This window comes from Streptomyces sp. S.PB5 (assembly GCF_030403745.1).
In the GTDB taxonomy this organism is placed as follows: domain Bacteria; phylum Actinomycetota; class Actinomycetes; order Streptomycetales; family Streptomycetaceae; genus Streptomyces.
Map to the genome: position 1 here is coordinate 169,580 of NZ_JAQMWP010000016.1, position 57,170 is coordinate 226,749.

Annotated in this window: 54 protein-coding genes and 5 pseudogenes (2 of these 59 running past the window's edge); 34 read left to right on the plus strand and 25 right to left on the minus strand. The window is 69.5% G+C overall.

Features of this window, described 5'->3' with window-relative positions:
• The 3 genes and pseudogenes from PH203_RS35725 to PH203_RS35735 all read left to right on the plus strand — a co-directional run.
• Positions 1-24, plus strand: the final stretch of a protein-coding gene (locus tag PH203_RS35725; RefSeq protein WP_289925543.1) for a hypothetical protein. It extends 162 nt beyond the left edge of the window; 24 of the gene's 186 nt are visible here — the last part of the coding sequence; the start codon falls outside the window, past its left edge; it ends in the stop codon at positions 22-24.
• Between the two features lie 35 nt (positions 25-59).
• A complete protein-coding gene (locus PH203_RS35730; RefSeq protein ID WP_289925544.1) occupies positions 60-854 on the plus strand; it encodes a 2-phosphosulfolactate phosphatase in 795 nt (264 codons plus the stop codon).
• A gap of 401 nt (positions 855-1,255) precedes the next feature.
• Positions 1,256-2,168: pseudogene (locus tag PH203_RS35735) on the plus strand (transposase); the annotation flags it as partial.
• A 57-nt stretch (positions 2,169-2,225) separates the two neighbouring features.
• Here PH203_RS35735 and PH203_RS35740 read toward each other — a convergent pair.
• From PH203_RS35740 to PH203_RS35760, 5 genes are read right to left on the minus strand one after another with little or no spacing between them, the layout of a single operon-like run.
• Complete coding sequence (locus tag PH203_RS35740) at positions 2,226-2,648, minus strand: anti-sigma factor antagonist (protein WP_289925545.1); 423 nt, start codon at positions 2,646-2,648, stop codon at positions 2,226-2,228.
• A 53-nt stretch (positions 2,649-2,701) separates the two neighbouring features.
• Complete coding sequence (locus tag PH203_RS35745; protein ID WP_289925547.1) at positions 2,702-3,130, minus strand: ATP-binding protein; 429 nt, start codon at positions 3,128-3,130, stop codon at positions 2,702-2,704.
• Entirely contained in the window at positions 3,130-3,540 is a 411-nt protein-coding gene (locus tag PH203_RS35750; RefSeq protein ID WP_289925549.1) for a pyridoxamine 5'-phosphate oxidase family protein, read from the minus strand. The genes PH203_RS35745 and PH203_RS35750 overlap by 1 nt, the downstream gene beginning before the upstream one ends.
• Entirely contained in the window at positions 3,537-5,282 is a 1,746-nt protein-coding gene (locus PH203_RS35755; protein ID WP_289925550.1) for a SulP family inorganic anion transporter, read from the minus strand. The genes PH203_RS35750 and PH203_RS35755 overlap by 4 nt, the downstream gene beginning before the upstream one ends.
• Positions 5,279-5,620: a metalloregulator ArsR/SmtB family transcription factor gene (locus PH203_RS35760; protein WP_289925552.1), complete on the minus strand. Its 342-nt coding sequence runs from the start codon at positions 5,618-5,620 to the stop codon at positions 5,279-5,281. Before PH203_RS35760 ends, PH203_RS35755 begins: the two co-directional genes overlap by 4 nt.
• A gap of 342 nt (positions 5,621-5,962) precedes the next feature.
• Here PH203_RS35760 and PH203_RS35765 point away from each other — a divergent pair, with 342 nt between their 5' ends.
• Complete coding sequence (locus tag PH203_RS35765; protein ID WP_289925554.1) at positions 5,963-6,301, plus strand: hypothetical protein; 339 nt, start codon at positions 5,963-5,965, stop codon at positions 6,299-6,301.
• A 66-nt stretch (positions 6,302-6,367) separates the two neighbouring features.
• On the opposite strand, the gene PH203_RS35770 is transcribed toward PH203_RS35765, so the two are convergent.
• Together PH203_RS35770 and PH203_RS35775 are read right to left on the minus strand one after the other, a co-directional pair.
• The gene (locus PH203_RS35770; protein WP_289925556.1) at positions 6,368-7,051 is read right to left on the minus strand and encodes a pyridoxamine 5'-phosphate oxidase family protein; all 684 of its coding nucleotides are present in this window, start codon (positions 7,049-7,051) and stop codon (positions 6,368-6,370) included.
• An 18-nt stretch (positions 7,052-7,069) separates the two neighbouring features.
• Positions 7,070-8,140, minus strand: coding sequence for a zinc-dependent alcohol dehydrogenase family protein (locus PH203_RS35775; RefSeq protein ID WP_289925557.1), 1,071 nt, complete (start codon positions 8,138-8,140; stop codon positions 7,070-7,072).
• Positions 8,141-8,566: 426 nt separating this feature from the next.
• Between PH203_RS35775 and PH203_RS35780 the strand changes: the two are divergent.
• From PH203_RS35780 to PH203_RS35800, 5 genes and pseudogenes are all read left to right on the plus strand, one after another.
• Positions 8,567-8,934 (plus strand): annotated as a pseudogene (locus PH203_RS35780) (IS630 family transposase); the annotation flags it as partial.
• A gap of 43 nt (positions 8,935-8,977) precedes the next feature.
• Positions 8,978-9,286 (plus strand): immunity 53 family protein, encoded by a 309-nt coding sequence (locus PH203_RS35785; RefSeq protein ID WP_289925558.1) that lies wholly within the window; start codon positions 8,978-8,980, stop codon positions 9,284-9,286.
• 150 nt (positions 9,287-9,436) lie between these two features.
• Positions 9,437-9,583: a hypothetical protein gene (locus tag PH203_RS35790; RefSeq protein WP_289925560.1), complete on the plus strand. Its 147-nt coding sequence runs from the start codon at positions 9,437-9,439 to the stop codon at positions 9,581-9,583.
• Positions 9,584-9,774: 191 nt separating this feature from the next.
• Positions 9,775-10,125 (plus strand): CU044_2847 family protein, encoded by a 351-nt coding sequence (locus PH203_RS35795; protein ID WP_289925562.1) that lies wholly within the window; start codon positions 9,775-9,777, stop codon positions 10,123-10,125.
• The gene (locus PH203_RS35800; protein ID WP_289925665.1) at positions 10,125-13,034 is read left to right on the plus strand and encodes a trypsin-like peptidase domain-containing protein; all 2,910 of its coding nucleotides are present in this window, start codon (positions 10,125-10,127) and stop codon (positions 13,032-13,034) included. The genes PH203_RS35795 and PH203_RS35800 overlap by 1 nt, the downstream gene beginning before the upstream one ends.
• On the opposite strand, the gene glgX is transcribed toward PH203_RS35800, so the two are convergent.
• Positions 13,027-15,144: a glycogen debranching protein GlgX gene (gene glgX, locus PH203_RS35805; protein ID WP_289925564.1), complete on the minus strand. Its 2,118-nt coding sequence runs from the start codon at positions 15,142-15,144 to the stop codon at positions 13,027-13,029. The two genes, PH203_RS35800 and glgX, sit on opposite strands and share 8 nt — an antisense overlap.
• A gap of 325 nt (positions 15,145-15,469) precedes the next feature.
• Between glgX and PH203_RS35810 the strand changes: the two genes are divergently transcribed.
• Together PH203_RS35810 and PH203_RS35815 are read left to right on the plus strand one after the other, a co-directional pair.
• Entirely contained in the window at positions 15,470-16,006 is a 537-nt protein-coding gene (locus PH203_RS35810; RefSeq protein ID WP_289925565.1) for an FAD/NAD(P)-binding protein, read from the plus strand.
• 297 nt (positions 16,007-16,303) lie between these two features.
• Complete coding sequence (locus tag PH203_RS35815; protein ID WP_289925566.1) at positions 16,304-16,468, plus strand: hypothetical protein; 165 nt, start codon at positions 16,304-16,306, stop codon at positions 16,466-16,468.
• A 300-nt stretch (positions 16,469-16,768) separates the two neighbouring features.
• Here the strand turns inward: PH203_RS35815 and PH203_RS35820 are convergent, their stop codons facing one another.
• Entirely contained in the window at positions 16,769-19,042 is a 2,274-nt protein-coding gene (locus PH203_RS35820) for an MMPL family transporter (RefSeq protein WP_289925568.1), read from the minus strand.
• A gap of 464 nt (positions 19,043-19,506) precedes the next feature.
• Here PH203_RS35820 and PH203_RS35825 point away from each other — a divergent pair, with 464 nt between their 5' ends.
• Entirely contained in the window at positions 19,507-19,917 is a 411-nt protein-coding gene (locus PH203_RS35825) for a hypothetical protein (RefSeq protein WP_289925571.1), read from the plus strand.
• A 172-nt stretch (positions 19,918-20,089) separates the two neighbouring features.
• Here the strand turns inward: PH203_RS35825 and PH203_RS35830 are convergent, their stop codons facing one another.
• A complete protein-coding gene (locus PH203_RS35830; RefSeq protein ID WP_289925572.1) occupies positions 20,090-20,596 on the minus strand; it encodes a DUF1579 family protein in 507 nt (168 codons plus the stop codon).
• Between the two features lie 350 nt (positions 20,597-20,946).
• On the opposite strand from PH203_RS35830, the gene PH203_RS35835 reads away from it, so the two are divergent.
• Together PH203_RS35835 and PH203_RS35840 are read left to right on the plus strand one after the other, a co-directional pair.
• Positions 20,947-22,173, plus strand: a complete 1,227-nt coding sequence (locus PH203_RS35835; RefSeq protein ID WP_289925573.1) for a hypothetical protein — start codon at positions 20,947-20,949, stop codon at positions 22,171-22,173.
• Complete coding sequence (locus PH203_RS35840; RefSeq protein WP_289925574.1) at positions 22,170-22,847, plus strand: hypothetical protein; 678 nt, start codon at positions 22,170-22,172, stop codon at positions 22,845-22,847. Before PH203_RS35835 ends, PH203_RS35840 begins: the two co-directional genes overlap by 4 nt.
• 49 nt (positions 22,848-22,896) lie before the next feature.
• Here the strand turns inward: PH203_RS35840 and PH203_RS35845 are convergent, their stop codons facing one another.
• Positions 22,897-23,043: a hypothetical protein gene (locus PH203_RS35845; RefSeq protein WP_289925575.1), complete on the minus strand. Its 147-nt coding sequence runs from the start codon at positions 23,041-23,043 to the stop codon at positions 22,897-22,899.
• Positions 23,044-23,315: 272 nt separating this feature from the next.
• On the opposite strand from PH203_RS35845, the gene PH203_RS35850 reads away from it, so the two are divergent.
• On the plus strand, positions 23,316-24,314 hold the full coding sequence (locus tag PH203_RS35850; RefSeq protein WP_289925666.1) for a helix-turn-helix domain-containing protein: 999 nt from the start codon (positions 23,316-23,318) through the stop codon (positions 24,312-24,314).
• A gap of 186 nt (positions 24,315-24,500) precedes the next feature.
• Positions 24,501-25,391, plus strand: a complete 891-nt coding sequence (locus PH203_RS35855) for an alpha/beta hydrolase (protein ID WP_289925576.1) — start codon at positions 24,501-24,503, stop codon at positions 25,389-25,391.
• 301 nt (positions 25,392-25,692) lie between these two features.
• Here the strand turns inward: PH203_RS35855 and PH203_RS35860 are convergent, their stop codons facing one another.
• Positions 25,693-25,995, minus strand: coding sequence for a hypothetical protein (locus tag PH203_RS35860; RefSeq protein WP_289925578.1), 303 nt, complete (start codon positions 25,993-25,995; stop codon positions 25,693-25,695).
• 262 nt (positions 25,996-26,257) lie between these two features.
• Here PH203_RS35860 and PH203_RS35865 point away from each other — a divergent pair, with 262 nt between their 5' ends.
• Positions 26,258-26,737 (plus strand): hypothetical protein, encoded by a 480-nt coding sequence (locus PH203_RS35865; protein WP_289925579.1) that lies wholly within the window; start codon positions 26,258-26,260, stop codon positions 26,735-26,737.
• A gap of 222 nt (positions 26,738-26,959) precedes the next feature.
• Positions 26,960-27,547: a hypothetical protein gene (locus PH203_RS35870; protein ID WP_289925580.1), complete on the plus strand. Its 588-nt coding sequence runs from the start codon at positions 26,960-26,962 to the stop codon at positions 27,545-27,547.
• Between the two features lie 178 nt (positions 27,548-27,725).
• Here PH203_RS35870 and PH203_RS35875 read toward each other — a convergent pair whose 3' ends face one another.
• A complete protein-coding gene (locus PH203_RS35875; protein WP_289925581.1) occupies positions 27,726-28,766 on the minus strand; it encodes a helix-turn-helix domain-containing protein in 1,041 nt (346 codons plus the stop codon).
• Positions 28,767-28,958: 192 nt separating this feature from the next.
• Positions 28,959-29,504, minus strand: coding sequence for a hypothetical protein (locus PH203_RS35880; protein WP_289925582.1), 546 nt, complete (start codon positions 29,502-29,504; stop codon positions 28,959-28,961).
• Between the two features lie 231 nt (positions 29,505-29,735).
• On the opposite strand from PH203_RS35880, the pseudogene PH203_RS35885 reads away from it, so the two are divergent.
• The 4 genes and pseudogenes from PH203_RS35885 to PH203_RS35900 all read left to right on the plus strand — a co-directional run.
• Positions 29,736-30,344 (plus strand): annotated as a pseudogene (locus PH203_RS35885) (IS3 family transposase); the annotation flags it as partial.
• 239 nt (positions 30,345-30,583) lie between these two features.
• Positions 30,584-30,898 (plus strand): putative quinol monooxygenase, encoded by a 315-nt coding sequence (locus PH203_RS35890; RefSeq protein WP_126269423.1) that lies wholly within the window; start codon positions 30,584-30,586, stop codon positions 30,896-30,898.
• A gap of 532 nt (positions 30,899-31,430) precedes the next feature.
• Complete coding sequence (locus tag PH203_RS35895) at positions 31,431-31,922, plus strand: hypothetical protein (RefSeq protein WP_289925584.1); 492 nt, start codon at positions 31,431-31,433, stop codon at positions 31,920-31,922.
• A 268-nt stretch (positions 31,923-32,190) separates the two neighbouring features.
• Complete coding sequence (locus tag PH203_RS35900) at positions 32,191-33,351, plus strand: beta-propeller fold lactonase family protein (protein ID WP_289925586.1); 1,161 nt, start codon at positions 32,191-32,193, stop codon at positions 33,349-33,351.
• 144 nt (positions 33,352-33,495) lie between these two features.
• On the opposite strand, the gene PH203_RS35905 is transcribed toward PH203_RS35900, so the two are convergent.
• Positions 33,496-33,825, minus strand: coding sequence for a hypothetical protein (locus PH203_RS35905; RefSeq protein WP_289925587.1), 330 nt, complete (start codon positions 33,823-33,825; stop codon positions 33,496-33,498).
• A 690-nt stretch (positions 33,826-34,515) separates the two neighbouring features.
• Here PH203_RS35905 and PH203_RS35910 point away from each other — a divergent pair.
• The 4 genes from PH203_RS35910 (at position 34,516) to PH203_RS49775 (ending at position 38,224) form a co-directional block, all read left to right on the plus strand.
• Entirely contained in the window at positions 34,516-35,754 is a 1,239-nt protein-coding gene (locus tag PH203_RS35910; RefSeq protein WP_289925589.1) for a cation:proton antiporter, read from the plus strand.
• A complete protein-coding gene (locus PH203_RS35915; protein WP_289925591.1) occupies positions 35,741-36,199 on the plus strand; it encodes a CBS domain-containing protein in 459 nt (152 codons plus the stop codon). Before PH203_RS35910 ends, PH203_RS35915 begins: the two co-directional genes overlap by 14 nt.
• On the plus strand, positions 36,196-37,494 hold the full coding sequence (locus tag PH203_RS35920; RefSeq protein WP_289925593.1) for an ArsB/NhaD family transporter: 1,299 nt from the start codon (positions 36,196-36,198) through the stop codon (positions 37,492-37,494). Before PH203_RS35915 ends, PH203_RS35920 begins: the two co-directional genes overlap by 4 nt.
• Positions 37,495-37,714: 220 nt before the next feature.
• Positions 37,715-38,224 carry a GNAT family N-acetyltransferase gene (locus PH203_RS49775; protein ID WP_354671293.1) on the plus strand — a complete coding sequence of 170 codons (510 nt, stop codon included), beginning with the start codon at positions 37,715-37,717 and terminating at the stop codon, positions 38,222-38,224.
• A 634-nt stretch (positions 38,225-38,858) separates the two neighbouring features.
• Here PH203_RS49775 and PH203_RS35925 read toward each other — a convergent pair.
• On the minus strand, positions 38,859-39,920 hold the full coding sequence (locus tag PH203_RS35925) for a helix-turn-helix domain-containing protein (RefSeq protein WP_289925594.1): 1,062 nt from the start codon (positions 39,918-39,920) through the stop codon (positions 38,859-38,861).
• Between the two features lie 475 nt (positions 39,921-40,395).
• Between PH203_RS35925 and PH203_RS35930 the strand changes: the two are divergent.
• Positions 40,396-40,800: pseudogene (locus tag PH203_RS35930) on the plus strand (chaplin); the annotation flags it as partial.
• A gap of 182 nt (positions 40,801-40,982) precedes the next feature.
• On the opposite strand, the gene PH203_RS35935 reads toward PH203_RS35930, so the two are convergent.
• The 4 genes from PH203_RS35935 to PH203_RS35950 all read right to left on the minus strand — a co-directional run bounded on the left by PH203_RS35935 (position 40,983) and on the right by PH203_RS35950 (position 47,462).
• Positions 40,983-41,813 carry a hypothetical protein gene (locus PH203_RS35935; protein WP_289925596.1) on the minus strand — a complete coding sequence of 277 codons (831 nt, stop codon included), beginning with the start codon at positions 41,811-41,813 and terminating at the stop codon, positions 40,983-40,985.
• Between the two features lie 91 nt (positions 41,814-41,904).
• Positions 41,905-43,434 carry a potassium/proton antiporter gene (locus PH203_RS35940; RefSeq protein ID WP_289925598.1) on the minus strand — a complete coding sequence of 510 codons (1,530 nt, stop codon included), beginning with the start codon at positions 43,432-43,434 and terminating at the stop codon, positions 41,905-41,907.
• Between the two features lie 502 nt (positions 43,435-43,936).
• On the minus strand, positions 43,937-45,100 hold the full coding sequence (locus PH203_RS35945) for a hypothetical protein (protein ID WP_289925599.1): 1,164 nt from the start codon (positions 45,098-45,100) through the stop codon (positions 43,937-43,939).
• A gap of 460 nt (positions 45,101-45,560) precedes the next feature.
• Positions 45,561-47,462: an NAD(P)-binding protein gene (locus PH203_RS35950; RefSeq protein ID WP_289925667.1), complete on the minus strand. Its 1,902-nt coding sequence runs from the start codon at positions 47,460-47,462 to the stop codon at positions 45,561-45,563.
• Positions 47,463-47,866: 404 nt separating this feature from the next.
• On the opposite strand from PH203_RS35950, the gene PH203_RS35955 reads away from it, so the two are divergent.
• Entirely contained in the window at positions 47,867-48,298 is a 432-nt protein-coding gene (locus PH203_RS35955) for a hypothetical protein (RefSeq protein WP_289925600.1), read from the plus strand.
• Between the two features lie 348 nt (positions 48,299-48,646).
• Here PH203_RS35955 and PH203_RS35960 read toward each other — a convergent pair whose 3' ends face one another.
• Positions 48,647-49,669: a hemolysin family protein gene (locus PH203_RS35960; protein ID WP_289925601.1), complete on the minus strand. Its 1,023-nt coding sequence runs from the start codon at positions 49,667-49,669 to the stop codon at positions 48,647-48,649.
• Positions 49,666-51,006, minus strand: coding sequence for a hemolysin family protein (locus PH203_RS35965; protein WP_289925602.1), 1,341 nt, complete (start codon positions 51,004-51,006; stop codon positions 49,666-49,668). The genes PH203_RS35960 and PH203_RS35965 overlap by 4 nt, the downstream gene beginning before the upstream one ends.
• Positions 51,007-51,294: 288 nt before the next feature.
• On the opposite strand from PH203_RS35965, the gene PH203_RS35970 reads away from it, so the two are divergent.
• The 3 genes from PH203_RS35970 (at position 51,295) to PH203_RS35980 (ending at position 53,341) form a co-directional block, all read left to right on the plus strand.
• The gene (locus PH203_RS35970; protein ID WP_289925603.1) at positions 51,295-52,290 is read left to right on the plus strand and encodes a sporulation protein; all 996 of its coding nucleotides are present in this window, start codon (positions 51,295-51,297) and stop codon (positions 52,288-52,290) included.
• A 110-nt stretch (positions 52,291-52,400) separates the two neighbouring features.
• Positions 52,401-52,856 carry a TerB family tellurite resistance protein gene (locus PH203_RS35975; RefSeq protein WP_289925604.1) on the plus strand — a complete coding sequence of 152 codons (456 nt, stop codon included), beginning with the start codon at positions 52,401-52,403 and terminating at the stop codon, positions 52,854-52,856.
• A gap of 149 nt (positions 52,857-53,005) precedes the next feature.
• Positions 53,006-53,341: a hypothetical protein gene (locus PH203_RS35980; RefSeq protein ID WP_289925606.1), complete on the plus strand. Its 336-nt coding sequence runs from the start codon at positions 53,006-53,008 to the stop codon at positions 53,339-53,341.
• Positions 53,342-53,368: 27 nt separating this feature from the next.
• Here the strand turns inward: PH203_RS35980 and PH203_RS35985 are convergent, their stop codons facing one another.
• A complete protein-coding gene (locus PH203_RS35985; protein ID WP_289925607.1) occupies positions 53,369-54,301 on the minus strand; it encodes a M56 family metallopeptidase in 933 nt (310 codons plus the stop codon).
• A 6-nt stretch (positions 54,302-54,307) separates the two neighbouring features.
• Complete coding sequence (locus PH203_RS35990; protein ID WP_289925608.1) at positions 54,308-54,697, minus strand: BlaI/MecI/CopY family transcriptional regulator; 390 nt, start codon at positions 54,695-54,697, stop codon at positions 54,308-54,310.
• Positions 54,698-54,861: 164 nt separating this feature from the next.
• On the opposite strand from PH203_RS35990, the gene PH203_RS35995 reads away from it, so the two are divergent.
• On the plus strand, positions 54,862-55,437 hold the full coding sequence (locus PH203_RS35995) for a TerD family protein (protein ID WP_289921352.1): 576 nt from the start codon (positions 54,862-54,864) through the stop codon (positions 55,435-55,437).
• Positions 55,438-55,608: 171 nt separating this feature from the next.
• Positions 55,609-56,660, plus strand: a pseudogene (locus PH203_RS36000) (hypothetical protein).
• 28 nt (positions 56,661-56,688) lie between these two features.
• On the opposite strand, the gene PH203_RS36005 reads toward PH203_RS36000, so the two are convergent.
• Positions 56,689-56,853 carry a twin-arginine translocase TatA/TatE family subunit gene (locus PH203_RS36005; protein ID WP_289925609.1) on the minus strand — a complete coding sequence of 55 codons (165 nt, stop codon included), beginning with the start codon at positions 56,851-56,853 and terminating at the stop codon, positions 56,689-56,691.
• A gap of 140 nt (positions 56,854-56,993) precedes the next feature.
• On the opposite strand from PH203_RS36005, the gene PH203_RS36010 reads away from it, so the two are divergent.
• A protein-coding gene (locus tag PH203_RS36010; protein ID WP_289925610.1) for an ion transporter crosses the window boundary here: on the plus strand, positions 56,994-57,170 show its 5' portion. The gene runs 759 nt beyond the window's last position; only the first 177 of its 936 coding nucleotides appear in the window; the start codon lies at positions 56,994-56,996; the stop codon falls past the right edge of the window.

A 57,170-nucleotide genomic window follows, 5' to 3' on the forward strand; every position in this document is an offset into this window, starting at 1 on the left:
ACGACGGACCGCCCTCGCGACTGACCCACGCACCGCGTCCAGGGCCGGGAAGGAAAAGGATGGGAGACTGGGCCGCCCAGTCCGGCAGCGGGATCCGCTTCGAATGGGGTCCCGCCGGTGCGAGCCGCCTCATTACGGGGGCCGCCTGTCTGGTCCTCGTCGACGTGCTCTCGTTCACCACGGCCGTGAGCGTCGCCGTCCAGCAAGGAACCCGAGTCCTGCCGTTCTGGCTGCCGGACGGCCCCGCGACCGCGCCCGAGCGGAGTGCGGCCCAGAAGGCCGCCGCCATCTACGCGCAGCAGTCCGGCGCACGGCTGGCTGTAGGACGCCGCGATGTCACGCCCGCCACTCCGTGGTCGCTGTCCCCGGCCCATCTGCGCGCCGCTCCGTTCGTGGTCCGGCTGGTGCTGCCGTCCCCGAACGGCGCGGCCATCGCCGCCGCCGCACCACCCGGCATGCAGGTGGTGGCCGCCTGCCTGCGCAATGTCACCGCGATCGGCGGCTGGCTCACCGCCCACGGCTACGGCACACCTGAGCGGCCCGTCGCCGTGATCGCCGCAGGGGAACGGTGGCCGGACGGCAGCCTGCGCCCCGCCCTGGAGGACCTGCTGGGAGCCGGAGCCCTGATCTCGGACCTGCACACGCTGGGCACGGGCCCGCTCTCCATCGAGGCCACAGCCGCGAAGGCGACCTACGAAGGAACGGCCGACCTGGCCCATGCGGTCGCCACCAGCGCCTCCGGACGAGAACTGGCCACGAGGGGGTTCGCCGAGGACGTGGCCATCGCCACCGAGGAGGACACCTGCGCCGTCGTGCCCGTCAGGGACGGCGACGGGGCCTTCGGCTGCGGTTGACCTCGCAGACTTCCCGGATCGTCGGACAGAGGAACCGAGCTCGGGGATGGCATGTCCGTGCGGGGCGTGGGTAGAAAGTGCGCCCTACACGCAGGGGCGCCTTCCGGGTACTCGGCGCACGCTTCGGGAGGTACGGGTGACCGGGACAGGGACACCATCGGGGTGATCGCCGACGGTGCAGCCCGGACGACGCACCGCGGCCAGGCGCCCGCGCAGCGCGTGCGCTTCGGCTGAACGGGAATCCGACGGTGAGCTACCGGAGATCATTCGCAGTGCTCCGGCCTTCAGGCCGGGGGCGAAGCGAATCTTGTGGCTGCGACGCGGAGCGTCGCGGTCTCGTTCCGGCGGAGCCGGACCCTGCTCGCGATGGTGACGGACCGTTCACATGTTCCCGGTGACGACGTGGGTTCGGGTGCGCACGTGTCGTGTTCAACGACGCCGTGCGTGCCCGCGAGGACGCCCGCAAGGCCGGGGAGCCGTTCCCGACGGCCCGGCAGCTGTCCACCCGCCTGATCACCCAAGCGAAACGGACTCCGCAACGGGTCTGGCTCGGCGAGGTCTCCGCGGTGGTGCTCCAGCAGTCTCTGCGGGACGTCGAGACTGCGTACCGCAACTTCTTCGCCTCCCTGAAGGGCACCCGCAAGGGACCGAAGGTGGGCCCGCCCCGGTTCAAGTCGCGCAAGGACGCCCGGCAGTCGATCCGGTTCACCGCCAACGCCCGCTGGAGGATCACGGACGCCGGCCGTCTGAACCTGCCGAAGATCGGCGCGGTGAAGGTGAAATGGTCCCGCACCCTGCCTACCACCCCCACCTCCGTCACCTTCATCAAGAAGCTGAAGAAGGCCCAGCAGGAGCTGTCCCGCAAGCAGAAGGGATCCAAGAACCGCAGCAAGGCCCGCCTCAAGGTCGCCCGCGCCCACGCCGAAGTCGCTGACGCGCGCCGCGAGTTCCACCACCAGCTCTCCACGAAGCTGATCTCCGAGAACCAAGCAATCGCGGTGGAGGACCTGGCGGTGAAAGGACTCGCGCGCACCAGGGTGGCCAAGTCGGTGCATGATGCCGGATGGGCATCGTTCCTCGGCATGCTCGCGTACAAGGCGCAACGGTATGGCCGCACCCTGGTCACCATCGGCCGCTTCACCCCGACCTCCCAGACCTGCTCCACCTGCGGCGCCGTGGACGGACCCAAACCCCTCAACGTCCGGGCATGGACCTGCACCGCCTGCGGAGCGCCGGTAAAGACCAGGAGCAATCCCGGCACAGCGCGAAGAAACAGGAAGCCACGGATTCCCGACCCAACCCCATGCCGCGTAGCGGCACAGCAACCAGTCGAGAAGGCCAGAATCCTCGTCCTTCAGGACGAGGAGCATGTCAATCGCTCGCCGACTCTCCTCCGGACCAGCCGGTCGTGCGCCACTCGTGGCGGCCGGCCACGTGCTCCGGGTGTCCCCCGCCGTGCGCGCCGTGTGCGGTGAGGGCCGCGGCGAGGTCGGCGTGGACGGGGATGTCCGGGCCGTCGCCGGCGGGGACGAGGGAGCCGTCAGCGGGAATCGCGGCCAGCTCCAGTCTGCGCCCCACCACGGCGAGGCGCACGGCGGCCTGGGCGATCGCCTGCTGTCCCTCGGCAGACCAGCCGCGCAGTTCGCTGAGGTCGACGATGACCGGCCCGGTGCCGCGCGCGAGCACCCAGCCGACCGCGCCGGCGAAGCGGTGGACCGCGTCGGGGCCCAGGTATCCGGCGACGGCGAGGATGCCGCAGTCCTGCTCGATGGTGTAGCGCCAGTCGATGGTCATGACGGTGAACTTCCTTGTGCGCGTTGCCCGTTGGCAGGGGTGCTGCTCTGCGGTCAGAGGGGGAGGGTGATCCAGATGCTCTTGCCCTTGCCGTCCGCGTCACCCCGGACCCTGGCGGTGCCGCCCAGGCCGAGCACAAGCTCCATGACGGTGCCCAGCCCTCCGGATCCCGCTCCGGTGACGGACGCGTACAGCGACGGCTGGTAAGGGTGGCGGTCGTGGACGGCGAAGGCGAGGCTGTCCGTGCCCGCCGCGTAGATCACCGTGAGCTGCGGGGAGAGGACGGCGGCGTGCCGCACGCTGTTGGTGACCAGCTCGCTGAGGATCAGCAGGGCCGGGTCCACCGTGGCATGGCGCAGGCCGATCCCCCACTCGATGAGGATCTGCTCGGCGGTCTCGCGGGCGAGGCGGACCGCCGCCGGTCGGCTCGGCAGGGTGAGTACGTGCCGGTGGGGCAGCTTCTCCAACGGGACGGATGACATCAGCCGTCCGTCCCGCGGGCAAGCCGGAAGCCGGTCACCGTCTGCGGGCGGATGCGCAGGATCGTGTCGTGCGGGCCGTGCGCCCAGCCCGTGAGGGTGCGCCGGTAGTGGGCGGCCTCGTGCGGGTCGCTGATCACCTCGGCGGGACCGCTCACGGTCACCGTCCAGCCGGTGCCCTGCACGGCGCGGATCTCGTCCACGTGGTAGCTCGCTGTGGCCGGCACCGCGCTCGCCTGCACCGGGGTGCGCACGACCAGCCGCCCGTACTCCCACACGTGCCGGGCGGGCCGTACGACGGTCAGCTCCCTCTGGACGAGCACCAGCCGCCCCAGGCTGCTGCCCTCCACCAGCCACAGCGCCTCCGCTCCGGAGACCTCAACCATGCGCAGGGAGGCGGGAGTAGTGCTCATCGGACTGGTTCCTCACTGACGTCGGTCGTCTTCGGGCTCGTCGTCTGCGTCTTCTGTGCGGGGACGGCGGGCAGCACGCCTGCCATCTCCAGGTGGGTGCGGGCCGCGCGAATCGCCTCGGGCGTGGTGGCGTACTCCCGGCCGTCCAGGCGGAGCAGATCGAGGGCACCCACCGAGTCGAGAACCTGCCGCTGGCCGGGGCGTATCCCGGAGGTCATGACGACGATGCCGCGTCGGGTCAGTTTTTCGACCGCGTCCTTGAGGACGAGGGCGCCGGTGGCGTCCATGGTGGAGACCCGGGACAGGCGCAGGATGACGACGCGTACGTCGGCCACCTCGGTCAGCTCCAGCAGGAAGCGGTGGGCGGCGGCGAAGAACAGCGGGCCGTCGATGCGGTACGCGACGATGTGCTCGGCCAGCAGAGCGTGTTCCTCGGCGCTGTGGTCGCCCTGGTCGAGCGGCACCTGGTCGAAGCGGGCCTGTTTGGCCACGGCACGCAGAGCGAGGACACCGGCGACCGCCAGCCCAATGATCACGGCGTACACCAGGTCCAGGGCCAGGGTCGCGACGGCGGTCAGGACAAGGATCAGCGCGTCGGAGCGGGTGGCCTTCGCCATGGCCCGCAGCGAGCCGACCTCGACCATGCGGATCGCCGTGGCCAGCAGCACACCTGCCAGCGCGGCCAGCGGGATCTTTGACACCAGGGGCGCTGCGGCGAAGACGATCACGGCGAGGATCGCGGCGTGGGTGAGGGCGGCCAGCCGTGAACTCGCGCCGGTGCGCACGTTGACCGCGGTGCGGGCGATCGCGCCGGTCGCCGGAACACCGCCGAACAGCGGGGCGGCGATGTTCGCCAGGCCCTGGCCGAACAGCTCCCGGTCCGGGTCGTGCTTCTGGCCGACCGTCATGCCGTCCGCCACCGACGCCGACAGCAGGGACTCCAGGGCGGCCAGAGCGGCGACCGCGACGGCCGGGGCGAGCAGGGTGCCGAGCGAGCCCAGGTCGAGGAAGGACAGCGACGGCGCAGGCAGCCCGGCGGGCAGGTCACCGATCGGCGTCGCCGCGTCGAGATGCGCAAGCTGTGCCACTGCTGTCGCGGCGATCACGGCCAGGATGGAGAAAGGCACGGTCGGCCGCAGGCGGGCCCCGAGCAGCATGACCGCGGCCACGGCGACCGCGAAGCCGACAGCGGTCCAGTTCGGGGACTTGGCGAACTCCTCGAAGGCCCGCCAAGTCACCACCAGGGTCCGGTCGCCCTCGGGTTTGGTCACGCCGAGCGCGTTCGGGACCTGCTGAAGGCCGATCACGCAGGCGATACCGAGGGTGAAACCCTCGACCACAGGCGCCGGGACGTACTGCATGTACCGTCCGGCCTTCAACGCGGCGAGGACGACGAGCATCACGCCGGCCATCAGGCCGACCGTGAGGACGCCCGTCGGGCCGTACTCGCCCACGATGGGGACGAGAACCACGGTCATGGCGCCGGTCGGCCCGGACACCTGGAGATTCGATCCACCGAAGACCGCGGCGAGCGCACCCGCGATCACCGCGGTCGCCAGCCCTGCCTCCGCTCCCAGCCCGGAGGAGACACCGAAGCCGAGCGCGAGCGGCAGTGCGACCACGGCCACGGTCAGCCCGGCCAGCAGGTCCCGGCGCGGGTCGCGGCGCATCTCCGTCAGATCGTCGCGTCCGGGCAACAACGATGTGAGCCGGGCCCAGGCCCGGGAGAGTGCCGTGGTCATCGCGCGGCGACCTCGGACTCCCGCAGCTCGGCCAGCAGCTCGTTCTGCCCGGCGAGCATCTCGGTCAGGATCCGGCGCGCGGCCGCCATCAGGTCCGCGACGTCCCCGCCCGCGAGTTCGTAGACCACCGCCTGGCCCTCGCGGGTGGAGGTGACGATCCCCGAGCGGCGCAGCACCGCCAGCTGCTGCGACAGGCTGGAAGGCTCCACTTCGATGGCCGCCAGCAACTCCCGCACCGACATCGGCCCGTCCTGGAGCAACTCCAGCACCCGTATCCGTACGGGATGCCCCAGCATCCGGAAGAACTCGGCCTTGGCCTGGTACAGCGGAACGGACACGACTCCTCGGCTTCCCCTACGAAGACCCCACCCTCGCGGGGCAGACACGGCACACGTCCAACACATAAGTGCTGCGCCCGCGGCTACCGGGCCAGGACGGACGCAGCCACCACAGCATGTAATCAATTGCAAAATTTAGCAATTCCGATATCCGCTTTGTGGCGATCCGCGAGCTACGCAACCGTGTCCGCCGGGGCGGAACCTCAGCGGTGACATGCACGGTGTGGATCTTCAGAGACTGATGGACGCGCAGACGGGTCTCCGTGATGCCCCGGCCAATGCAGAAACGAGAGTCCGCCGTCACCGCGACCGGCCACGACGGGGGTGGCCAGTGGGACGCCCTTGTCCCGCAGCATCTGGACCAGCGCCGCGGAGGTGAAGATCTTCGCCGATGACGCTGAACTGCTGCCCGGGCTCACGCCGGACGGGCAGGCCGACAGGAGTGTCACCGTCGAGCAGATCCTGGGGCAGGTCTCCGGCCCGCGCGAAACGGTGGACGCGGCGACACCGACGGCTCTGGGCGTCGGGGACGGTGCACTCCTGGAGGCCGCCCGGCTCGTGGTCGGCGCCGGGAACGAACGGGAGCCCGGCGAGCGGTGGTCCTACTACAACGGCAACTACTTCCTCGCCGGCTCGGCCCTCGCGGACCTGAGCGGCCGTCCCGGAGAGCGCCCCTTGTGACGGCGGACGAACGGCACAGCCCCTCTCAGGACAACCACCCGGGGACCGGAGCCTCGTTCAACTGCCTTACGAGGAGCTCTCGGTGATCGCGCGCCCCGTGACGCGCTCGGGATCGACGTACACCCACAGGTCACGCCGCCCGCCGGCCCACGGCGCGCTGTACGCACAGTCCGTCAGCCGACGGACTGTGTCCGGATCCGTCACCGCGCGGGCCCGGCCGCGCACCAGCACGCTCCAGCCGCGTGCAAACGCCTCATCGATGCGGTCGACTTCGACGGCGACCGGGTTTCCCACGGCCCGCGAAGGGGCTGTGCCGGGGGCCGTCCTGAAGGCGATCCCGCCGTCGACGACGCTGTAGTTGACGGGAACGACGGCCGGACCCTCGGCTGTGCTGAGCGCGAGCCTGCCCACACCGTGTGTCGCCAGCCGCCTCCAGCACTCCTCGGGCGTGAGTTCCACGAAGCGGGGATCGCGGGCCGCCTGTCCAAGGCCGGGCGGCAGGTCGGTACCGCCGCCGGTCAGCGCCGTCATCGCCGTGTGCAGGGCGTCTGCCAGCCTGAGGAGGACGCTCACGCTCGGTGCAGCTGCGGGAGTCTCCTCCAGGTACCGCAGGTACCCCGGGGCGATGCCGGCCCTGCGTGCGATCTCCCGTTGACTCAGGCCGAGTTCCGCGCGCCGCCGGGTGAGGCGCCGACCGAGGTCACCTCGTGTCCTCATGCGCGCGGTGTCGGGTGAGGTCTCGTCGAGCATGGGGCTCACCCTCTTCCGTCAGACGGCCGGGACGGCCACGGCATCGTGCCGCTGCCCGCCGAGCACGACTTTGAGAGCGCCGGTGTCGGCGGCCCGGGCGAAGACGTCGTACGCCTCCTCCATGGCGTCCAGAGGGAAGGTATGGGTGACCAGCGCCGCGGTGGGCAGGCGGCCGGCGGCAGCCATCCGCAGCAGCGTGGGCGTGGAGTGGGTGTCGACGAGGCCGGTGGTGATGGTCACGTTCTTGATCCACAGGTCCTCGAGGTGAAGCGTCGCGGGCTTTCCGTGCACACCGACGTTGGCCACGTGTCCGCCGGGCCGCACCATCCGCGTGCACAGCTCGAAGGTCTCCGGCACACCGACCGCCTCGATGACCACGTCGGCGCCGAGCCCGTCGGTGAGGTCGGCGACCAGTTGTTCGGGGGCTTCGCCGGCGTTGGCCACGGCGTCGGCGCCCAGCCGCCGGGCCGCTTCCAGCCGGGAGGCGGCCAGATCCACGGCGACGATCCGCTCGGGGGCGAACAGCCGGGCCGTGGCGATCGCCGCGAGCCCGATGGGACCGGCTCCGACGACGGCGACGGTGTCGCCCGGGCGTACGTGCCCGTTGAGCACGCCCACCTCGTAAGCGGTCGGGAAGATGTCGGCCAGCAGGACGGCGTTCTCGTTCTCCAGTGTGCTGGGCAGCGCGTGGACGGAGAGGTCGGCGTGCGGCACGCGCACATACTCGGCCTGGGTGCCGTCGATGAGGTGGCCGAGGATCCAGCCTCCGTCGCCCAGGCACTGGCCGTACATCGCCTTGCGGCAGTACGTGCAACGCCCGCAGGCGGTGATGCAGGAGACCAGGACCCGGTCCCCCGGGCGGACGGTGCGTACGTCACTGCCGGTCTCGACGATCTCGCCGACCGCTTCGTGCCCCAGCACGGTGCCGACGGGCACCTCCGGTACGTCGCCTTTGAGGATGTGCAGGTCTGTGCCGCAGATGGTCGCGGCGTCGACGCGCACGATCACGTCGGTGGGGTCCTTGATGGCGGGGTCCGGGACGTCCTGCCAGGCGGAGCGTCCGGGGCCGTGGAAGACGAAGCCCTTCATGGCGGTTTCCCTCTCTCGGTCTCCGGCCGACGGCGTGCCGCCGGAGAACCGGTCCGGTCCGGCAGCAGGGTGCGGCGCCGGGAATGTCCCGCAGGTCCAGCCTGTCCCGCGCGGCCGATATCCGCTTGGGCCGGTCGGCCCTCGGCGGGAGGCCGGACGGAACCGTTCGGGCCGGTCCGCCGCGGCGTGATCAACGACCCACGCGGCCTCGCCTGGGGGACCGACCGGCCCTACCGCACGACCGACCGCACGGGCTCTCCTCTGTCCCTGTCCGAGAACCACATCCGGCTCTCGCCGCACCCCACCGAGCACTTCATCGGCGGCGTGACCGTCGTGGATGCTGCGCGGCGAGATCGACATCCGCACGGCGACGCTGTTGCCGGCCCGTCTCGACGCGCTGACCGCGGATCCGCACCCCGACCTGGTGCCACCTATCACCGCACCCACGGGGTGCGCTATTTCCACGGCTGCTACTCGGTCGGCGACGACCGCCTGCGGGGCGTCAACCACCGCAGGAAAGGTGCCGCGAACACCCTGGCCGCGCTGAAGTCGATCCGCGCCGCCAGGCCCGACGGTGCAACGATCTACGTGATCATGGACAACCTGTCCGCCCACAAGGCGCCGACATCCACCGCTGGGCGACTAAGTACAAGGTCGAGCTGTGTCATCCCGACCTACGCCTCGTGGGCGACCCCCACCGCGACGTCCTGGCTGCCGAGCGCAGGGAACGCGCCCGCATCCGCAGCGAGAAAGGCATCCGCTGGGACGGACGCCCCCTCGCCACCGCGGCCTGAGCGAACCGGCGAACCTATGGTCAGAGCACTGGCATCCCCTGTCGTGAGCAATTCGGAGAGTGTTCTTGACTGGCTGCAGAACTGGTACGCCGCGCAGTGCAACGAGGACTGGGAGCACGAGTGGGGCGTGAAGATCGCCACGCTCGACAACCCCGGCTGGACCGTCACCATCGACCTGGAGGAGACGGACCTGGAGCAACGTGAGTACCCCCGCCAGGACGTCAATCGCAGCCCTCACGACTGGGTCTGGGCATGGACGTCCGAGAAGACCTTTCACGCCAGATGCGGCCCCGGCAACCTCACCGAAGCCCTCGCCTTGTTCCGCTCCTGGGCAACCGCGCACACTCCCTGAGCAATCACACAGCGGCGGGCCACAGAACCCGGTGAATCGCCGGAGCACCGAGATTCGACCGTATTCGGGGCAGCCGTCGCGTGCAGGCATTCTTCGACGGCCGGGCCCACGGTGATCGGCGCGATCGCCGGTTCCGCGATCCCGCTGGCGGTGGCCCTGCAGCACGCGTGGCAGTACGGGGTGCTGGTGCTGGCGGCCCTCTGGTTGCCGGCCGCGCGCCGAGGCGTTGTCAGCGCGCTGCTCGGCCTGGAGGCGCTGGGCGTCGTGGCCGGTCTGGTGGGGTGGTCCGTGGGCTGACCTTGTGCCCGCGCAGTGCTGCACAGCGGCGGCATCCCGACGCCGACACGGTCCTGCTGCTGATCAGCTCCTCGCGTTGCTCTCCGGCTGCTCGTCCAGCCGGACGGAGCCACTGACCAAGCTGTGGATGGCGACGCCTCGCCGTGTGACGATGGGGCTCTGCCGTGGGGGTGCGCAGGAGGGGGACGCTGGTGGCGCAGCTGGTGCGTATTCCGCTGGAGAACGGCGAGTTCTTGATTGCGGAGGTGGATCGCCGCGATATTCCCGAGGATGCCGTGGTCTTGGCGTCTCCCGATCCGGGGCGGCCGGTTGCCCAGGCTTCGCGGACTGTGGAGTCGAGCCTGCGGACCCTTCGACCGGCCCTGACGGGACTCACGGATGCCCTCAGCGCGCTCTCCCCGCAGGCGGTGTCGATCGAGTTCGGGGTCAAGCTGGGGGGTGAGACCGGAGTCATCCTTGCCAAAGGGACCGCGGAGGTCCACTTCACGGTGAACGTCCAGTGGACGCCCAGGTCCCAGTCGGCTGAGCCCTCCGACGCGTGATGGAGGCTTCCGGGGCCGCCATCGTCCGGTTTCGCACTCCCGGCGGCACAATCGTGGGTCACGGTGTCCTGGTGGACGACGAACACATCGTCACGTGCGCCCATGTCGTCAACGCGGCCCTGGACCGTCCGGTGCACAGCACCGACGACGCCCGGGGACGGATCGTACGGCTGGAGTTCCCTCTCCTCGCGCAGCTCACCGCGCTGGCACCCGAACGCCGGGCCAGAGTCGATGCCTGGGAGGCACCCGGGACCGCCTGGGACGGACTGGACGTGGCCGGGCTGACGCTCGTGGGCGAGCCCAGGCCGGTCGGCGCGATCCCGATCCCCCTGGCCCACGAGGACTGCGCGGAAGGTGAAGTCCTGCTGTTCGGACCGGTCGAGGGCAGGCCCGGCGGCTGGGTCTCGGCTCGGCTGCGTCCTCTCGTCAAACAGCATCGACAGCAGATCGACCAGCGGGCCCACGGGGCCCATATGGCCCAGCCCCGCTACAGCGGCACGCCGGTGCTGGATGCGAAGGCTGAGCGTGCCCTGGGCCTTCTGGTGGCCACCGCGGCCGATCCTGCCGACGCCGACGTGTACGCGATACCGGTGTCCGGGCTGGTGGCGGCGTGGCCCGCCGTCTTCGCCCCGCTGCCTGCCTCCCCGTACAAGGGTCTGGAGGCGTTCGGTCCCGATGACGCACACCTCTTCTTCGGCCGGGATGCCATGGCCGAGGAGCTGGTGGCCGCCGTGGAGGCCGGCGGCCTCGTGCCGGTCGTGGGTGCGTCGGGTGCGGGCAAGTCGTCGCTGGTACAGGCCGGTCTCGTTCCCCGCCTGGTGGCGGGACGTACCGACTGGCGGTTCATCACGGTTCGGCCCCGCCCGCAGCTGACGGCCGCCTTGGCGGCGGGCTTCGCTCGCGCCGCAGGGACTGCCGATGCCGTGCCGGTGCTCGAGTTGGAGGCGTGGCAGTCCCGCATCGGCTCGATCGGTCTGGCCGCGGCGGGTGACCTGTGGTTGGCGGCCACCGGCGGGGAACGGCTGCTGCTCGTCGTCGACCAGTTCGAGGAGGCCGCCGATGGCTCACCAGCTACCGACGAAATACTCAGCCAACTCGCCGAACTGGCCGTACGCAAGAGATCGGCCACCGTGGCGGTGCTGACCTTGCGGGAGGACGCGTTCGGTCGGCTCTTCCTGCGTCCGGGGCCTTTCGGGGAGGTGCTGCGGCGGACCGCCGTGGCGCTGCGCGGAATGGAAGGGAGCGAGCTGGCCGAGGCGATCGTCCGGCCCGCCCTGCTGCGCGGACTGACCGTCCACGACCGGCTGGTGCACCAGTTGGCCTCACTCCTGAAAGGGCGGCCGGGCGCACTGCCCTTGCTCGAGTTCACGCTGGACCGGATGTGGACGACCCTGCAACGCGGGCAGGACACCTTGTCCTACGAGGGTTACGCCGAGATCGGTGAACTCGACGGCGCGCTGGCCGAGTACGCCGACAGCGTCCTGACGGCCCTCGCCCCCGAGGAACGCTCCCTTGTCCGGCGGCTGTTCCTCAACCACCTGATCTCACCTGACCAGCCGGACGTCCGCCGCGTGGCCGTCCGCTCGGAACTACGGCCCGCGGAGTGGGCCATGGCGGTTCGGCTGGCCAACGAGCGGCTCCTGACGACGAACCGCAGCGCCGATGGTGAGGAAACCGTCGAGGTGGTCCACGAGGCCCTGCTGAGTGCCTGGGGCTCCCTGGCTTCCTGGCTCAAGGAGGAGGAGCCGTTCCGCAACTGGCGGCGCATGCTCGCCTACGCCATGCGTCGGCATGACACCGGCGAGGAGTCCGCCGCTGTGCTGTCGGGACCGCTACTGGCCGATTCCCAGCGCTGGCTGGCGGAGCGCCCGTCGGACATCACCGTCGACGAGCGCCGCTTCATCAACGCGAGCCTGGAGCAGCAGGACCGCGAGGAGCGCCGATACCGCACGCTGTTCGAGGACTCCCTGGTCCGCACCCTCATTCTGGCGGCACAGCGCGCCGACGATGCACGCACCGCCCTGATGCTCGCCGCGGAGGCGCTGGAACGCTCCGCCGAACCAGCCGTCGACACACTCGTACGCTCCTGCCTGCGCCGCATGGGCGTGAGCGAGCGAGAGGAGGTGCCGGCGGTCGGCTACGAGAGCGACCTGCGCAGGACGGCCAACCGGGTGCGGCTACGGGAATGGGCGGCAGGACCGCCCGGGCGGTGGACGACTCCGCCCGGCGCCACACGACACTGGGTCCTGGGCGACGAAGACACCAACATCCTCATCGACGAACGCGGCGCTGTCCGGGTCCGCTGGAACACCTCGGACGGCGACACGAGAGTCCCACTCACAGCCCCTGCGGTGATCGCCGCCTGCACGGACACCGCCACAGCCTTCTGCCTCGGCACCGAGGAGGGCAAACTGCACCTCTACCAGATCACCGACTCCGTCGAGGAGATGTGGCACATCACCCTGCCGCGCGCCGCGACCTGCGTGGCCATCGACAGCCAGGGCAGCAAAGTCGCCGTGAGCTGCGACGACGGCATCACGCGAGTCCTCTCGGCGCAGGCGGAGGGCGCGGAGGCCCTGACGCTGTCCTCACCGGGATTCGTCGACGACCTCGACTTCGCACCGGACGGCCTGGCCCTCGCGGTGCAGACCACCGGAGACCGCATCACCGTCTGGGACCTCACTTCCGGAGAACGCCGCTGTGACGCCGAGGCACCCATGGGCCACATCACCTTCAGCGCGGACGGTGACTACCTGGTGTCACAGGGGCCGCAGCACGACGGTTCGGGCACGGTGCTGCGATTGCCGCTCCACGCCAGGCGACTCGCCACACTGGCCCACCAGGTGGCGGGCCGGCAGCTCACCGACGACGAATGGCAACGCCTCGTCGGCATGCGGCCGCTCACCTAGGCCGCTGCAGCACCGTCAAACTCCACTCCGCCAACGTCAGCCGATCACCAGCTGGCACCTTCGCGCCCGCTCCCGGCGGTATCCCCTCCGGGAGTGCCGTGTCCACCACCACCTGCCACTGCTTCCCATGGTCCGCCGGCACCACGAACTCCAGTGGCTTCGGTGACGCGTTGAACATCAGCAGGAACGAGTCGTCGAAGACGCGCTCCCCGCGCGAGCCGGGCTCGGAGATGGCGTTGCCGTTCAGGAACACTGTCAACGCCGAGGCCGGCGCAGCGTCCCAGTCCCCATGGCTCATCTCCTGGCCCAGCGGGGTGAACCAGGCGATGTCCGACAACTCGTCGTGAGTGCCCTCGACTGGTCGCCCGTGGAAGAAACGCCGCCTGCGGAATACAGGATGGTCCCGGCGCAGCCACACCACCGCACGCATGAAGTCCAGCAACTCGCCGCCGCTTCCGGACTCCGGCCACCGCACCCAGGACAACTCGCCATCGTGGCAGTAGGCGTTGTTGTTCCCGTGCTGCGTGCGCGCGAACTCGTCGCCATGACTGATCATCGGCACGCCCTGAGAGAGCATCAGCGTCGCGAGGAAGTTCCGCATCTGTCGCGCCCGCAGCCGAAGGACTGCCGGGTCGTCGGCCTCGCCCTCCGCCCCACAGTTCCAGGACCGGTCGTCACCCTCTCCGTCCCGGTTGTCCTCGCCGTTGGCCTCGTTGTGCTTGTGGTCGTACGAGACGAGGTCGTGCAGCGTGAGCCCTTCGTGGCAGGTCACGAAGTTGATCGACGCCAAAGGGCGTCGGCCGTCGTCCTGGTAGATGTCCGACGACCCCGTCAGCCGTTCGCCCAGCACCGCCGCGCTCACACCCTTCCCGCGCCACAGATCTCGTACCGTGTCGCGGTACTCGCGGTTCCACTCGGTCCACAGCGGCGGGAAGTTGCCCACCTGGTAGCCGCCGTCACCGAGATCCCATGGTTCGGCGATCAGCTTCACCCGGGAGACCACCGGGTCCTGCTGCACCAGATCGAAGAACGAGGACAGCCGGTCCACCTCGTGGAACTGACGGGCCAGGGTCGCCGCGAGATCGAAGCGGAAGCCGTCGACATGCATCTCGGTGACCCAGTACCTGAGCGAGTCCATGATCAGCTGCAGGACGTGCGGGGAGCGCATGAGCAAGGTGTTCCCGGCACCTGTGGTGTCGGCGTAGTAGCGAGGATCCTGCGTCAGTCGGTAGTACCGCGCGTTGTCGATGCCGCGGAGGGAGAGCGTGGGGCCCAGGTGATCGCCCTCGGCGGTGTGGTTGTAGACGACGTCGAGGATGACCTCGATGCCGGCCTTGTGCAACGCTTTCACTGCCGACTTGAACTCCAGCACCTGCTGGCCGCGGTCGCCCCAGGAAGCGTACGCGTTGTGCGGGGCGAAGAAACCGATCGTGCTGTAGCCCCAGTACTCCCTCAAGCCTCTCTTCACCAGCCGGTGGTCGTCGACGAACTGGTGCACCGGCATCAGCTCCAGGGCGGTGATGCCCAGTTCCACCAGGTGTTCGATGATCGCCGGATGTGCGAGGGCGGCGTACGTGCCGCGCAGTTCCTCGGGCAGCCCCGGGTGCCGCATCGTCAAGCCCTTCACGTGGGCCTCGTAGATCACCGTGTCGTGGTACTCCCTGCGCGGCCGCCGGTCATCTCCCCAGTCGAAGTACTCGTTGACCACGACCGCCGTCATCACATGCGGAGCCGAGTCGTGATCGTTCCGCCGGTAACGGGAGAACCCGGCCTGATGGCCGAACAGCGCCGGATGCCAGTCCAGCGAGCCGGAGACGGCCTTGGCATAGGGATCGAGCAGCAGCTTCGCGGGGTTGCAGTACACCCCCCGGAAGGGATCCCACGGCCCGTGCACCCTGAATCCGTAGCGCTGTCCCGGCATCACGCCGGGCAGATACGCATGCCGCACGAACGCATCGCTCTCCCGCAGCTCCACCGCCGTCTCCGAGCCGTCGTCGTGCAGCAGACACAGCTCCACGCGGTCCGCGGCCTCGGTGAACAACGCGAAGTTGGTGCCGGCGCCGTCATATGCGGCGCCCAGTGGATACGTCTCCCCCGGCCAGACCTGCACGCCCCGCCCCTCCCCCGGACACACATGCCTTCCCCAGTAATGAGGCTAGGGCAGAAGAGGGCAGCGACATACAGACCGGTCGTCGTCTCGGATCATGAAGGCGGACAGCTGATCTGAGCGTCGGCAACTTCAGCCGGAAATGATGCGATATGGGTACCGCCAGGCGCTCCGCTCTCATATCGCGAGCCGATATCGGCGACTGTTGCCGTGTCGAGGGGGGATTCGGGGCATCGGCGGCTGATGCTCCAGGGAGCGTGTGCGATGACGTCAGCAAGGGAACCAGCGGCGCGCGTACACGGGCCGTCGGCGAGAAGACGGCGGCCCTGTGGCAGCGGTCGGCGCCGGTCCGTACGGGCTGTCCGCCATCGCGCATCTACGGGCACGCGGACTCGAGGTGCACGCCTTCGGGAAGCTGATGGAAGCGTGGAGCGACCGCATGCCCGCCGGGATGCTGCTCAAGTCGACGCCCGACGCCTCGGACCTGTCCGCTCCCGACCCCGGCGCCATGCTCGCCGACCTCTCCCGAGCGGAGGGCTTGGCCTGGCACGACGAGCGGCGTCAGATCCCCGTGGAGACCTTCATCCGCTACGGACGATGGTTCCGGGAGCAGGTAGCGGGCGAGGTCGACCCGACTGTGGTGCAGCGCGTCTCGCGCGCCGGCGACGGCTTCGAGATCACCTCCTCGGACGGCCGACGCACGCGAGCGCGGGCCGTCGTGGTGGCCGCCGGGCTGAGCGCCTTCGCACATGTGCCCGCCGAGCTGCGCGCTGCCGCCCCCCGGGTTACGGCGCCGACCGCCTCGTTTCGCACGCCGGTCACCATCGCGAGCTCACCCGCTTCACCGGTCGGCGAGCAGTGGTGATCGGCGCGGGCCAGTCCGCGTTCGAGAGCGCAGCGCTGCTGCACGAGGCCGGCGCTGACGCGAGGCCCATGGGACCGTCTGACAAGCCCGCATCCCCACAGGGCCCCGGATAGCCTCACTCCGTGGTCACCCGTGGCGCCGCCGCAGAGCCCCATCTGCCCCGCCCTGTACGGTTGTTGCTGCTCAACCGGCTGCTGGGACCCTCCTGCTCCTGGCGGCTGCGAGACCGTGTCGACGGAGTCCTGCCAGAGCTGCCCGGCCGCCACCTGGCCGGGGGCGGACGCCCATACCGGTGGCGTGCGACTCACTGTGCACGGTCCGCGCGGCACCGAACGCCTCGACGCCGACCACGTACTGGCCACCACCGGTTGCCGTGTCGACCTCGACGGCTACGCGTTCCTCGAGACCCCGCCCTGCACAGGGCGCTCCCCCGCGTCCCGGACAGCCGTGCCCCGCGGCTGACCACTGGCTTCGAATCGAGCGTGCCCGGCCTGTATGCACCCACCTTCGGTCCCATGCCACGGTCCGTCGCCGGTACGGGCTTCGCCTCCGGCCGCCTCACCGACACCATCACGTCCCGCGCGGCCGCCTGAAGCCAAGGTGAATCACGCAGCCAGTGAGGTCTTCCCAGCGATGATCACTCTCGGAATCCGTTGAGCGTCTGAAGCGCATCGACGCCGACAGTGGCGAACGCAAGCGGTTCTCCTCATCGGAGCACGACGACACATGTCTGGGCGAGCCTGGGAGCACCCGTCCTCCCGCTCAGGGGCCGCTCCGTTGTTCCCTCGACGAGAGCTCTCGGGACTCCACCACCCCGGACTGCGCAGTGGCCGCCCGGCCATCAGGCGCCGACGCGCGGCCGGCGCCCCGAGCAGCGGCAGGGCCGGCCAGGAAGGACAGCATGCGTGGCAGGTACCAGGCCCGCTCGCCGAGGAGCGAGAGCACCGACGGCAGCAGCACGCCCCGCACGATCGTCGCGTCGAGCAGGATGGCGACCCCGAGCCCGACGCCCATCTGTTTGAAGTCCTGCAGCGACAGGGTGCCCAGCACACCGAAGACGCCGACCATGATGATCGCCGCGCTGGTCACCACGCCCGCCGTGCTGCGGATGCCGTGGGACACCGCTTCCCGGGTCGGTGCGCCGGCGTCGTGTGCCTCGCGTATCCGCGACACCACGAACACGTGGTAGTCCATGGACAGCCCGAACAGGATGACGAAGGCGAACAGCGGCAGCCACGATTCGATGGCGCCGACGCCGTGGGTGCCGAACAGCGCTGCGCCCCAGCCGTGCTGGAAGACCGCGACCATCACGCCGAAGGCGGCGGCCACCGACAGCAGGTTCAGCAGGACCGAGACCGCGGCGATGGCCAGCGACCGGAAGGACAGCAGCATCACCAGGAAGGCCGCGATCATGACGAACGCGAACACCGGGACGACGCTGCTGCGCAGTTTGTCGTTGAAGTCCATGGAGAAAGCGAGGTCGCCGGTGACGTACGAGCGCACGCCGGGGACCGTGTCCAAGGTGGCGGGGATCACCTCGGAGCGAAGTTCCCGCACCGCCCGCATCGAGGTGCTGTCCGAACCGTTGCCTGCCAGCGGCACGCTGATCTCGACCACGTTCTGCGTCGCGTGCGTGGTGACCTGTACGGGCCGGTTGACCAGCCCCGTGTCCAGCGCGGCGGCGGTGAAGTCGGTCAGTGCCCGGCGCACCTGCGGCGCCTGCACGTCGTCGGCCTGCACCACGACATCAGCCGGGCTGGCACCGCCGGGGAACGCCTCGCTGATGTGATGGTAGGTCTGGATGAGGGGTGTGTCCGCCGGCAACTGCTTGTCCAGGCTCAGCTTCTCCGTGTGGATGCCCAGCACAGGCGCCGCCAACAGCAGCAGAAACGCTCCGGCGGCCAGCGCGGAGACCGCCGGGCGGGCGAGCACCCGGCTCAGCACCGCGCCCCACACTCGGCTGCCGCCCTGCGGACGGCGCAGCCGCCCCAGGCCCGGGATCCTGCCCAGCTCCACCCGGTCACCGAGCAGCGACAGCAACGCGGGCAGCACGGTCACCGAACCCGCCATGGCGACCAGGACCACCAGGATGGTGCCCACCGCGAAGCCGTCGAACAGCAGCATCCCGGACAGGAACATGCCGGACATGGCGACCACGACCGTGAGGCCGGACACCAGCACCGAACGTCCGGAGGTCGCCGCGGCGATACGCAGCGAGGCAGCCGGGTCATGCCCCTTCGCCCGCTCTTCACGCTCCCTGCGCAGGTAGAACAGGCAGTAGTCCACTCCGACGGCCAGCCCCAGCAGCAGCACGACCGAGCTGGTCGCGTCGTCGACATGCATGCCATGGCTGATCAGCGCGAGTATGCCGTTGGCGGCGAGGAAGGCCGTCATGGCCAGGACGACCGGCAGCACCGCCGCGAGCAGTGCGCCGAAGGCGGCCAGCAGGATACCCAGCGCCAGCGGGATCGCCGTCAGCTCGGCGCGGTGGAAGTCCTTGAGGATGGTGTCCTCGAACCACTTGGCGCCGCTCGCATGGCCGTACTGCTCCACCCGCAGCTCAGGGTGGTCGTCCTTGACCTTGTCCACCGCGTCGAGCACCGGCTGCACACGCTCCTGGGCGTCATCGGCCTTGCCGGTCATGTTGAACTGCACCAGGGCGCTGTGCCTGTCGTCGGAGACCAGCCCCTGCACCGCATACGGATCCTTCAGATCCGTCACCTCTCCGGTGGCCTCGATCCCGGACACCAGCTCCCCCACCGCGGCCCGGAAGCCGGCCGCGGTGGCGAGGTCGGTGTCGCTCTGCACCAGCACCATCTCGCCCGCAGGCGGCGTCAGTCCCTCGCGTTCCAGGATCTGCCAGGCCCGGGCCGAGTCGCCCGCCGCGTACTCCTGATCGGTCATCTGCTCCTGGCCCACGGACCCGCCGATCATCATGGCGGCCACCACCATGAGCAGCCAGCCCGCAACGGCGATCACACGGTGCCGGGCGCTCCAACCACCCAACCGCGCGGCGAGATTGTCCCCTCCGGACATGAAGCGCTCCCCGGTGAGATCCCTGTGCCGCGCTGCCACGCACCGCAAGTGCGCGGCAGCGCAGTCCCGGTCACCCCTACCGTCCGGCGGCAGGCGCCCCCGCGCAGCGGGCCGTTGGTCCCACGGTCCGGGCCGGTCGGCGACTGTCCGCCGGCTCGGGCTGCCGCCAGCCGGAAACTGACGGCCTATGGCGCGTGATGGACACCCGCCGCCCCGGTGTCGGGCGGCGGCATGCAGAAGCCCTCGCGTCAACTCGCATACCAGATGGCAGGCGTAGGCGGACTTCCGCGAGACCGCGACAGCCTCGCCACCCGCGGCGCGGCAATGCCGTCCGCGAACATCTCGGCGGCCCTGAACCGGTACCTGCCCTCGCTCAGCCCGCACCGCGCGGTCAAGCCACCCCATCCGGATACCGCATACCTGCGGGATACCGCCACCCACAGCCCGCACCTCGCCTCGTGACGTTGCCGGCCAGGTCACGGATGTGGTGTGCGTGGGGTTCGGGGCAGCACATCGCGCTCGGGGACCGCCTCGTCTCAACGCCTGACGGCGGCACCTGGTTCGAGGTCGCGGCCCTGGAGCCGGAGGGCTTCCTGGGGCTGAGGACCTCACTCGGTCTACGGGGCCGCTCCTACGACGCCGCCTCGGCCAGGCCCCGGTACTACAGCGACTCGCTCTGGGGATTCCTGCTCACCGAGCACGTCTCCGGCCGCACCCGTCTCGTCGTCAGCGGCTACGCCGCGGCACGTCCTGTTCTTGCCGTGCCCCTCGGCAACCTTGTCGTGTGGGAACCCGCCCACTGGCTCATGCAGACCCGGCAGTTCCGCCAGCTGAAGCGGCGGGTCGAGCAAGGCGCCACAGCGGCGCCGGGATGAGGACTGTTCGGCCCCTGATACCGGGCGCTGCAGCACAGGACACAGCGCAGCGCCGTCCAGCGCGGTCCATGACCCGGCGGTACTCATGCCGACGGCGCTGCGAGGCTGCGGAACTGCACGACGCGGCTGCCCGGCATCGGACGAGGTCATGACGTCGGTGCTGCAGAAGGGGCTATGCCGGTGTGCAGTGGTACGCCTCGATCAGCGTCCAGGGACCGCCGTGCACGGACATCTCGTTCCGCCACAGCACTTCGCGTGGGTCCGCGACGTCCCACTCCATGCGGAGCCGTACCGCCGGATCGTCGATGCTCTCGAAGATCAGCCGGTCACCGTCGATGTGCCCCCGCATGACGCCACAACGGCCGTAGTTGTCCGCGTGCGTGGCCCGGTAGTCACCGGATGCCGGGTCCCAGCCGACGACCCAGTGCAGCTGCCAGGTCAGCACGAAGGTGCCGTCGAGCAGGAACTGGTCCTGCTCGTAGCTGCCGACGATCCAGCGGCCGTCCTGGATGGTCTCGTGCGTGCCCTTGCCCCGAGCGGTCATGGCGGGCGTTCCGGGGCCCATGCCGCCTGCCTCGATGACGCCGGTCCAGGTGATGTCCCGGCAGAAACGGGTCAGCGCCGCCACTTCGGATCCGGTGGTGATCGGCTTGGGGATGGTGTCGAGTGCAGCAAGCATGGTCGTGTCCCCTCAGCATTGGACGAGTGGCAACCGGCCGGGGCGCCGCTCCCTCCGGACCCCGCGCCCATTCCCGTCGCACCATCAGCCAACGCCGTGACCGGGCCCTGCGCATGAGCCGACCGGCCCGGGCCGAGGGCTGAGCGGCCCATGCCTCGGGCCATCGTTCTGACCCGGTTCACCTGTGGGCAGGCAATCTTCCTTGAGGAAGACAGTGCAGGTGTGTCGGCCGGCACCAATGGGCCGCAAAGCTCTCACCTCAGTCCGGTTGGCACTGGGCAGACCGGTCAGCAGGGCGTCATGGTGAGGCGCACACAGCGCAGAGGTGGGACCCGAGTGGGGTGATGGCCATGGCCACGACCGACGCTGAAGACACGCGCCCCCCTCCTGACGTACCGCCCGCCGCGGACAACACAATGCAGCGGCGCGGATTCCTGCGCGCCACCGGTGCGGGAGCCCTCACGGTCGCGGTGGTCGGCACCGGGGCACTGTCGTACCGGGCGTACGACAACCGGATCCTCGGCGCGGATGCCGGTGACGCGTTCGACGCCTGGCGGCACTGGCGGGAGGATTCCGGGGCGCGCGGCGCGGTGGCGGCGGCCGTGCTCGCGGCCAGCCCGCACAACACTCAGCCGTGGCTGTTCCACATCGACGGCGACCGCATCGACGTGCTCGCCGACACCGCACGGCGTATGGGCAGCGTCGATCCCTACTCCCGCGAGCTGCACATCGGACTCGGGTGCGCACTGGAGAACCTGGTCCTGGCCGCACGGGCACGGGGCTTCGCCCCCGGGGTGACATTGCGCCCCGACGTCGGTCGGCCCGATCTCGTGGCACGCGTGATCCTGCCGGCCGGCCGCCGGCACGCCTCGGAGCTGTACGAGGCGATCGGCAGCCGGCACACCAACCGCGGCCCTTACCGGGACAAGCCCGTGGCGGCCGGGACACTGACCGAGCTGGCGGAGCTGGCCGATGAGCCACCGGCTTCCCTCGCCTGGGTCACCGCCCGCGACGACCGGGACTCGCTGGGCCGGCTGATGGTGGAGGCCGCCCGGGCCATCACCTCGGACGAGGAGCAGTCCCGCGACAACTTCGCCTGGTTCCGCGCGGGCGCCGACGACATCGCCGCCCACAAGGACGGACTGACCCTCGACGGCCAGGGCCTGTCCCCACTGTTCAGCTCCGTCGCCAAGCTCCTGCCGGCCGCCTCCCGCACCCGCGGCGACACCTTCTGGGTGGAGCAGACCCGCAAGGTCCACACCGCCACTGCGGCGGCCTACGGCTTCGTCCTCGTCGCCGACCCGCACGATACGGCCCAGCAGCTGATCGGCGGCCGGCTGCTGCAGCGCATCCACCTCGCCGTCACCGCCCGCGGTCTGGTCCTGCAGCACATGAACCAGATCAGCGAGCGCATCGACCGTGACCAGAGCCTGGGCCGGTCGTCGGCGTTCACCCCGCAGCTCGCCGCACTGGCCGGCCACCCGGACCGCCAGGTCCTTGCCACCTTCCGCCTGGGCCACCCGGTGCGCACCGGCCGGCGCTCTCCCCGCAGACCGGTGAAGGAGGTGCTGCAGTGACACGCGACCGGACCGCCGCACTCACCGGCATCACGGCAGGCACCCTCGGCATCCTGGCCGGACTGATCACCACCGTGTGGGGAGCTGAACTGGGTAGCTGGGCGGGCGACAAACAGGACCCCGTCCCGCTCGGCCTGCTCACCATCGTGCTCGCGGCCACCGCGCTCGCGGTGAGCACAGGCCAGCTCCAGGCGCGCCCCGCACTGCCACCGGGCCGCCGAGCAGCCGTGGCAGCCGGGCAACTTCTCCCCGGGCTCATCGGCTTCACCACCGTCGGACCGCTGTGGTGGATCCCGGGCACCGCGCTGGTTCTGGCCGGCGCGACCACCGTCTCCCCGGCACCACGAGCAACCGCGCGGGCGGTACGGGACCGCTGGCCCGCCGTGCTGACCAGCATGCTCGGAGTCTTCCTGGTCCTGAGCGCCGCCGGCGGCGGCATCCGGTGGCTGGCCCTGGGGACAGTCAGCGGTGCCCTCGTCGCCGTCGCACCCTGGATACGCACCAGCCGACGCCCGCTCGCCCCCGTCCTGCTGGTTGTGGGCGCGCTCCCCTTCGCCGCACTCACCTGGTGGACGCTGGTCACCCCGCTCACCGCCGCACTGGCGTTGATCGCCGGCACGGTGGCTCTGCACGGGCACGCAGGCTCATTCCCCTCGGGCCGGCCCAGGGAATGACGTAGTCCCAACTGAAGGACCGGGCACCCCGCCCGAAAGCAAGGTGGATTCACGTCACCGGGACTGCGCCGACGCCGACCATGCGCTGATGGGCGTGGTCGTGTGCGGCCGGGCTCTCGCCGCCGGAGGAACCGGCGACGACGTGGAACTCGTGGACCCGGTCGAGCGCGAAGAGCACCGGAAGCACGAGTTGCATCCTTCCTCCGCCACGAATTCTGCCGGTGTTTCTGCCGGTGTTTCTGCCTGGAGAGCGCGGCGGGGCGCTGCTTGGCTTCTCGGTACGAGCGGGAACCCGGGCTCCGCCGAAGCCGCCCGGTTGCGCTCGGGTCAAGTCGCCGTCCGCATGCCGAACCCCCGGTCCTGCCGGGGCGTGGGCCACCGCCGTCCGGGAGGCCGTGGTCGTTGGCCTGTTCCCGTCTGATGCAGCCCCGGAGTCACTTCCCTTGAGGGGAGAGAGAGTTGAGCTTGGTGTTGACGACGGCCTCGGTGCTGGACCGGGACAAGGTGGCCTACTGGAACGACGCGGTGAGCAGGACGCTGGTACCGATGACCGTGGTCCCACGCGGCGACGGTCCGTTCCACGGCCGGATCACGACCAACCGCATCGGCTTTCTGCAGGTCTCCACGGTGGAGGCCGACCCGAATCGGATCAGCCGCACTCCGGCACTCATCGCCTGCTCGTCCGCGACGCCGGTGGCGATCACTGTCCAGATATCCGGTACGGCCACCTGCGTCCAGGACGGCCGCCGCGCCGACGTGACCGAGGGCGACCTTGTGGTCTACGACACGAGCCGGCCGTACTCCTTCGACTATCCGCAGCGATTCGCCACGCATGTCTTCCAACTGCCCCGCCGCATGCTGGGTGTGCCGGACATCAGCCTCCAGCAGGTCACGGGCAACGCCATCGGTACGGAGGACGGTCTCGGCGCGGTGCTGTTGCCGTTCCTGGCCGCCCTGGCATCATCGGCGGACGCCTACTCGCCGGCCGTCGCGGACCGGCTGGCCTGCAATGTGGCCGACTTGTTCGCCACCCTGATCACCGAGCGAGCCCACCTGGGCACCGCGGGACCGGACACCACCCGAAGCCATCTGCTGCTGCAAGTCCGCGACCACATCGACCGGAACCTGGGCGACCCGGCCCTGTCGCCGGAGAGCATCGCCAGGGCGCACCGGATCTCCGTCCGGTACGTGCACCGGCTCTTCGAGGGCGAGGGGACCACCGTCGGTCGGCTCATCCAGCAGCGGCGCCTGCAGGAGTGCTGCCGGGAGCTGGCCCCCCGCAGCAGAACGGCGCCCACCGTGTCGGCTGTCGCCCAGCGGTGGGGCTTCGTCAACCCTGCCCACTTCAGCCGGGCCTTCCGCGCCGCTTATGGCATCTCCCCACGCGAGTGGCGCAGCTTGCGCATGGGTCAAGACGACGGCGGGAGCTTGCCAGCGACCACCGCCGGTACACGCAGTGCCGGCTGACCGGGTGCCGGTCTTTCGCCGTACGGCAGTTAGGGTTCCCGATCAAAGCCGCGCGAGCCCCCGTGCTGCACAGAGCACTGCCCTGGCCGGGCAGTCGCAGCATCAGCTGCTCCGATCGACTGGGTACCCCATGCGCCGAACAGCCCTTTCCCTTCAGGCCCCTTGGCCCTCCCTGCAGGAGACCGCGTGTTCGACTTCGCGCCTTCGGCCGTGCGGCAGCCGGTCCTGGATCTGACCACCCGAGCGTTCGTGGCCCAGTACTCCTGCCCGCCGTCGACGCACGACCCGAACATCGAACAGGCAAGGCGGGACCTTGCCCGCCTGCACGGCGGGCGCGACCTCCTTGGCAGGGAGGCCACCACGGACTGGCTGGCACTGTCAGGCGGGCCGACCGGTCACGTACGGGTGCAGGTGGTCAGGCTCGTCGACAGCGTCGGCGCGATCCCGGTCGTGCTGTTCCTGCACGGCCTTGGTCGGGCTCTGCGCGACGCCTGCATCCATGAGCACCTGGTGCGCGCGTTCGTTCTCGGTACCGACGCAGCCGTGGTGTTCGTCGATTACGAGCGCACCCCCGCGGCGCAGTACCCCATCGCCGTTGAGCAGTGCTATGCGGTCGCGAAGTGGATCTGCGAGCGGGGCGGCGAGATCGGCCTGGACGGGAGCCGGACGGCAGCCGAGGGCGACTCGGCGGACGGCAATCCGGTGGCGGCACTGCATCCGCTCGCCAAGGAGCGCGAAGGAGTTCGCCTGATTCAGCAGGCACTCCTCTACCCGGTCACCGACGCCGACTTCGAGACCCCATTCCTACCAGGAGTTCACCAAAGGCTACTTCCTCGGCCGCGAGACCATGCGCTGGTTCTGGGACCAGTGCCTCCCCGACATGCAGCAGCGCGGCGAAGCTCCGCACGGCCGGCGTCGCAATGGTCTCGACGCGATACCACGGGACGATCCACGGCTTCATGGGGCTCGCCCCGCTGCGCGACACGGACACCGCCCGCGCCGCGCTCATCCAGGTCCTCGACACCGTGCACATCGCCCTGCACCGGCAACGCCACTGATTCCTCCGTTCTCACGTGAGCGGAACGGAGCGAGCCGCAGCCCACGCTCGGCAGAATCCAGGGCACGTTGCGGCGGCAGGCTTTCTCACTCGGCGGGGAGCATGTCGCAGGTAGGAGCTGTGCACCTTCTCCGAACTGGTACCGGAGACCAGGCAGGCAGCACCGGCCGCCGTGCACCGGGCCCTCTATGGGCATCGCCTCGCCATCCGCGTCGATGGACACGACCGCGATTCCCGAGACCGACGGGAACAGCACCTCTTGCAGCTGACGCGACACCTCGTTCACGACGACCGCATGTCGAACACGTCAGCAACGGAAGATCAACAACCACAACGCGTAGTCGGCTCACGGAACTGGCGGCGGAGATGGGCCATGATTCTCTTCTGGAGCTTCAGATCCGTGATCCTGCCTTCGTTGACGCCGGAGTTGAAGGCGGTGGTGATTCCCTGCACGACCGCGGGCTGGTCCCCGCGGATGGCGTCGGCCAAGCCGGTCAGCGCCGGAAGGCCGGAGGCCACGAGGTTGTCGAGCCGGGCAGGGGTGAGACCGGCCGCGCCCGCACCTGCGGTCTGCATGGCTTCGAGCGGATCGCCCTGCTCATCGGCGTGCTGCCTGTGGGACATCGCCGATGCAGTGTCGGCCGTATGGCGGAGGGGGCGTTGGCGAGGTGCGCGCAGTGCCCCGTTGGTGCGGGCTTTCACCTGTTGGGCGTAAGGAACGGGCGGGTGGAGCACGCTGCGGGTCCACTGGAGGGGCGTTATGTGATCAATGAGTGTTGCGCTGTCGTTTGTTCGGCTCTGGTGACAGGCGCATACCGTCCTGCTCGCTGTGCTGACAGCACGCAGGCGAGGCGCTGATCGTGGAGGTTGGAAAATGCTCAGGAACATGAAGCTGCTGACGCTCGCCGTCGCGGCAGCGGTGTGCGCGGCTGCCGCTACGGCGGTGCCGGCGGCTGCGGCCCCGGCGGCGGCTGCCGGGACCGCAGATCTGCGGGTGGGTGCGGAGACGTACGAGGTCCAGCCGGGTGACACGGTGTGGGTCAAGGTGCTCGTGGACAGCCTCGGCCCGGACACGTCGTCGGAGGCCACCTGGACGCTTGAGCTGCCGCCGGGCATCGAAGTGAGTTCGCGTGCTGTGATCCGCGATCACTGTCAGACGTCTTCCGACGGCCGCAGGGTGAGCTGCCGGCAGGGGATGGTCAGGCCAGGTTTTCATCCCTTCGTCGGCTCGTTCCCCGTGTGGGTGAACGATTGCGTCATCGCTCCCGGCACGCGGCTCAGTGCCCCGGTGAGCGTGATCAGTGACAACCCCGCCGAAGACCCCGACCCGGACAACAACCATGCGGTGGTCCAGATCTGGACCTGAGCGCCGCCGGGAGAGCAGGCAGACCCGCCCGCGACCCCGGACGGTGCCGCCGGGCCTGGCCCGGGAGCCGCCGCGGGTCCGCTCGGGGGGTGGTCCGGATGGGGCTTGTGGGGGCAGCAGACGACATGAGCGGTATGGGGGGAGACAGAGTTTTTCCGGTGGGACCGGCAGCCGTGCTGGTCGCCACGAGACGAAGGGACGGATGCGGTGCGTGGTGTGAGGATGTTCGGGGCGGTGATGGCGTTGATCCTGGCTGGCGGGTTTGCCGCCGGCCCCGCCCAGGCAGCCGGTGCGCGGGCAGAAGTGGTGCAGACCGCCGGAACTCTGAGCAAGACTGGTGACGAGTTCACGGTCCTTTGCCCCGCCGGCAGCAAGACCCTCAAGCAGACGTGGGCGCTTACGCTCCAGCCGTCCACTGCCTTGCAGTCGTCTGTTATCCAGGCCGAGTACCTGCCCGATGGTGCCGGCTACACCGTGCGGGCGGTGGACTGGCACGAGAGCGCGCCCGTGGACATCACCGCGATCATTGACTGCCGGACGCCAGGAGACTTCGACACCAGCGGCGAATGGAGCCAGTACCACCTGCACGCGTCCGTCACCGCTCCCACAGGCGGCGGCACCGTCACGGCCACCTGCCCCGCAGGCACCCTGTACCAGCGCATCGGCCGGGTCAGCGGTGTGGATTCGCTGCAGCGCTGGGAGTACGAGCACATCTATACGGCGGACCCTGCGTCCCAGACAGTGACGATCTGCCCGGACGCTGTGCTGCCGAGCCCGGGCATCGTCACACTGAAGATCGAGTGCGCCTGACTGCGTGACCGGAAGCATCCCTCCTCGGCCGCAGTTGGGCTCGGTCAAGCTCCACACACCATGCCGCAGGAGGGCGTGCGCCGCTGATGACGCGCCGTCAGCCCCGATGTGCGCTCGGTAGACGCGCCTCCTGTGAGCGGTCGGCTCGATCCGGCCAGGTGCACTGACGTACAAGCCCTCAGACCGACGCGGCCTCCTCCGCCCTTCGGTACGAATCCGTCGGCGACGGGACGGCCTTCCCTCGCCTCTGCCCGAGGGGGTTTTGGTGTATCCGCTCAGCCATTTGCCATTCGCGGGGCGACACGCCGTACGTTGCGCGGAAGAGGCGGCTGAAGTGGCTCGGGCTGACGAAGCCCCAGCGCAGGGCGACGGCCGCCACCGTCGAGGTCATACCCGTCGGTTGCAACAGATCCCGCCTGCAGCGTTCCAGCCGATGCCGCTGGATCCAGCGGCTCATGGTCGTGTCCTCGTGCTCGAAGAGCTTGTGGAGATACCGGACCGAGACACGGTGTGCTGCTGCGACCGACTCCGGTGACAGTCCGGGATCGGACAGATTCCGAACGATGTATTCCTTGATCAGGGCAAGCATGGCGTGAGCCGAGTCCGGCGACTGCGGGTTCAGCTTTTCGGACCGCTCGTGGATGAGCAAGGCCAGGAGGTCTGTTGCGACCAAGCCGAGTCTGCGTCGGACAGGCCCGTCGGAGGGTCCCGTGCCTTGAGCCAGGCGTGTCAGATAGGTTGCGACCAATCCGCTGGTGTTGCCGCTGCTCGAGAAAACTCTGGCGGTGTGTGCCCGCAAGTCCTGCTCCGCCACTCGTAGATCCTTACGGGGCAGGTGAATCGCCGTGAAGCCGAACTCCTCCGTCAGTGTCTTTCGGAAGGGCCTGCCGGAGTCGGAGATTGCGAAGTCGCCAGGCTGCAGGAGAGCTTCTCTGCCGTCCTGTTCGAGTACGGCGGTCCCGCTATGCTGAAGCGCGACAGTGATCCATTCCTCGCGGTCCTTGGAGATCAGACGCGGGGTGCGGGTGACGACCTGTGGTCCGGCCCGGACCACGGACGTCTGCAGGGAGCCGAATTGCTCGCTCGATATCGTCCCCACCGAAGGCTCACGCTCGAGAAGCTTCACCCCGAGCGGTATGAACGTCTTGGAAACCGCTTCGTGCCAGCATTCCGCGCGTTGCGCCGGAGACAGCGGTGTGGTCGAGAGAACGACAGGCATGGAACCTCCTGCGCGGGCAATGCGCGTGTTTGACCTGCGCACCTCCCGTGAGCGCCTCCTGGGCCGACCAATGACCGCTGCTCATGACGATCGCGGTACACGGGAAGGCCGTAACACTCCTGTGAGGACAGGTATTTCGTTGACGATGACTGTCGCCCACCCGCTCGACGCTCGCGGCGGTGGAAGGTCGAGTCATCGGGATCTTTTCGGCTGGTGCGGGTCGGTGGCACGTGGGACGTCCGTGTGGTGAGATGCAACGTTCAACAGGATTGATGGGGAAATGACTGTTGTCGTGTCAACACTAGGTCGGCCCATCGGTTGTTGTTGTCCCTCGGTGCACAGGGTTGGTTCCCTCCGTGCACTTCCACCGGTGGGCCGGCCCTGAGCGACCTGACTGACCTCACTCGATGGCTCCGCTGGTGACGCCGGCGGCGACATGGCGCTGAGTGACGACGAGCAGCACGGCCGCCGGGACGGATGCGTGAGGGCGAAGAGGAAGGCGAACAGGGCTGTGGTGATCAATGCATCGAGCGCATCGATCAACGAGGCGGACGGTTGGCCGCAGAGGGCGGCGGCATCGTGGAAGCCGAACCTGCCTCCCAGCACCGCTCCCATCTGAAGGAAGCGCAGCGTGCCGGGCTGAAGGGACCTGAGCCTGCCGCGCACGCCGACCACAAGCCCTGAGGGCACGGCCTCCTCAAAGTTGTCGGTGTCGCGCAGGCCGGCGAGCATCTCCACCGCTCCCCGCGCGCTGAGCCTGACGGTGAAAGACCTGTCACGGGACGGTGTGAGCCTCCCCCGGGGGTGCGCGGACGCCGGACGATCAGAACACCGTTCAAGGCGTCATCGACGCAGAGCTCAGTCGGCCGGAATGAGTGGGTGTTCTGCGAGACTTCGGCAGTGCTCGAGAGCGCGGTGTACTACTACTTCGCCAAGCGGCGCGATGACGGCACCGCCAAGACCATTCGCACCTATGCGCGCCCTCGCGTCACCGCCGAGCTCCGCGACAACGGCGAGCGCGTGAACCACAAGCGGGTCGGACGGGTCATGCGCGAGTACGGCATCGCCGGCCTGCGACTGCGCAAGCGGCAGATCTCCACCGTGCCCGAACTGTCCGCCGCCCCCGCGCCGGACCTGTTCCGGCCCGACTTCACCGCGAGCGCGCCCAACACCAAGTACGTCGGGGACATCACCTACCTGCCGGTGGGCGACGGCGAGTTCCTGTCTCTGGCGACGGTGATCGACTGCTTCTCGCGCCGTCTGGTGGGTTGGTCGGTCGCCGGCCGCATGCGCACCTCGCTGGTCTCCGGCGCACTCCGGGCAGCCGCCCGGGTTCGCGGCAGTCTGGCCGGAGCCGTCTTCCACAGCGATCACGGGGCCCAGCACATCTCCCGTCAACTCACCGATGTCTGCGCCGAGTTGGGAGTACGGCAGTCCATGGGCGCGGTCGGCACGAGCGCGGACAACGCGCTCGCCGAGTCGTTCAACGCCGCCCCCAGACGCGAGCCCCTCCGGGGCGCCCGCCGCTTCGACGGTGCCCGTGCCTGCCGCCTGGCGGTCTTCCGCTGGACCCCCCGCTAGAACACCCGACGACGACACTCGGCGAACGGACAGCAGTCAGCCACCCTGACATTTACCACATAACGACACGCACAGGTATCCACTCTTCGAGGACAAGGACCATGGCCCGTGCCAAGCCGGTTGGACGTTTTCCACCCTGCGATAACGCGGGTTCCGCCCACAGCCGCATGCGTGCTTCAGTGACTGCGCGCCGGATCTGCCGGTGCGCACAGCGAGGAGGACCAGCGGTGGAATCCATGATCGTGATCAGTACCCTGCGTCTGCGCGCCGAGCGGGCGGACGAGGCCCGGAAGGTCATCGCGTCGGTGGTCTCGCAAACCCACGAGGACGCGGGCTGCCTCACCTACGCGGCACACGAGGACGCCGCCGATCCACTGACCATGGTGCTCGTCGAGAAGTGGGCCTCACAGCAGGCCATCGACGAACACAGCCAGGCTCCCTTTCTCACCGAGGCGATGAGCCGGGTGGGAGAACTCCTCACTGCCGAGCCCGAGATCCGCGTCATCACCCCGCTCGGCTACGGCACGGGCGACAAGGCCGCGCTGCGCTGACTGCCCGGGTGCACAAAGGGCCGTGGGTTCGAGTTTTCCGAAGGGGGCTCGAAGCCGACCGACGGGTGAGGTTGCCGTAACCGTACTTGGGCGGGCCCGAGTTTGTCCGGGCCCGCCCAAGTGGCGGTGTCAGGTTCTGCGAGCCTTCGTCGGTTTCAGCCTGAGTGGGTCTCTGGGGTGGTCGGCGCCGGCGGGGTGAGGGTGAACGGAGCGGGCTCGGCTTCGAAGAGGATGTTGCGGTTGCCAGGCGTTTCAGCTTGGCGCGCATGCCTTCGGTGTGCCGCGGCTCGGTGCCGGTGCCGAGGGTGCGACAGACGTCCCTGGCGCGCAGCCTGTCCCGTTCTGTTTCTGCTCGAAGAGAGCCAGGATCTCGCGGTAGCCGGGCGGCAGCGGCTCGGGCGGTGGCATGCCGTCCTCGGTGGCCAGTTCCGCGCCCTCAAACGCGAGCGAGTGACCTTCCGCAATTCCTCCCGGGACCTCCCGGGTCGGCGATCTCAAGGGGGTCCCGAAGTCCGCCCCCGCCGACGTCCTGGTGGGGCTGCTCGACCAGGCGACATCGCCGCTCGGCCGCCTCGTCGTCACCTTGCCCTCCATCCACGCACTGCCCGGACACGAGATCCGGACCCTGCGTACCACGGGCCTCGACCTCTCCCGCGGCACCCTCGAAGTACAGCGCGGGCTGCTGCGGCACACCCTCCAGCTGGAGGAACTCATCCACCAACTCGCCGCCGATGGGACGACCTGCCGCCACCTGCGATGGCCCGCCTCGACCAACCCCCACCTGCTGGTCAGCCGGAAGACCGCTGTCGATCCCGACCACCCGGCCGTCAATATCGGCACGCTGCGCGCAGCCCTCTCCAAGGGACTGACGCCGGCCAGCCTGTGTCAGGACCGAATCCTCAGCAAGGTGTTCGAGAGCGCAGATCCCCTCAAGCTGATGCGCCTGTTCGGCATCACCGAGCAGACCGCCATGCGCTATGTCGGCGCCGCCCACCCCGAATCCACCGCCAAGCTACCCAGGTGAAGCCCCGGCCTGCCGCACCGGTCGCGCCGTCGGGGCGGTGCCAAGACTGCTTACAAGAGTCTGACGCGCCCCTCATTCCCCTCATGCCCCCCTGTCACCACCCGCCACTCTTGTCCCGTCCACGACCACCATGCGGACGAACGAACCCCAAGAGGAATCGAAGGAGCGCGGCATGAGCATGTACGGCGAGCGAAGTGAGCACCGTCCGAGCCGTCAGGGGGAAGGAGGACGTCGCGGTCACCGGGCGAAGTCCAGGACGCGGCGCATCGTGATCGGTGGCACTGTCCTCGCCACCGTGGCGGCGGCCACCGTGGCTGTGTCCCTGGCCTCGGCGAGCCAGTACGGGGCGTCCGGAGCCGCAGCAGACCATGCCGTGTTCGTGCAGGGCAACGAGCTGACCGGCAACATCATCCACGTCTTCGCCCGGGACGACCAAGGCAAGCTGAAACCCGCCGGCAGCTACGCCACGGGCGGCAAGGGCGGCGACCAGGTCGACGCCCCCACCGACTCCCTCGCTTCCCAGGGCTCCCTCGTCTACGACGACGCCTCCGGGACGCTGTTGGCGGTCAACGCGGGCAGCGGCACGCTGACCTCCTTCCGCGCCGAAGGAACAGAACTGAAGAACCGTCAAGTTGTCTCCACCGGCGGCAAGTTCCCGTCCAGCATCGCGGTGCGCGGGAAGGTCGCGTACGTCATGAACGCGGGCGGCGAGGGCAGCGTCCAGGGCTTCCGGATCACCAGGAAGGGGCTCGTGCCGATGCGGGGGTCCTACCGTTCACTCGGGCTGGACAACGAGGACGTACCACGGTTCGACACCTCGCCCGGCGAGGTCGAGATCACCCCGGACGGCCGCAGCCTGGTGGTCACCACCAAGGGGAACAACACCGTCGAGGTCTTCCCGTTGAAGAGCAACGGTCTACCGGCCGTCGCCGAGCCGGTCGTCAACAAGTCCGCCGGCAACGTGCCGTTCGCGATCAGCTTCGACAGCTCCGGCAGCCGGATGCTGGTCGCCGAGGCCGAGAAGTCCACGGTGACCGTCTACAAGGTCAAGCACAACGGCAAGCTGAAGGTCCTCCAGCAGCCGCTCGCCAGCGGCCAGGAGGTCCTGTGCTGGCTGGAGCGCGCGGGCAACTACTTCTACGGCGGCAACACCGGCAACTCCACCGTCACCGGGTACCGCATGGACAAGCACGGACGGCTCGCCCTGACCAACGAGGTCGGCCTCGCCACCCCGCCCTCCTCGAAATCGCAGGGCGTGATCGACATCGCCGTGACCAAGGACGCCAAGTTCGTCTACGTCCAGAACGCGACCTCCGGGACGGTCGACGGCTTCCGTGTCGAGAAGAACGGATCCCTCACCAAGGTCACGACCGCCAAGGGACTGCCCGCGTTCGCCGAGTCCGGCATGGAGGGGATCGCAGCGATGTGACGCAGCGGTGTCGGCACCGCGGGTGCCCCTGACCCGAGCCGGTATCAGCTCGTCGATGGCGGAGTTGATCGCCGAGTACTCACCGCCGACACCGAAACCGGTGAGGCAGCGGGCCGCCGCGAACCAAGCGTAGGCCGTGTTTCATCAGAAGGTGCTGGTGTGCTGGGTTGGCTGTCCGGGAAAGTTACGACCGGCCAGCCAGACGATGAGGTCGTTGGCGATCCCGCTGATGTCGGTGTCGATGGTGACCTTGTGTTCGCGTCGCGTGCTGTCACGCAGGACGATCTCGTAGCCGCCTTCGTCGCAGACGGCCACGGAGGCGAACCAGGCGGGATCGTCCTCGTCGGGCTGGATGACGATGAACGTGTTGTCCGCGTTGTCGAGTTCGCTGATGAGGTCGAACAGGGCGTCCTCGGACGGGTCGTCGATGTGGTCCCCGTTCTCGCTGTCGGCGCCGTAGTAGGTTGCCGCCACGATCCGCTCTCCCCCTGGTGACGAGGCTGGTGCCGAAATGCCGCCGTCAGGATGGCATGCGGGGCGGACAGTCCCGTGTGGTCACAGCCATTCGTTGATCGCGGCGATATGGACAGTGGCCTCGAAGCGGACGGCGAGTTTGTCGAACCGGGCGGCCATCGCCCGGCTTCCCTTGAGGCGGTCAATGCCGCATTCGACGGCATGCCGGGCCCTGTCTGGGCTGCGTTCTTGGAGGTGTTCTCACCCGAGAGGCGCACGACGGCACGGTCCGGGGTGGACTCGGCTCTGAGCCGACGGCCCCGGAACGGATGCAGCAGACGACTTCCCGCGCCGAACAGCCTGTGATGCCCGCGGTGTTGCCGCGCCGAAGAAGGACAAGGCATTCGGAGCTCCAGGGCAGAGGAAGGCCAACTGCAGACCAGGCTTCCCGGCGCATCTGACGGTCAGCCTGGGCGCAGGTCACAGCACCCGCCGCTTGGGCGGCCGACGGTTGAGCCGATCGGGAAACGCGGGCTTCGCATCCAGCCCTGCCGGCAACGTTGCCGGGATCCGGCAGCATCACGCAGTTCACTGTGCCTATTAGTGATCTGTCAAAAACGCGTCAAGGACAGGTAGGGTTCCCTCCGGTGTGCCGGGAAGCCTGGTCGGCGAACAAGGGATAAATCTCTCTTCCGATCGGGGGTGGCCGTCATGGTGCTTGTGGCGGTGTTCGGCGTCGCGTTGCTGGTTGCGGTGCTGTTGTCAGGCCTGGCGGCACGGACCGTGCTCTCCACATCCTTCCTCTTCCTGGTTGGTGGAGCCCTGGTCAGTGACGGCTTCCTCGGACTGATCCACATCACCCCGGACAGCGAGATCGTGTCCGCGACGGCGGATCTGGCGCTGTTCGCGGTGCTGTTCACCGACGGCATGCACGTCTCCTTCCCCAAGCTGCGGGCGAACTGGCGCAACCCGGCCCGCGCGCTCGGTCTCGGTATGCCTCTCGCGTTCGTCGGCATGGCCCTGATCACGCACTTCCTGGTGGGTCTGGACTGGACGACGTCCTTCCTGGTGGGTGCCGTACTGGCGCCGACCGACCCCGTGTTCGCCTCGGCGATCGTCGGGCGCAAGGAAGTCCCGGCCAAGCTGCGGCAACTGCTGAACGTGGAGAGCGGCATCAACGACGGGCTCGCCCTGCCTGTGGTCCTCATCCTGATCGCCGCGGCGGGACCGACCTCCGGGCACGCGGAGGCCGACCTTGGAAAGATCGCGCTGGAGCTGGTCCTCGGCCTGGTCTTCGGCATCGTGCTGCCCTTCGTCGTCATCGAGCTCGTACGGTTCCGACTGCTGGGCGCCGAGCCCAAGCTGCAGCCGCTGCTGCCTCTCGCGATCGGCGTGATCCTGTACGCGGTCTGCCACCTCACGCACGCCAACCCCTACCTGGCCGCGTTCTCGGCCGGCGCGGTCCTCACCGCACGGTCGCTGGAGGCGAAGGAGGCGTTCGAGCCGCTCGGCGAGGCGCTGGCGGAGCTGGCCAAGTTCGCGGCCCTGCTGGTGTTCGGCGCGCTGCTGACCCCGCAGCTGTTCGGCGACCTGTCCTTCGGCGGGTACGTCGCGGTGGTGCTCGCGATCGTGCTGATCCGCCCGGCTTCCCTGCTGATCTCGCTGCTGGGTACGACCATCTCCCGCAAGGAGAAGCTCGTGGCGGCCTGGTTCGGGCCGAAGGGCTTCGCCTCAGTGGTCTACGGCCTGCTGGTGCTGCAGTCCGGGATCCCGCAGGCCGAGGAGGCGTTCACGCTGATCGCCGTGTGCATCGCGTTCTCGATCATCGCGCACAGCTCGACGGACGTGCCGATCGCCCGCGCCTTCGACGTCGATGAGCTGGCCGGTATCCCGGAGCCGCACAAGAAGGACACCCAGCCCGCGGAGATGCATGCCGATGCGCGCCCATGACCTGGTCAGGCCCTATCCCACCGTGTCCGCGGACGACGACGCTCTTGTCGCCGCCCGTCTGGTCGTACGGCATCAGCTCCCCGCGCTGCTGGTCCTCGACCGCGACGGCTACCCGTACGCGGTCGTGCCGACCGCGCGCGTGATCAGCGCGTTGCTGCCCTGGTACCTGCGGGAAAGCCCGGTTCTGGCGGCCGAGACGGACGACCACTTCGACGAGGAGGCGCGGGAGGCGATGCACGGGCGCTCGGTGGCCGAGTGGCTGCCGCGTGGGCGCCTCACTCCCCCGGTGGTCGGGCCGGACGCCTCGCCCGCGCAGATCGCCACGCTCATGGCCCGCAAGGACTCCCCGCTCGTCGCGGTCGTCGAGCGTGACGCCGACCAAGCCTCGGTGACCGGCGCGATCACCGCGACCGCCCTGCTGGAACACTTCATCGGAGGATCGTGAACGACTGGCACAGCTGGGCGGCGGTCGTCGTCTTCGTCGGCGCGTACGCCCTGATCATCAGCGAGAAGATCCACCGGGTCGCCGTGGCGCTGGGCGGCGCGGGCCTGATGCTGGCGATCAGGGCGGCCGACGACAAGTCGGCGTTCTACTCCGAGCACAGCGGCGTCGACTGGAACGTCATCTTCCTGCTGATGGGCATGATGATGATCGTCGGTGTCCTCAAGAAGACCGGCATGTTCGAGTACCTGGCGATCTGGTCGGTGAAACGGGCCCGGGCCAAGCCCTTCCGGGTCATGGCCATGCTGGTCGTCATCACCGCGGTCGCCTCCGCCCTGCTGGACAACGTCACCACCGTCCTGCTCATCGCGCCGGTGACCCTGCTGGTGTGCGAGCGCCTGGCACTCCCGGCGACGCCGTTCCTGATCGCCGAGGTCCTCGCCTCCAACATCGGCGGCACCGCGACGCTGGTCGGCGACCCACCCAACATCATCATCGCCAGCCGCGCCGGTCTCACCTTCAACGACTTCCTGGTCCACCTCGCCCCGATCGTGGTGGTGCTGGTGGTCGTTCTGCTCGCGCTGTGCCGGGTGATGTTCCGCAAGTTCTTCGTCTACGACGAGGACCGCGCCGCCGAGATCATGACGCTGGAGGAGCGCGAGGCCATCAAGGACCCCCGTCTGCTCATCCAGGGCCTGATCGTGCTGGCTCTGGTGGTGGCGGGGTTCGTGCTGCATCCGGTGCTGCACTACGAGCCGAGCATCGTCGCCCTGCTCGGCGCCGGACTGCTCATCGCCGTCTCCACCGCGGAGACCGGTGACGTCCTGAAGGAGGTGGAGTGGCCCACCCTGGCCTTCTTCGCCGGGCTCTTCATCATGATCGGCGGCCTGATCGAGACCGGCGTGATCTCGGAGGTCTCCAAGTCGCTGGCCGACGCGATCGGCGACAACGAACTCGGCGGCTCCATGATCCTTCTGAGTGCTTCCGCCATCCTGTCCGGCATCGTCGACAACATCCCGTACGTCGCCACCATGGCCCCCATCACCAGCGACCTGGTGCAGAACATGGGCGGCGGCAGCGACCACGTCATGTGGTGGGCCCTCGCTCTCGGTGCCGACCTGGGCGGCAACGCCACCGCCATCGGCGCCTCCGCCAACGTCGTCGTCCTCGGCATCGCCGAACGCAACCGCCAGCCCATCTCCTTCTGGCAGTTCACCAAGTACGGCCTGGTCGTCACCGTCGTCACCGTGGCCATCGCCCTCGGGTACGTGTGGCTGCGCTACTTCGCCCTCACCTGACCTGTCGCCACGCACCGGAAGGAGTCCTGCGCATGGATCCGACGCTGATGGCGCCCGTGGCCGTCATCGCCATGCTGGTGATCCGAACCGCCCGGATGGAGATCCACCCGGGAGGCACACGTCGGCACTGGTCCTTCCTCACCAACCGTCAAGCGGTCGCGGCAGGATCCGCAGCGACTCTGCTCCTGTCCGCGGTCGGCCGGCGAACGGCCGGCCACGTATGCGTGGCGTGGGCGCTGCTCGCGGGGACCTCTGTCGCCCACATAGTCAGCCTCTCCACGAGGTCCGACTCTGCAAGAACGAGGGCGAAACGGCAAAGCCCCCGGGACGGGTGATCCGAGTGGACCCAGATGAACCCATACCTACGTGGTTATGGAACTCAGACACCCCGACCGAGTTCGTCCTGCTCGATCAGGGCGGTCTCCTCGTGGGACGGCTGCGCTTCCGCGTCTGCCACGAGTGCCGTACGGGACGGATTCTGGACGTCTGGGTCCATGAATGCCGACAGCGTCAAGGGCTGGGACGCGACCTCGTCCATTCCCTGCTCGCCCAGCGTCCCGGCTACCAGTGGAGCACGACGCTGCAGACCCGGGACGGACGGGCCTTCTTCACCGTGATGACACGAGAGACGAGCGTGGCCCTCCCTCACAGCGGCCCCTTGTGCTCTCACCTCATGGGGTCGTTCCGGCGAACATGGCAGCGGCTGCTGAGTCGCTCACCACCGTACTGAACTCGGTCCCGTCTACATGTCCCGGTCGTCGATACGGCCGATCCCCGCTCCCTTCCGATGTGGTGGAGGCTGCGGGCACAGCGCCGCGTGTCGCGGATACGCCGGGTGGCGGCCGACTCGATCCGGTGTCCCTCCACACTGGTCCCGAGCCGTCGGCGTTCTCGCCGGACGAGCACTCCGATCGCCCAGGCCACGAGCGCAGCCAAAGCAGTACCGGGGATCACCACGAGTGCCATAACCTCTCCTGTCCGGCGTGAGCCACGCGTCCATCCTTCGGGTTCGACGCGCCCGGTTCACGGGCCGTCCTCGGCACAGTCGCAGACCAACTTCCTTCCGTGCTCTGGCAGTCACGTGCAGGCCCGCGTCTGCGGCCGGTCGATTCCCGGCCGCCATCAGGATGCTGTCGGCACGCGGCCTGCGCCTTGCCCGGCGTCGACTCTCCGAGTACGGGAGCAGTCCGTGCCGGTGATGGATGCCGCCATGGTCGGTCAGGATGCACACAGGCAGCGGCGCACGCGTCGGAGTCGTCCGACGTGCGCCAGGAGGCGAAGTACGCATTGGGCTGCGAACCCTGCCCTTGTGCGCGCGCCCGCGTGTCACCGGCGGCGCCGGTGGCCCTGGCCCCGCTGGTCGATCAGACTTCGCTGTCCGGCCAGCCGAGCAGCCGGGCTCCGATCACCGCCGTCTGCAGGGTGTACCGATGGACGGAGTCGGCCGGGTTGGCGCCGGTGAGCTTGTGGATGCGCTCCAGGCGGTAGGTGAGAGCGCGCACACTCAGGTTGAGGCGACGGGCTGCCTCAGCCGCGACGCACCCCGAGTCGAAGTAGGCGGTCAGCGTGTCGACGAGCTGCTGGGCACCGCCGCGCGCGGACTGCAGCGGGCCCAACGTGTTGCGCACGAGATCGGCCATGGCCTGTCGGTCGCGCGTCAGGACCGGGTAGACGAGGAGGTCGGCGGCGTGCAGCACCGGCTCGTCCAATTGGAGCCGCTCGGCGAGGTCGAGGGCGTTGAGCGCCTCTTCGTAGGAGTGGACGACTCCCCCAGCGCCCGGATGCGGGCGCCCGATGCCCACCTGCCCCCCGTCGGTGACCGCGTGTGCCTGCTTGGCGAAGAACGCCAGGACCTCGTCCTGGTCGCCGGGAGCGATGCAGACCAGTCGCCCGTCCTTCGTCGTGATCAGGATGCGCCGCTCGCCGAACCTGCTGATGAGCGCATGCTCCACCTGCCGGGTGGCCGGATGCATGTCCTCGACCGGCTTGCCGCCCTGGGCGACGGCGACAGCGTGCGCCCGCGACAGGAGCAGTCCGAAGCGTTCGGCGCGCTCGGCCAGGCGACCCAGGTCGCTGCGGCCGTACAGCAGGTCGTCGATGAATTCCCGCCGTGCCGCTTCCTCCTGCCGTACGGAGAGCCTCTGCGCCCTTTCATGTCCCTCGGCGAAGGCGTCGACCGCCTGTTCGACCACGGCCAGGATGCGACTGGCTTCCGTGGCGGAGAGGGTGGGCCAGGTTTCCCGGGTGACGGACAGGTGCCGGCGGACCAGGGCTCGCAGCCCGTAACCGGCGTCGGCGGCACGTTCACCCCGGGTGCGGAGCGACTCCAGCTCGTCCCGCGTGAGGCGGCGGCCTGTCGCACACACCTCGGCAAGTATCGGGGCGTAGCCCTCCAGGTACTCGTCGGGTACCTCGCGCCCGGTCACCCGGCCTCCTCTGTCCTTGAAACTCTGTTGTCGTATTCCTAACGCACGGCGGGACAAGAGTGGCAGACCCCGCGTCGGTGCAGGGATCCGGCATGAGGAGCACGGCAAGGCTGACGGTGCAGGGCGGTGCGGGAACAGCGGTCCGAGTGCCAGGATGGAACGGGCGGAGGCGGAGCAAGACCGGTGCCGGGCTACGGAAAACCAGCACCGAAACCTCCCATCCGTCGGCGGTTCGGTCCTCCTGCGGCGTGCCGAGATCCCCAGGCCTGTTTACGCCGTGCTGGCCGTGGCGGTCCTGGCCGGTTCCATGGTGCTGGCTTATGGAGACACTCGCGTGGTGATGCGGCTGCGGTGAGCGTTGCGCGTTGCTGTGCCCTCTGAGGCGAACGGTCGATATGCCATAAGTTGCTTGGTTTCCTTCGCGTTTCACTGGTGCGGGCGTCTGCCCGCACCTGATCTGGAAGGCAGGGAACCCATGAGATGGGCCACCCGACACGGCGTGATCGCCCTCGCCACCCCCTCCGGCGCGGTGGCTGTCACGGCGCCGGCCTACGCCGACTCCGCGGCGGACGGATCCGCGGCCGACTCACCCGGGCTGGTTTCCACCAACGCCGTCCGGCTGCCGGTGCATGTGCCGGTGAACGGGTGCAGCAACACGGTCAGCGTCGTAGGGCCTCTCAACCCCGCAGCGGGCAACTCCTGTGCCGAGGACAGTGCCGAGAAGGAGCCGGCCGGAGCGAGCGGCGGGGCCACCTCTGCCGGTGATACGCAGGATTCACCGGGTGTCGCCTCCGGGATCGGGATCCAGGTGCCGGTGGATCTGCCGGTCAACGTCAGCGGCAACACCGTGAACGTGGTCGGTGTCGGCAACCCGGTTCTGGGCGGCGCGGCCGTGAGCGGCGACGAACCCGTCGAGCCGCCTTCCCAGCCCGGCCGTTCGCTACCCGAGCCCGTCGACCAGGGCCCGCCTCCGTTCAACGGTGACCCGTTCGAGCCGCCCATGACCCACGCCGACCCGCACTCGGCACACACCGGGCGGCCCAGCAGATTCTCGGCGTGCCGTCACACGCTCCCTCCCGTTTCCTGTATCGCGCGTTGCGGTGCGACGGCGACCAGTGCCTCGGCGATTTCGGACTGCAGTTGTTCCGCGTCCCTACGGAGCAGCTCCGGTACCTGGCTGTTCCACTCCCTCGCCGCGTCGTCCAGCGCCTCGGCGAAGACCCCGCGTACCCGTCGGCCGATGATGGTCATGGCGAGCGGCAACAGCAGCCGGGCGAATGATCGTCCCTTGACTCGCGCGGTGACCGTTACGCGCCATCGGCCGTCGTCGGCGGGACGCGGTACGGCGCTCAGTGTGGCTGAGGCCAGTGCGTGGTCGAACTTGCCCGTGAAGGCCGTGGCCCTCGGAAGGCCCCGGCCCGCTGCCGACGACCACCACTTCCCCAGGTCAAGGCGGAGACGTCCGGTGCCCGCAGCGTACTTCGCCCATGTGCCGCCGCCTGCGCGCAGCTTGACCGACAGGCTTGCCTCACGCAGCCGTTCGCCGCTTGCAAGCCACAGCGTGCAGGCCATATGGCCGGGGCCGTCGGGATCGTCGTCGAGTACAACGAGCTCCACAGCCGTCCTGCGCTTGCGGTCCCAGGCCAGGATCGTCACCGTCACGTCAGGGTCCGGCCCGCTGTTGTCGTCGTTCTGTGGGTGGTAGCGCGCGCCCGGACGTAGGTGACCGCCCTCGGCGAGGAGCAGTTCAGGCAGCCGCCGTCCGTCGGGCAGCCGCAGCCGTGTCCCCTCGGCCTCGATGCCCTCGGCGACGTCGTGGAGCGCGCGGACACTCGACTCGAACCAGCGTCGGGGCACGGCGGCGACGGTCACGGTGTGCCGGAGACGAACCATGCGTCAAGGGTGGCTGCCGAGTTGCCGCGCGCGCAGTGGTGCGGCCAGGCAGTGATGGGCCGGTTTCCTTGCCGGGTTCCGGGCGTTCTCCTCAGTGCTCCCGGTCGCTTGAACCTCCGGCGGCCTCCGCGTCGCCGTACTCTCCGAGCCAGCGGGCGAGCTTGCCGCGGCGGCCGATCGCACGCAGGCGGTGTTCGGCTGCCTGCCGCACCTTGGGCGTGGTGATCAGGAGGAGTTCGTCACCGGCGCGCAGCACGGTGTCGTGGCCGGGGACGATGGTGGCGCTGTCGCGGACGATCAGCGTGACCACGGTCGGCGACGGCAGGCGCAGTTCGAAGACGGCGACGCCGTGCAGGCGTGATCCCGCCGGGATGCTCACGGTGAGCAGGTCGGCGTCCAGCGTGTCCAGCGGAGCGGCTTCGACCTCGATGTCGCGCAGGGCGCCAGGTCTCGTCAGGTGCAGCAACCGGGCGACCGCGGGCAGACTGGGGCCCTGGACGACGGTGAAGATGACGACCAGGACGAACACGATGTTGAGCAGGTCCCGGGCACCGCTGACGCCTTCGACGATGGGATAGGTGGCCAGCACGATCGGTACGGCCCCGCGCAGCCCTGCCCAGGAGATGAAGCCCTGCTCCCGCCAGGGGATGCGGAAGGGCAGCAGGCAGGCCAGCACGGACAGGGGCCGGGCGGCCAGCAGCAGGACCAGGCCGATGGTGACTGCCGGGCCGATCGCCGCGGGCAGTTCACTGGGGTCCACCAGGAGGCCGAGCATGACGAACAGACCGATCTGGGCGAGCCAGCCCACCCCCTCGGCGAAGGACCGAGTGGCGGCACGGTGCGGCAACTGGGCGTTGCCCAGGACGAGTCCGGCCAGATAGGCGGCGATGAAGCCGCTGGCGTGTGCGGCACCGGCGGCGGCGAAGGCGACGATGCCGAACCCGACCGTGGCGAGCGGATACAGACCGGTGGCAGGCAGCGCGATGTTGTGCAGGGCGGCGGCACCCAGACGCCCGATGACCAGACCGAGCACGACACCGACGGCAAGCTCATAGGCCAGATGGCCGACGACGTCTCCCGGGTCGGGCAACTCCGCGGTGGTCGTGCTCAGAACGAGCACCAGGATGACCGTGGGCGCGTCGTTGAAGCCGGACTCGGCTTCCAGCAGGCCGGTGACCTTCTGTGGCAAGGGCAAGGACCGCAGTACGGCGAACACGGCGGCGGCATCGGTCGAGGAGACGATCGCGCCGAGCAGCAGCGCCAGATGCCAGTCCATGCCCAGCAGCCAGTGGGCGCCGGCCGCGGTGACCATGACGGAGACGGCCACCCCGGCAGTGGCCAGTACTCCGGCGGGCAGGAGGAGACGCCGGACGTCGGCCCAGTCCGAGGTCAGACCACCTTCGACCAGGATGACGGCCAAGGCCGCCGTGCCCAGGGCCTGCGCCAGCTGCGCATCGTCGAAGCGCAGGCCGATCGCGTCCTCACCGACGATCACGCCGACCCCCAGGAACAGCAGGAGACTGGGCAAACCGGCCCGGTGGGCGGTACGGGCGGCGGCGATGCTGGCGAGCAGAACGGTGCCGCCGACGAGGAGCGTCAGGTAGAGGTCGTGCAAGGTCACCGTGCGGACCCCGTCCCCGTTCCCGGCCGATCGCCGGTCATTCCTCCACAGGTCACAGGCCCCTCCTCGCCCGGCGGCCGGCCGATGCGGTGTTGCTGACAAACCGCACGAGGGCACGATCACCATCGCCGCCTCGATGATCAGCACATGGCGGACACGCCACGGTAACGCGGTGAGATGACCGTTCCCGTCACCGGACGGGGGTGCGGCCCCTGCTCCCGACGTGCGATATACGCTTCCGGCGGTTCTGAGGGGGCAGTCACGCGGGGCGGCAGGGCGCAGCTGCGTAGGGTGCCGGGGACGGCGGGGCACGGGCTGAGAGGCCGGGGCGGGGTATGGAGGATGAACGGCTTCGGCGGGCCGGGATCGTGCGGTATTGGCGTGCGGAGGAAGCCCTCGACCGCGGCCAGGACCCGGCCCTGCATCATGTCGATGTGGCGACGGGCATCGTCGTACTGGAGCATGTCGTCCATGTACCGGGTCGAGTAGGCCTCCCGCAGACTCACCGGCCCCATTCCGGGATCTTGTGCAGGGTTCTCCTTGTCACCCTTGGGCCGTTTGAACAGCCGGCCCACAAGCCAGCCGGTGTCCACGGCCGCGAGATACGCGGCGCGTCGCTTCCAGCCCCAGCCCACCTGGGCCGCTTCCGTCTCGGCCTTGTGGAGCCGGGGGTGAAGCGGGTTGACCACGTGCAGACGGAACACGACCCACAGGTAGTGGTTCTCGTAGGCGAAGCCACGAACAGGGAGGCCACCAACTCGCCGTCCCACGAGGTCATCCGCACGCACAGGAAGCGACGGGCGATCTTCGGCGCGCGCTGCGCGTCCGCTGCCCGCACGCCGTCGTGGGCCAGGGTGACCAGTCCTTCCCACCGCTCACGCGTCAGCATGCCCCACCGCTCCGCGGAGATCGCCGCGACACCGAGCACCTCCTGCGCGCTGTCGGGGTGGAAGTCCGGCAGCGGATCGATGGGCCGTTGCAGCTCTCGGGCCACATGCGCGTGCAGGTCGTCCGGGGTGAACCGGACGACCCCGTCACCGGTCCGGGACCCGGCCAGCAGCTCCTCCACGCTGGGCAGGGACCGCAGGCGGCTGTTCCCGTCCGCAGGCTCCTGTCCGTCGTCCCCGTCCTGCGACTTGGCGGGCATCACGTCGATACCGATCTGGGTCTCGAACCAGACCTTGCCCGCCCCCACGAAGTGGTACTTCGATCCTGCGACATGGATCTGGTTCTGATACGGCACCACCTCGCCGTGCGCCCCGTCGCGGATCCGCTCGACCGCGCTGCGGAACCTGCGCGGCACCCCCGCACCCCACGCCTCGCGCTCATCGGCACCGATCAACGCGCGCAACCGCCGCCGGGCCAGCACACGGTCCGTGCAGTAGGCCGCCCACAGCCCGACCAGCACGATCAGCGGAGCGAGGTAGGCCAGCGGCATGAATATCCACAGTCCACCTGCCACGCAGGCCACAGCCATAATGGCGCGGCGCAGCCACAGGAGCCGTTCCGCCTGCGCGCACGCGGTGAGCACGGCCTCCAGGTCGAAACCCTGCGACGGCACCGGCCGCGCGTCGTCGGCTATCCGGCTGCGTATCCAGCGCACGTACTCATGGCCGACTCGCACCCGCGGCTGTTTGGGATCAGTGGGCTCCTCGTCGTCCAGCAATGTGTCGAGTCTGTCCTTCTCCCCTTCGACCGCCCGCTTGGCAGCCTGCTCCGGGCGCCGCAGCCGGACCTTCTCCGATGTGAGCTTGTCCCCGAGCTACTTGGCCTGTCCCTTCCGCCACTTGCGCAGCTTCTCGGCGAACTCCTCGGCTGTGTCCGGCCGCAGGTGAGCGGCCGCGCACAGTAGGCGCGTGGGCTCCGTCATCACGTCCGAGGCGTCACTGGCCCGATACGGGCCATCCGGCCCAAGCACCGGCACCGCCGGCACCTTCAACAGTGACGCTCTGTCTACCCGCCCGTTCGCGGACCTTGCCGAATCCGTGGCCATGCCCCGCCCCCCTCAGCACGAGGAACGATCGTGCCGTACACGGACCGGCTCTGCCTCCCGCGCCTGGGCTCCACAATCCGGCCAAAAACCAAGGGAGTTGACGGGCTGAAGAGAAAACGAGAGCCCTCGTGCCTCAGGAGTCTGTGGCACGGGGTCGGCTTCGCGGTTGCGTGCCCAGGAGCTCGGCCAACCCCTGTCGGGTGGCGGCCACCACGACACGATCCTGCGGGCGCAGCACATAGCCGGGGTGAAGGTCCCAGACCAGACCACTCGGATGCTCCGTACCGTCGTACGACGGGGACACCGCCAGGTCGGGCAGGCGCTCGTCCGGGGCGGCGGAGTCGATGGCCAGGACGCGCCACATGCCGGCGCGGAACGACTCGGCGACTGTGCGGCCCTCCAGCTGTGGATGGCCCGCGACGTCGAGCGCGGCGAACACGAGGACGCGGCGCTCGACGGGGATCGCGCCGAGGATCCGCCGGCCCATCATCGCCCCGGCGAACGCGGGGGCGGCGAGGGTGGATACGCTCCGGCTGCGGGTCAGGGCCTCGGGGTGGGCCGCGCGCAGGGTGCGGTAGACGGCGAGGGCGAAGGTGTCGTCGTACAGGCGCAGGGACACGCGCAGGCCGGGTGCCACCGAGCGGGCGTACAGGGCCGCTTCGAGGTTGGTGGTGTCGCTGCTGGTGACGGCGAGCAGGGCGTGCGCGCGGTGGATCTTCGTCGCTTCCAGCACGCCTTCCTGGGTGACGTCTCCGATCACCGTGGGCACGTGCAGGCGGCGGGCCAACGGGATGCCGCGCGCTTCGGGGTCCTCTTCCACGCACACCACCGGGATGCCGAGTTCGTGCAGCCGGGCCAGGACGCGAGTGCCGACCTTGCCGAGGCCGAGCAGGACGACATGGCCGGACAGGCCACGGGGCGGGCGGCGCAGCGCGGAGGCGGTGCGGAAGGTGCCCAGGCCTTCGAGTACGGCGGCGAGGAGCACCGGCAGCAGGAGCAGTCCGGTCAGCCCCGACAGAAGTTGCAGGACCTGACGGGCGACGGGGTCGCCGACGGCGGGGTCCCCGATGGCGAAGATGTCGAGGAGGGTGAGGTAGGCGGCGTGCAAGGGGTGGTCGCCGGTGGTCAGCCAGGACGCCACCGCCAGACCCAGGACGCTCAGGACGAGCCCGGCCAGGGACCAGCGCAGGCGGCGCGAGAAGAGTGAGCCGAACGGTAGGCCGATGCCTCGGCCGGGGGGCCACTCAGGGCCGTCGTGGGTGACCGTCTCCAGCACGACGGTGCCGCGGCCGGACGCGGCGGCGACAGTACGGTCGTCGGGCAGCAGTTGCGGTCCGTCCTGGCCGCTGGCGTCCGAACCCTCTGCTCCCGCCGGGTCGTTGGCGGTGGCGGACAGCAGGGCGAGCGTGCACAGACCGGGATCGGTCACCTCGCCGCGTCCTGGTGGGGTGCGTTCCACGGCCCGCAGCAGCAGGCCGTCCGCCTGTACGACCTTGCTGGTTCCCGTGACGGCCGTCGCCGCCAGGGCGGGGGCCGCGGTGTCCGCGTCGGACAGGACGGTGGTGGAGGTGTCCAGCGCCTCCGGATCGAGGCCGGGTGAGGCGACCGCTGCGGCCTGGTCCAGCAGGTCGGCCAGGTGCTGGCCGAGCTTGCGGTCGTAGAGCCGGATGACCAGGCGCAGGCGGGGGTTGAGACGGCGGGCGGCGAGGGCTGCACGGATGTTGGTCTCGTCGTCGTCATGGACGAGGGCGAGCGCGTCCGCCCGCGCCACGTCGGCCTCTGTGAGCGCCTCCTCGTCGAGCACCGGCGCCTGTAGAACGCGGACATCTGGTGCGGCCTCGGAGTCGGCGGCCCGGTTGACGGCCCCCTGCATCCGGGCGAGCAGGGTGGCGGCCCGCGCCCGGCCCGCCGTACCGGTTCCGGTGTCGCCCGTGCCGGGCAGCGACGGTACGACGACGGTGACCCGCATGCGGTACAGCTCGCGCAGTTCGGCTGCCAGGCGTTCGGCGAGGGCGTCGTCGCCGCAGACCACCATGTGTCTGGCCAGCGCCGGCCGTCGGGCCTGGTCGGGAAGTGCCGGCACCCGCCTCATGCTGCGCGCCTCCGTCCGGCCATGCCCTTCCCGGTTGTTGTGCTGTGCCTGGGTCGCTCCATCTGTTGTCCTTCCCCCGATGCCGGTGCAGACGTGGCGGCTACTGCAGGGCACCGCGGTCACCACCGGACCCGATCATGACGTATCCCAGACATCGCGACCGCCGCCTGGGTATCGCACTCCGGCATCAACGAGGCGTAAGGACTGCCGGAACACGGCAATGCGGCGATGCGCAGCGCCGGTTCACAATGATCTCGGCGCGCAAACGGGTGCGTCCTGATGCCTGGCTCCGGCAACTGCCGTACGAGCCCGGGCGCCGCGGCACCATTACTTGGGGGTGATGATCCGTGGAGGTTGTCGACGCTGTCGCGCAGTTCCCCACCGTCATCTTCACCTCTGCCCTGGTGGTGACACTCGTCTTCTGGCTCCTGGTGCTGCTGGGCCGGGCCGGTGTACGCGACTTCGACGCCGACGCACCGGCACTGGCCAGGGCGTTGGGAGAAGCGCCCCTCACTGTGTCGGCCTCCCTCGCCGCCGGGAGCGGGTGGCTGGTCAGTCTCGCCGGAACACTCGTCATGGGCCCTCTCGGCCTGACGGGGCTCGGCGCCGCCCTGGCCCGCATCATGCTGCTCGCGCTCTCCTTGGTCGCTGCCTGGTCGGCGGCGCATGTTTTCGCCGGTCCGCTCGCCAGGGCTTTGTCTCGGTCATCTCGGTCTCGCCAACGGCACTTGGCGAACGCCGCCCCGTTCGACCCTGGCAGTCGTCGCGCTCGCGACTGATCAAGCCGCCCGCGGTGGAGCCGTGGGCCATGCCCGGCGCGCACGGACGCGGCCGACAGGGCCGTCTCGCCCTGACGTCACAGTGTCAGCTCTTCGCAGACTTCAAGGATTTCGTATGGATGCCACTGCTGTGGCCGCCGCCGCCGTCCTGCTCGTCACGACAGGGACCGCACCGACCTCGCTGCCTCCAGGAGTCCTGTCCGAGGAGGACGTCCGGTGCGGTTCGGACGCTCGAAAGGGGCACGGCAGCCGCGCGATCAGCCACGACGGCAGGCAGTCGACCGAAGCCCACCCCCGCCCCGCGGCGGAGCCGCATGTCGCCACAGCCTGCGGAGTGCTCAGCGCCCCTCACCCACGCTCCGGCGCCTGCCCGACCAGCTCGGACAGCACGTCCTCCATGGTCACGAACCCGATCACCGTTCCCTGCTCCCCCAGCACCGCCGCGAGATGGCTGCGCTCGCCGCGCAACGCCGTCAGCGCGTCGTCCAGCGGGGTGTCGATGCGCACCCGGGTGACCGGATGCAGGGCGCCAGGTGGGAAGGGACGGTCACGGTCGGCCACCCCGAGGGTGTCCTTGATGTGCAGGTAGCCGAGCAGGGCGCCGTCCCCGGCGGTGACCGGGAAGCGGGAGTAACCGGCGTCGGCGGCGATCCGCTCCAGCCGGGCCGGGGTGACGGAGGCGTCGACCGTGCGCATCTTCTGTGCGGGGACGAGGATCTCGCCGACCGGCCGGGTGCCGAGCTCCAGCGCGTCCCGCAGCCGCTCCCCGTCGGCGGGCGACAGCAGTCCGGCCTCGCTCGCGTCGATGACCATGCGGGCGAGCTGGTCGTCGGTGAACACCGACTCGACCTCGTCCTTCGGCTCGACGCGCAGCAGCTTCAGCAGGGCGTTGGCGAAGGCGTTGATGCCGAACACGATGGGCCGCAGCGTCTGTGTGAGGGCCACCAGGGGCGGACCGAGGAGCAGCGCGGTCGGGACGGGCGCGGCCAGCGCGATGTTCTTCGGGACCATCTCGCCGATCAGCATGTGCAGATACGTCGCCACGGTCAGCGCGATCACGAAGGCGACCGGGTGCACCAGGCCGTGCGGGATGTGGGTCGCCTCGAAGCCCGGCTCCAGGAGGTGGGCGATGGCCGGCTCGGCGACCGCGCCCAGGACCAGCGAGGACGCGGTGATGCCGAGCTGGGCCGTCGCCATCATCGCGGAGAGGTGTTGCAGGCCCCACAAGGTCATACGGGCCCGCTTGTTCCCCTCCTGGGCGAGCGGTTCGATCTGACTGCGGCGCACGGAGATGAGAGCGAACTCACCGCCGACGAAGAAGGCGTTGGTCAGCAGGGTCAGGGCGCCGATGACGAGTTGCAGCGTGGTCATCGCCATTCCTCCCCCGCCTGCGCCGGCACCTCGACCGGTGCCGGTTCGGTGATACGGACGCGGTCGGCGTGATGGTGGTCGACGTCGAGGACATCAAGGCGCCAGCCGTCCAGGTCGAGGACGTCCCCCTTGGCCGGGATCCGAGCCAGCCGGGTGGCCATGAGCCCGGCCACGGTCTCGTACGGCCCCTCCGGCGCGGTCAGTCCTATGGCGGCGAGTTGATCGAGCCGCAGCCCGCCGTCCGCCTCCCACACCGCGCGCCCGTCCTCGCCCGCCTGGACGGCCAGCAGGTCGGGCACCTCGACGGGATCGTGCTCGTCCCGTACCTCGCCGACGACCTCCTCGACGATGTCCTCCATGGTCGCCACGCCCGCCGTACCGCCGTACTCGTCGATGACCACCGCCATGGTGCGCGTCTGGCGCAGCCGCTCCAGCAGCCGGTCGGCAGTGAGGCTGTCGGGCACCAGCAGCGGCTCGGTGGCCAGCTCGGTGACTTGGGTGGTCGCCCGCTGCTCCGGGGCGAGGGCGAGGACATCGCGGATGTGGACGGTGCCGACCACCTCGTCGAGGCTGTCGCGGTAGACCGGGAAGCGGGACAGTCCGGTGGCGTGGGTGAGGTTGGCGGCGTCGGCGGCCGTGGCGTGCGTCTCCAGGGCCTTCACGTCCACGCGTGGGGTCATGACGTTCTCGGCGGTCAGCTCGCCCAGATGCAGTGTGCGCACGAACAGTTCGGCGGAATCGGCCTCCAGGGCGCCCTCGGCGGCCGAGTGCCGGGCGAGCGCGATCAGTTCCTCGGGGCTGCGAGCGGAGGCCAGCTCTTCGGCGGGCTCCAGGCCGAAGCGCCGTACGAACCGGTTCGCGGTGCTGTTGAGATGCCGGATGAACGGCCCGAAAGCGGCGGTGAAACCGCGCTGTGGACCGGCGACCACCTTGGCGACGGCCAGCGGCCGGGAGATCGCCCAGTTCTTCGGCACCAGCTCGCCGACGACCATCAGCACGACGGTGGAGACCACCACGCCCAGCACGGTCGCCACGGTTGAGGCGGCCCCGCCCGGGCCGACCGCCGCCAGCGGACCGCGCAGCAGCGCGGCGAGCGACGGCTCGGCGAGCATGCCGATCACCAGCGAGGTGACGGTGATGCCGAGCTGAGCGCCGGAGAGCTGGAACGTCAGACGGCGGACGGCCTTCAACGCGCCCTCCGCGCCCCGTTCCCCCGCCTCGGCGGCTCGCTCCAGGTCCGAGCGCTCGACCGTGGTCAGCGAGAACTCGGCCGCGACGAACACCGCGCAGGCCAGCGTGAGGAGTAGCGCCACCAGGAGCAGCAGGATCTCGGTCACCGTGCCACCCCCGTTCCCTCGTGGAGGCGGGACACGGCACGGCCGGTACTGGGAGGCTCACCCATCGGGGGACCAACGCTCCTTCTGAAGGTCATCTGCTTCTACACCCACTGTAAAGGAGCCGCAAAGTATCGCTCCCCCGGGATGCGGAGAACCACTTTTCGGCCGTTCCTGCGCCATGGGCGTGGAGCAGGCTCGTCCAGCGCACCGCCACCCATATGCTTCTACGCAACTGTAGAAGGGCCTCGCGCCCGGAACACGAATGCACATGAAGGAGTGAACGCCACGATGGTGTTCAAACGACTGCTCGGCTCGCTCGGCGTGGGCGGCCCCACGGTCGACACAGTCCTGGACCCGGCCCCTGTCCACCCCGGCGGCACGCTGACCGGCCAGGTCCATCTCCAGGGCGGCAACGCCGACTTCGAGATCGAGCACATCACCCTGGAACTGGTGGCACGAGTCGAGGCCGAGCACGAGGAGGGCGAGAGCGAGGGCGTCGTCGTCTTCGACCGCTTCACCGTCGGCGGCGGCTTCCGACTCGGCGAGGGCGAGCAGCGCAGCGTGCCGTTCCGCGTGGCGCTGCCGTGGGAGACGCCGATCACCGAGCTGTACGGGCAGGGCCTGGGCATCGTCCTCGGCGTGCGGACCGAGCTGTCGGTGGCCAGCGCGAAGGACAAGGGCGACCTGGACCAGCTCAACGTCACGCCGCTGCCCGCACAGGAGGCGATCCTCGAAGCGCTCGGGCAGCTCGGGTTCGGCTTCAAGTCGGCGGACCTGGAGTACGGACACATCCGCGGTACCGGCCAGCAGCTGCCCTTCTACCAGGAGATCGAACTCACCCCGGCCCCGCAGTACGCGCGCCAGGTCAACGAGATCGAGCTGACCTTCCTCGCGAACCCCGGCGGCCTGGAGGTGATCCTGGAGGCCGACAAGCGCGGTGGGTTCTTCTCCGAGGGCCATGACACGGTCACCCGCTTCACGGTCGGGCACCATGACGTGCGCGACTGGAACGCCGAAGTCGAGGGCTGGATGCGGCAGTTGGTCGAGCACCGGGCATCGTACGGCTCCCACGCCGCATACGGACACGAAGGCCACGGCGGGCACCACGGATACGGCGACCACCACGAGGGTCACCGCTCCGGTCCCGGCATGGGCACCGTCGTGGCCGCGGGCGCGGCCGGTCTCGCCGTCGGTGTGGTCGGCGGCATGGTGGCGGCCGAGGTGGTCGACGAGGTCGGGGACTTCTTCGAGGGCGACGACGAAGGCGACGAGGAAGAGGAGTGACGGAAGGGGAATGACGGAACCGGCCGGAACTTATCCGCCCCGCCGTTAGTTTCTACATCGCTGTAGACCTTGCTGTAGATCTTGATCCCTTACGACCCTCCGGAGTTCTCATGGCCCTGTGGGACCGCCTCAAGGAGTCCGCATCGACGATGCAGACCCAGCTCGTGGCGAAGAAGAACGACCTCAAGAGCGGCGCCTTCCGTGACGCGAGCATGGCCATGTGCGCCCTGGTCGCCGCGGCCGACGGCACCGTCGACCCCTCCGAGCGGCAGCGGGTGGCGCAGCTGATCGCCACCAACGAGGTGTTGCAGAACTTCGACGCGACGGACCTTCAACGGCGCTTCGACGAGAACCTGAACAAACTGACCGCCGACTTCGCGTTCGGCAAGGTGAGCGTGCTGCAGGAGATCGCCAAGGCGAAGAAGAAGCCCGCCGAGGCGCGTGCCGTCATCCAGATCGGCATCGTCATCGGCGGCGCCGACGGCGACTTCGACAAGACCGAACAGGCCGTCGTCCGCGAGGCATGCTTCACACTGGACCTGCCGCCGCACGAGTTCGACCTCTGAGCACTGCCCGCCGCGCTGAGCGGCGAACGGCCCCCGCACCCATGCCGATTCGAGGGTGCGGGGCCGACCCGCAGGACATCTCGGCGGACCCCGTCAGGAGCACCGCGGACACCAGTGGAACAACGCAGACTCTCGCTGGCCGGAACCACATGGCCAAGGTCAGCGGATTCTTCGCCCTGGGCGCCGTGGGTTTCCTAGGGAACTTCGCCACCGGCACCGCCTGGCTCAACCCGGGCATCTTCGTCGCCTTCGCCCTGCTGTGCCCCCTGATCGCCATCCCCACGGTCCATATCGCCCTCCCCCACTCTCGGCTTCGCTCGAGCGGGAGGTACCCCCATCGCGGTCACCGCTTCGACGACGAAGGCCGCGGCCCGGCACTGGCCAATATCCTCACCGGCTGGCTGACCCTTATCGTCTGTCTGCCGGCGGTCCTCGTCTTCGTCGGCCTGATCGCTGGGCTCGCCGTGCTGGTCGACAGCGTCTGACCGCGCGCCTGACTGCGTCCGATCGTGTCAAAGGGGCGTAGCCGCGTGCAGGATGAAGATCATGGTCACGGCGGAATTCGCGGAGGCCATCGCTGATACGGCCGTCCCGGCAGCGGCGCCCCACACCGCGAGGCCCACCGCGGTGAACACCGACGGCCAGCGCCGCCCTACGGGCGCGGGCCCCAGCAGCGCCGCCACCCGCCGCGGCACCGGCCCCGCCGAGGCCAGACCGGCCAGCGTGGCCAGGGGCGTACCGCGCGACACCAAGGCGGCCTTGCCGATCGCCAGCGCCACTGTACGACGGCTGCCGACCACCGCAGCGGCCTCCTCGTCGGCCCAGCGCTCCGCCGTGTACGCCACCGCCGTACGCAACGGCCGCAGGAACGGATTGGCCCGCGCCGCCAGTTGAACGGCCAGCAGATGACGGTGGTGACGGGCGGCGAGATGGGCCCGCTCATGGGCGAACAGAGCCCGGCGCTCGGCCGGTTCCAGAGAGTCGAGCAGCGCGGTGGTCACGACGATGCGGTCACGGTGGCCACCGGGCAGCGCGTACGCGTAAGGGACCGCGTCGGGCAGGACGGCGACCTCGGTACCCGGCAGCCCGGCGAGGGTCCGGTGCGCCCCGCGCCGGACCCGGCCGTGGCGCCACAGCGTCCGACCGCAGACCAGGGCCACCGCGCACAGTGCGGGGATGGCCGCACGACCGGCGACCTCGTCGTACGGAACGGCCTGACGCACCTCCGGGTCGGACCAGCCGTCCGGCAGCGGGTTGCCGGGCAGCTGGGCGGTGCCGACGACCATGAGCAGCCCCAGGCACACCGTGCTGCACGCGGCCATCACCGCGGCCACGCCGGTCAGCAGCCGGGTGGCCGTACGCGGATGCAGACGCTGCTCGGCGAGACGGGCGACCGGCCACGCCGTGAGCGGCAGGACCAGCGGCAGAAAGACGAAGACCCCCATGAGGCGTCAGTCTTCCCCCTCGTCACGGGGGTGCCCCAGCAGATCGCGCAGCAGCCGTTCGTCGTCGGGACCCAGACCCGTCACGAAGCTGGCGAGTACGGCCTCCCGGTCCCGTTCGGCGTCCAGCACCCGGCGCATCTTGTGGGCGGCCAGGCCCGCCTGGTCCGCGACGGGCAGCCAGGCGAAGGACCGGCCGTCCCGCTCGCGCGTGACCGCGCCCTTGCTCAGCAGCCGGGTCAGGATCGTGATCACCGTCGTATAGGCGAGGCCGCTGCCCAGGCGCTCCTGCACCCAGCCGGCCGTCGCCGGCCCGTCCGCCTCGCGCAGCGCGGACAGCACCAACGCCTCCAGCTCACCCTGCCCCCGTCGCCGGGAACGCTGCCGGTGTTCCGTCACGCCCTGCCTCCCTTCCACTGCCGCGCACTTCACGGGCGATCCATCGTAAGGACACCCAGGGCCTCGCACCCGAACCCCACCCTTCACACACTTTCTACAGTGCTGTAGATTCACTCTCGGCACAACACAGGATCTCGACCAAGGTCTCAACCAGGAGGAAAACCGTGGGAGTTTCCCTGTCCAAGGGCGGCAACGTCTCACTCAGCAAGGAGGCACCGGGCCTGACCGCGGTCCTGGTCGGCCTCGGCTGGGACGTCCGGACGACGACCGGTACCGACTACGACCTCGACGCCTCCGCCCTGCTCCTGGACGCCTCCGGCAAGGTGCTGTCCGACCGGCACTTCGTCTTCTACAACAACCTGCGCAGCCCCGACGGTTCGGTCGAGCACACCGGCGACAACCTCACCGGCGAGGGCGAGGGCGACGACGAATCGGTGAAGGTGAACCTCGCCGCGGTCCCGGCCGAGGTCGACAAGATAGTGTTCCCGGTGTCGATCCATGACGCGGAGAACCGCGGCCAGAGCTTCGGCCAGGTCCGCAACGCCTTCATCCGGGTCGTCAACCAGGCCGGCGGCGCCGAGATCGCCCGCTACGACCTGTCCGAGGACGCCTCGACCGAGACGGCCATGGTCTTCGGCGAGCTCTACCGCAACGGCGCGGAGTGGAAGTTCCGCGCGGTCGGCCAGGGTTACGCCTCCGGACTCGCCGGGATCGCCTCCGACTTCGGCGTCAACGTCTGACCCGTCCACCGGGTTTGCGCGGCCCGAAGGCGGCAAGGCGAACCGGATGCCGTCGTTCCACACCACTGCCGTAACTCTTGTCAGACGCGTAACCCGCCCCGCGGGTTTCACAGCGAACGGGCAGGGCGAGTGGTGAGCACTACGACAGCACAGGCGGTGCGGGGCCGGGCCATGACGCCCCGGGCGACGGCGGGGGCCGGGCATCCGGGGCAGCGGGACGCGTTCTTCGACAACGCCAAGTACCCGGCGATCGTACTGGTGGCGATGGGCACGCCTGGGAGCCGCTGCGCTCCGACAGCCGTGCTGTCACCGCGCTATACACGGTCGTCTACGCCTTCCACATGCCGGCGTTCATCATCGTCTCCGGTTACTTCTCCCGAAGCTTCGACGCGAGCCCGGCGAAGTTCAAGCGTCTGATCACCGGGGTCGTCGTGCCGTACGTCGGCTTCGAGACGGCGTACACCCTCTCCACACGCTGGTCCGGCGGCGAACCGGACCGGGCGATCAGTCCGCTGGACCCGCTGTATCTGACCTGGTTCCTGGCGGCTCTGTTCATCTGGCGGCTGACCACGCCGATCTGGAAGACCGTGCGGTGGCCGCCGCCCATCGCCCTCGGTATCGCGGCGCCGGCAAGCCTCACTCCGTCCATCGGTAAGGACCTCGACCTCCAGCGCACGCTGCAGTTCCTGCACTGCTTCGTGCTCGGCCTGTGTCTGCGGCCGGGACACTTCAGCCTGGTGCGGCAGTGGTGGGTACGGATCGCGGCCGTACCGGTTCTCGTGGGCGCAGTCGTGTTCTCGTACTGGGCGGTCCCGCACATGGACTACGCCTGGTTCTTCCACAAGGACGCCGCCGAGCACTTCGCCGTACCCGCCTGGTACGGCCCGCTCATGACCCTCGCCCTGTTCGGCTGCTTCCTGTCCTGGGTGCCGGGGCGCCGGATGTGGTTCACCACACTGGGCGCGGGCACGCTCTACGGCTATCTGCTGCACGGCTTCTTCGTCCAGGCCGCCAACCACTGGCACTGGTCCCGCCTCGGCTTCTTCCGCCAGCCGATCGGCGCGATCACCGTCTCCCTCATCGCCGCCGTGGTCGTCACCGGGTTGTGCACGGCGCCGGTGCGGCGGGTCTTCCGGTGCGCGATGGAGCCGAGGATGAGCTGGGCCTTCCCACGCGAGGACACCGTCCGGCCAGGGCCGGACTCCATCCCTGCCCCGGGGTGAGGGCCCCGGGGGCGCCGGTCTCCTTCTGTCAGGAACCCGCGCGCGGGTCGTCCTGCTCCTTGAGGGCCTTGGCCTCGCTCTTGAAGATGCGGGCGGCTTTGCCCGCTGACCGCGTCAGTTCGGGCAGCTTCTTGATACCGAGGACCACCACCACGACGAGGAGGATCAGGGCCAGTTCACTCATGCCGAACATCAGGTCTGCTCTCCCGGCAAGGCGATAGCGTCTACAGTGCTGTAGAAGTATCCCTTGAATGTGATCGCCCAACAAGCCCCCCTTCCGGCCGCGTTGGCCGGAAGGGGGGCTGCGCCATGCCAGGGAGCAGGGACAGAAGGATGTCGGAGCACCACGACTCCACGACCACACCGAACGTCGCGTCCACCCGTGCCGAGCTGGCGCGCCGCTGCCGCGCCGTGACCGAGGCCCGCTGGTTCGCGTTCACCGTATTCGCGCTGATCCTGGCCAATGCCACGCTCCTGGGCGTGGAGACCTACAGCGGGCTGGTGGCCGAC

Coding starts and splice junctions, on each gene's coding strand:
- PH203_RS35890 (WP_126269423.1), top strand. CDS start 30,584: ATGATCGTGATCAGTACCCTGCGTCTGCGCGCCGAGCGGGCGGACGAG.
- PH203_RS35820 (WP_289925568.1), bottom strand. CDS start 19,042: ATGTCCGGAGGGGACAATCTCGCCGCGCGGTTGGGTGGTTGGAGCGCC.
- PH203_RS35915 (WP_289925591.1), top strand. CDS start 35,741: ATGCGCGCCCATGACCTGGTCAGGCCCTATCCCACCGTGTCCGCGGAC.
- PH203_RS35755 (WP_289925550.1), bottom strand. CDS start 5,282: ATGACCACGGCACTCTCCCGGGCCTGGGCCCGGCTCACATCGTTGTTG.
- PH203_RS35770 (WP_289925556.1), bottom strand. CDS start 7,051: ATGCTCGACGAGACCTCACCCGACACCGCGCGCATGAGGACACGAGGT.
- PH203_RS35775 (WP_289925557.1), bottom strand. CDS start 8,140: ATGAAGGGCTTCGTCTTCCACGGCCCCGGACGCTCCGCCTGGCAGGAC.
- PH203_RS35985 (WP_289925607.1), bottom strand. CDS start 54,301: ATGGGGGTCTTCGTCTTTCTGCCGCTGGTCCTGCCGCTCACGGCGTGG.
- PH203_RS35980 (WP_289925606.1), top strand. CDS start 53,006: ATGGCCAAGGTCAGCGGATTCTTCGCCCTGGGCGCCGTGGGTTTCCTA.
- PH203_RS35730 (WP_289925544.1), top strand. CDS start 60: ATGGGAGACTGGGCCGCCCAGTCCGGCAGCGGGATCCGCTTCGAATGG.
- PH203_RS35830 (WP_289925572.1), bottom strand. CDS start 20,596: ATGCTTGCTGCACTCGACACCATCCCCAAGCCGATCACCACCGGATCC.
- PH203_RS35935 (WP_289925596.1), bottom strand. CDS start 41,813: ATGGTTCGTCTCCGGCACACCGTGACCGTCGCCGCCGTGCCCCGACGC.
- PH203_RS35750 (WP_289925549.1), bottom strand. CDS start 3,540: ATGAGCACTACTCCCGCCTCCCTGCGCATGGTTGAGGTCTCCGGAGCG.
- PH203_RS35745 (WP_289925547.1), bottom strand. CDS start 3,130: ATGTCATCCGTCCCGTTGGAGAAGCTGCCCCACCGGCACGTACTCACC.
- PH203_RS35860 (WP_289925578.1), bottom strand. CDS start 25,995: ATGTCCCACAGGCAGCACGCCGATGAGCAGGGCGATCCGCTCGAAGCC.
- PH203_RS35740 (WP_289925545.1), bottom strand. CDS start 2,648: ATGACCATCGACTGGCGCTACACCATCGAGCAGGACTGCGGCATCCTC.
- PH203_RS35975 (WP_289925604.1), top strand. CDS start 52,401: ATGGCCCTGTGGGACCGCCTCAAGGAGTCCGCATCGACGATGCAGACC.
- PH203_RS35835 (WP_289925573.1), top strand. CDS start 20,947: ATGGCCACGACCGACGCTGAAGACACGCGCCCCCCTCCTGACGTACCG.
- PH203_RS35960 (WP_289925601.1), bottom strand. CDS start 49,669: ATGACCACGCTGCAACTCGTCATCGGCGCCCTGACCCTGCTGACCAAC.
- PH203_RS35845 (WP_289925575.1), bottom strand. CDS start 23,043: ATGCAACTCGTGCTTCCGGTGCTCTTCGCGCTCGACCGGGTCCACGAG.
- PH203_RS35870 (WP_289925580.1), top strand. CDS start 26,960: ATGTTCGGGGCGGTGATGGCGTTGATCCTGGCTGGCGGGTTTGCCGCC.
- PH203_RS49775 (WP_354671293.1), top strand. CDS start 37,715: ATGCGTGGCGTGGGCGCTGCTCGCGGGGACCTCTGTCGCCCACATAGT.
- PH203_RS36005 (WP_289925609.1), bottom strand. CDS start 56,853: ATGTTCGGCATGAGTGAACTGGCCCTGATCCTCCTCGTCGTGGTGGTG.
- PH203_RS35910 (WP_289925589.1), top strand. CDS start 34,516: ATGGTGCTTGTGGCGGTGTTCGGCGTCGCGTTGCTGGTTGCGGTGCTG.
- PH203_RS35875 (WP_289925581.1), bottom strand. CDS start 28,766: ATGCCTGTCGTTCTCTCGACCACACCGCTGTCTCCGGCGCAACGCGCG.
- PH203_RS35865 (WP_289925579.1), top strand. CDS start 26,258: ATGAAGCTGCTGACGCTCGCCGTCGCGGCAGCGGTGTGCGCGGCTGCC.
- PH203_RS35950 (WP_289925667.1), bottom strand. CDS start 47,462: ATGGTGGTCTGCGGCGACGACGCCCTCGCCGAACGCCTGGCAGCCGAA.
- PH203_RS35970 (WP_289925603.1), top strand. CDS start 51,295: ATGGTGTTCAAACGACTGCTCGGCTCGCTCGGCGTGGGCGGCCCCACG.
- PH203_RS35800 (WP_289925665.1), top strand. CDS start 10,125: ATGGAGGCTTCCGGGGCCGCCATCGTCCGGTTTCGCACTCCCGGCGGC.